This is a genomic window from Vibrio kagoshimensis (assembly GCF_050337535.1).
Taxonomy (GTDB): Bacteria; Pseudomonadota; Gammaproteobacteria; order Enterobacterales; family Vibrionaceae; genus Vibrio; species Vibrio gallaecicus.
In genome coordinates this window covers 1-57,671 of the sequence record NZ_JAKJSZ010000020.1, presented here as the reverse complement: position 1 = coordinate 57,671, position 57,671 = coordinate 1, and the positions used below count along the sequence as shown (strand labels likewise).

The 57,671-nt window shown below is 41.5% G+C and carries 50 protein-coding genes and 1 tRNA gene; 24 read left to right on the top strand and 27 right to left on the bottom strand.

The annotated features are described in order from the left end of the window. The first annotated feature begins 3 nt into the window (after nt 1–3). Nucleotides 4–94, top strand: a tRNA-Ser gene (locus L4C37_RS17845). 320 nt (nt 95–414) lie between these two features. Here L4C37_RS17845 and L4C37_RS17840 read toward each other — a convergent pair. The 6 genes from L4C37_RS17840 to L4C37_RS17815 all read right to left on the bottom strand — a co-directional run bounded on the left by L4C37_RS17840 (nt 415) and on the right by L4C37_RS17815 (nt 6,770). Next, on the bottom strand, nt 415–2,265 hold the full coding sequence (locus tag L4C37_RS17840) for an alpha-amylase family glycosyl hydrolase (RefSeq protein WP_429769349.1): 1,851 nt from the start codon (nt 2,263–2,265) through the stop codon (nt 415–417). A gap of 215 nt (nt 2,266–2,480) precedes the next feature. Beyond that, nucleotides 2,481–3,602, bottom strand: a complete 1,122-nt coding sequence (locus tag L4C37_RS17835; protein ID WP_429769348.1) for an ABC transporter ATP-binding protein — start codon at nt 3,600–3,602, stop codon at nt 2,481–2,483. Between the two features lie 207 nt (nt 3,603–3,809). Then, entirely contained in the window at nt 3,810–4,292 is a 483-nt protein-coding gene (locus tag L4C37_RS17830) for a glycosidase (RefSeq protein WP_137374664.1), read from the bottom strand. 25 nt (nt 4,293–4,317) lie between these two features. Then, nucleotides 4,318–4,719: a hypothetical protein gene (locus tag L4C37_RS17825; RefSeq protein WP_429769347.1), complete on the bottom strand. Its 402-nt coding sequence runs from the start codon at nt 4,717–4,719 to the stop codon at nt 4,318–4,320. A 21-nt stretch (nt 4,720–4,740) separates the two neighbouring features. Continuing rightward, nucleotides 4,741–5,745 (bottom strand): UDP-3-O-(3-hydroxymyristoyl)glucosamine N-acyltransferase, encoded by a 1,005-nt coding sequence (lpxD, locus tag L4C37_RS17820; RefSeq protein ID WP_429769346.1) that lies wholly within the window; start codon nt 5,743–5,745, stop codon nt 4,741–4,743. 20 nt (nt 5,746–5,765) lie between these two features. Next, nucleotides 5,766–6,770: a hypothetical protein gene (locus L4C37_RS17815; RefSeq protein WP_004734074.1), complete on the bottom strand. Its 1,005-nt coding sequence runs from the start codon at nt 6,768–6,770 to the stop codon at nt 5,766–5,768. Between the two features lie 409 nt (nt 6,771–7,179). Here L4C37_RS17815 and L4C37_RS17810 point away from each other — a divergent pair, with 409 nt between their 5' ends. Genes L4C37_RS17810 through L4C37_RS17785 form a run of 6 tightly spaced genes read left to right on the top strand, consistent with a single transcriptional unit; the run spans nt 7,180 to nt 14,115 of the window. Further along, entirely contained in the window at nt 7,180–8,406 is a 1,227-nt protein-coding gene (locus L4C37_RS17810; RefSeq protein ID WP_429769345.1) for a sugar ABC transporter substrate-binding protein, read from the top strand. A 9-nt stretch (nt 8,407–8,415) separates the two neighbouring features. Beyond that, entirely contained in the window at nt 8,416–9,699 is a 1,284-nt protein-coding gene (locus tag L4C37_RS17805; protein WP_004734076.1) for a carbohydrate ABC transporter permease, read from the top strand. Nucleotide 9,700: 1 nt separating this feature from the next. After that, on the top strand, nt 9,701–10,534 hold the full coding sequence (locus L4C37_RS17800; protein ID WP_017092506.1) for a sugar ABC transporter permease: 834 nt from the start codon (nt 9,701–9,703) through the stop codon (nt 10,532–10,534). A gap of 15 nt (nt 10,535–10,549) precedes the next feature. After that, nucleotides 10,550–12,328, top strand: coding sequence for a glycoside hydrolase family 13 protein (locus L4C37_RS17795; protein ID WP_429769344.1), 1,779 nt, complete (start codon nt 10,550–10,552; stop codon nt 12,326–12,328). 4 nt (nt 12,329–12,332) lie between these two features. Continuing rightward, nucleotides 12,333–13,262: an ROK family protein gene (locus L4C37_RS17790; RefSeq protein ID WP_429769343.1), complete on the top strand. Its 930-nt coding sequence runs from the start codon at nt 12,333–12,335 to the stop codon at nt 13,260–13,262. 58 nt (nt 13,263–13,320) lie between these two features. Then, nucleotides 13,321–14,115 carry a TrmB family transcriptional regulator gene (locus tag L4C37_RS17785; protein WP_137374671.1) on the top strand — a complete coding sequence of 265 codons (795 nt, stop codon included), beginning with the start codon at nt 13,321–13,323 and terminating at the stop codon, nt 14,113–14,115. A gap of 211 nt (nt 14,116–14,326) precedes the next feature. Here the strand turns inward: L4C37_RS17785 and L4C37_RS17780 are convergent, their stop codons facing one another. Continuing rightward, nucleotides 14,327–15,250: a histone deacetylase family protein gene (locus L4C37_RS17780; RefSeq protein ID WP_429769342.1), complete on the bottom strand. Its 924-nt coding sequence runs from the start codon at nt 15,248–15,250 to the stop codon at nt 14,327–14,329. Nucleotides 15,251–15,572: 322 nt separating this feature from the next. Here L4C37_RS17780 and L4C37_RS17775 point away from each other — a divergent pair, with 322 nt between their 5' ends. Beyond that, a complete protein-coding gene (locus tag L4C37_RS17775) occupies nt 15,573–16,574 on the top strand; it encodes a DUF3080 domain-containing protein (protein ID WP_429769341.1) in 1,002 nt (333 codons plus the stop codon). On the opposite strand, the gene L4C37_RS17770 is transcribed toward L4C37_RS17775, so the two are convergent. The 3 genes from L4C37_RS17770 to L4C37_RS17760 all read right to left on the bottom strand — a co-directional run bounded on the left by L4C37_RS17770 (nt 16,571) and on the right by L4C37_RS17760 (nt 21,426). Beyond that, nucleotides 16,571–18,544, bottom strand: coding sequence for a DNA topoisomerase III (locus L4C37_RS17770; protein ID WP_429769340.1), 1,974 nt, complete (start codon nt 18,542–18,544; stop codon nt 16,571–16,573). The genes L4C37_RS17775 and L4C37_RS17770 overlap by 4 nt on opposite strands. 103 nt (nt 18,545–18,647) lie before the next feature. Beyond that, entirely contained in the window at nt 18,648–19,196 is a 549-nt protein-coding gene (locus L4C37_RS17765) for an NAD(P)H nitroreductase (protein ID WP_137374675.1), read from the bottom strand. Between the two features lie 220 nt (nt 19,197–19,416). Continuing rightward, complete coding sequence (locus L4C37_RS17760) at nt 19,417–21,426, bottom strand: 2,4-dienoyl-CoA reductase FMN-binding domain-containing protein (RefSeq protein ID WP_429769365.1); 2,010 nt, start codon at nt 21,424–21,426, stop codon at nt 19,417–19,419. A gap of 342 nt (nt 21,427–21,768) precedes the next feature. On the opposite strand from L4C37_RS17760, the gene sppA reads away from it, so the two are divergent. Both sppA and ansA read left to right on the top strand, forming a co-directional pair. Further along, nucleotides 21,769–23,619, top strand: a complete 1,851-nt coding sequence (gene sppA, locus L4C37_RS17755; protein WP_429769339.1) for a signal peptide peptidase SppA — start codon at nt 21,769–21,771, stop codon at nt 23,617–23,619. Nucleotides 23,620–23,749: 130 nt separating this feature from the next. Further along, nucleotides 23,750–24,766 (top strand): asparaginase, encoded by a 1,017-nt coding sequence (ansA, locus tag L4C37_RS17750; protein WP_273297082.1) that lies wholly within the window; start codon nt 23,750–23,752, stop codon nt 24,764–24,766. Nucleotides 24,767–24,931: 165 nt separating this feature from the next. On the opposite strand, the gene L4C37_RS17745 is transcribed toward ansA, so the two are convergent. Then, nucleotides 24,932–25,213, bottom strand: a complete 282-nt coding sequence (locus L4C37_RS17745) for a YeaC family protein (protein ID WP_429769338.1) — start codon at nt 25,211–25,213, stop codon at nt 24,932–24,934. Between the two features lie 103 nt (nt 25,214–25,316). Here L4C37_RS17745 and L4C37_RS17740 point away from each other — a divergent pair, with 103 nt between their 5' ends. Beyond that, entirely contained in the window at nt 25,317–26,147 is an 831-nt protein-coding gene (locus tag L4C37_RS17740) for a DUF2989 domain-containing protein (RefSeq protein WP_137374679.1), read from the top strand. A 40-nt stretch (nt 26,148–26,187) separates the two neighbouring features. Here L4C37_RS17740 and msrB read toward each other — a convergent pair whose 3' ends face one another. Then, a complete protein-coding gene (msrB, locus tag L4C37_RS17735) occupies nt 26,188–26,583 on the bottom strand; it encodes a peptide-methionine (R)-S-oxide reductase MsrB (protein ID WP_429769337.1) in 396 nt (131 codons plus the stop codon). 361 nt (nt 26,584–26,944) lie between these two features. Between msrB and gap the strand changes: the two genes are divergently transcribed. The 7 genes from gap (at nt 26,945) to L4C37_RS17700 (ending at nt 36,138) form a co-directional block, all read left to right on the top strand. Further along, entirely contained in the window at nt 26,945–27,940 is a 996-nt protein-coding gene (gene gap, locus L4C37_RS17730) for a type I glyceraldehyde-3-phosphate dehydrogenase (protein ID WP_137374681.1), read from the top strand. A 230-nt stretch (nt 27,941–28,170) separates the two neighbouring features. Continuing rightward, nucleotides 28,171–29,058 carry a D-hexose-6-phosphate mutarotase gene (locus tag L4C37_RS17725; protein ID WP_429769336.1) on the top strand — a complete coding sequence of 296 codons (888 nt, stop codon included), beginning with the start codon at nt 28,171–28,173 and terminating at the stop codon, nt 29,056–29,058. 328 nt (nt 29,059–29,386) lie between these two features. Next, on the top strand, nt 29,387–31,423 hold the full coding sequence (locus L4C37_RS17720; protein ID WP_372266000.1) for a methyl-accepting chemotaxis protein: 2,037 nt from the start codon (nt 29,387–29,389) through the stop codon (nt 31,421–31,423). Between the two features lie 189 nt (nt 31,424–31,612). Beyond that, on the top strand, nt 31,613–32,455 hold the full coding sequence (gene rlmA / locus L4C37_RS17715) for a 23S rRNA (guanine(745)-N(1))-methyltransferase (protein ID WP_429769335.1): 843 nt from the start codon (nt 31,613–31,615) through the stop codon (nt 32,453–32,455). A 112-nt stretch (nt 32,456–32,567) separates the two neighbouring features. Beyond that, complete coding sequence (locus tag L4C37_RS17710; protein ID WP_429769334.1) at nt 32,568–33,503, top strand: ChaN family lipoprotein; 936 nt, start codon at nt 32,568–32,570, stop codon at nt 33,501–33,503. Between the two features lie 249 nt (nt 33,504–33,752). Beyond that, on the top strand, nt 33,753–34,106 hold the full coding sequence (locus L4C37_RS17705) for a hypothetical protein (RefSeq protein WP_137374686.1): 354 nt from the start codon (nt 33,753–33,755) through the stop codon (nt 34,104–34,106). A gap of 145 nt (nt 34,107–34,251) precedes the next feature. Beyond that, entirely contained in the window at nt 34,252–36,138 is a 1,887-nt protein-coding gene (locus L4C37_RS17700; protein ID WP_372266004.1) for a BCCT family transporter, read from the top strand. Between the two features lie 113 nt (nt 36,139–36,251). Here the strand turns inward: L4C37_RS17700 and L4C37_RS17695 are convergent, their stop codons facing one another. Then, complete coding sequence (locus tag L4C37_RS17695; RefSeq protein ID WP_137374688.1) at nt 36,252–36,692, bottom strand: YcgN family cysteine cluster protein; 441 nt, start codon at nt 36,690–36,692, stop codon at nt 36,252–36,254. Nucleotides 36,693–36,836: 144 nt separating this feature from the next. On the opposite strand from L4C37_RS17695, the gene L4C37_RS17690 reads away from it, so the two are divergent. The 5 genes from L4C37_RS17690 to L4C37_RS17670 all read left to right on the top strand — a co-directional run bounded on the left by L4C37_RS17690 (nt 36,837) and on the right by L4C37_RS17670 (nt 41,849). Continuing rightward, entirely contained in the window at nt 36,837–37,088 is a 252-nt protein-coding gene (locus L4C37_RS17690) for a YkgJ family cysteine cluster protein (protein WP_429769333.1), read from the top strand. A gap of 181 nt (nt 37,089–37,269) precedes the next feature. Beyond that, entirely contained in the window at nt 37,270–37,989 is a 720-nt protein-coding gene (locus L4C37_RS17685) for a winged helix-turn-helix domain-containing protein (protein WP_171736168.1), read from the top strand. Beyond that, nucleotides 37,986–39,584, top strand: coding sequence for an ATP-binding protein (locus L4C37_RS17680; protein WP_429769332.1), 1,599 nt, complete (start codon nt 37,986–37,988; stop codon nt 39,582–39,584). The genes L4C37_RS17685 and L4C37_RS17680 overlap by 4 nt, the downstream gene beginning before the upstream one ends. Nucleotides 39,585–39,701: 117 nt before the next feature. Beyond that, nucleotides 39,702–40,703: a DUF2860 family protein gene (locus L4C37_RS17675; RefSeq protein ID WP_429769331.1), complete on the top strand. Its 1,002-nt coding sequence runs from the start codon at nt 39,702–39,704 to the stop codon at nt 40,701–40,703. Nucleotides 40,704–40,718: 15 nt separating this feature from the next. After that, nucleotides 40,719–41,849: a PKD domain-containing protein gene (locus tag L4C37_RS17670; protein WP_429769330.1), complete on the top strand. Its 1,131-nt coding sequence runs from the start codon at nt 40,719–40,721 to the stop codon at nt 41,847–41,849. A 53-nt stretch (nt 41,850–41,902) separates the two neighbouring features. On the opposite strand, the gene recR is transcribed toward L4C37_RS17670, so the two are convergent. From recR to L4C37_RS17635, 7 genes are all read right to left on the bottom strand, one after another. Continuing rightward, nucleotides 41,903–42,502: a recombination mediator RecR gene (gene recR / locus L4C37_RS17665; protein WP_137374694.1), complete on the bottom strand. Its 600-nt coding sequence runs from the start codon at nt 42,500–42,502 to the stop codon at nt 41,903–41,905. A 33-nt stretch (nt 42,503–42,535) separates the two neighbouring features. Further along, nucleotides 42,536–42,865, bottom strand: coding sequence for a YbaB/EbfC family nucleoid-associated protein (locus L4C37_RS17660; RefSeq protein ID WP_137357674.1), 330 nt, complete (start codon nt 42,863–42,865; stop codon nt 42,536–42,538). Between the two features lie 143 nt (nt 42,866–43,008). Then, nucleotides 43,009–45,255, bottom strand: coding sequence for a DNA polymerase III subunit gamma/tau (gene dnaX / locus L4C37_RS17655; protein WP_429769329.1), 2,247 nt, complete (start codon nt 45,253–45,255; stop codon nt 43,009–43,011). A gap of 18 nt (nt 45,256–45,273) precedes the next feature. Beyond that, entirely contained in the window at nt 45,274–45,819 is a 546-nt protein-coding gene (gene apt, locus L4C37_RS17650) for an adenine phosphoribosyltransferase (protein WP_137374696.1), read from the bottom strand. 154 nt (nt 45,820–45,973) lie between these two features. Beyond that, nucleotides 45,974–46,339, bottom strand: a complete 366-nt coding sequence (locus L4C37_RS17645; protein ID WP_137374795.1) for a YbaN family protein — start codon at nt 46,337–46,339, stop codon at nt 45,974–45,976. Between the two features lie 46 nt (nt 46,340–46,385). Then, a complete protein-coding gene (locus L4C37_RS17640; protein WP_167494064.1) occupies nt 46,386–46,523 on the bottom strand; it encodes a hypothetical protein in 138 nt (45 codons plus the stop codon). 159 nt (nt 46,524–46,682) lie between these two features. After that, complete coding sequence (locus L4C37_RS17635) at nt 46,683–47,786, bottom strand: response regulator (RefSeq protein WP_137374697.1); 1,104 nt, start codon at nt 47,784–47,786, stop codon at nt 46,683–46,685. A 231-nt stretch (nt 47,787–48,017) separates the two neighbouring features. Between L4C37_RS17635 and L4C37_RS17630 the strand changes: the two genes are divergently transcribed. Further along, complete coding sequence (locus L4C37_RS17630) at nt 48,018–48,893, top strand: LysR family transcriptional regulator (RefSeq protein WP_429769328.1); 876 nt, start codon at nt 48,018–48,020, stop codon at nt 48,891–48,893. A 111-nt stretch (nt 48,894–49,004) separates the two neighbouring features. On the opposite strand, the gene purF is transcribed toward L4C37_RS17630, so the two are convergent. From purF to L4C37_RS17595, 7 genes are all read right to left on the bottom strand, one after another. Further along, entirely contained in the window at nt 49,005–50,519 is a 1,515-nt protein-coding gene (gene purF, locus L4C37_RS17625) for an amidophosphoribosyltransferase (protein ID WP_137374699.1), read from the bottom strand. A 33-nt stretch (nt 50,520–50,552) separates the two neighbouring features. Next, entirely contained in the window at nt 50,553–51,044 is a 492-nt protein-coding gene (locus tag L4C37_RS17620; RefSeq protein ID WP_137374700.1) for a CvpA family protein, read from the bottom strand. A gap of 61 nt (nt 51,045–51,105) precedes the next feature. Next, nucleotides 51,106–51,654, bottom strand: a complete 549-nt coding sequence (locus L4C37_RS17615) for an SPOR domain-containing protein (RefSeq protein WP_273294340.1) — start codon at nt 51,652–51,654, stop codon at nt 51,106–51,108. After that, nucleotides 51,655–52,917: a bifunctional tetrahydrofolate synthase/dihydrofolate synthase gene (gene folC, locus L4C37_RS17610; RefSeq protein WP_273294338.1), complete on the bottom strand. Its 1,263-nt coding sequence runs from the start codon at nt 52,915–52,917 to the stop codon at nt 51,655–51,657. A gap of 42 nt (nt 52,918–52,959) precedes the next feature. Further along, nucleotides 52,960–53,886 carry an acetyl-CoA carboxylase, carboxyltransferase subunit beta gene (gene accD, locus L4C37_RS17605; RefSeq protein ID WP_137374703.1) on the bottom strand — a complete coding sequence of 309 codons (927 nt, stop codon included), beginning with the start codon at nt 53,884–53,886 and terminating at the stop codon, nt 52,960–52,962. 175 nt (nt 53,887–54,061) lie between these two features. Then, nucleotides 54,062–54,856: a tRNA pseudouridine(38-40) synthase TruA gene (gene truA / locus L4C37_RS17600; RefSeq protein ID WP_273294335.1), complete on the bottom strand. Its 795-nt coding sequence runs from the start codon at nt 54,854–54,856 to the stop codon at nt 54,062–54,064. Nucleotides 54,857–54,966: 110 nt separating this feature from the next. After that, the coding region (locus L4C37_RS17595) for a FimV/HubP family polar landmark protein (RefSeq protein ID WP_429769327.1) at nt 54,967–57,671 on the bottom strand (2,705 nt) is incomplete at its 5' end.

Here is a 57,671-nt window from a genome sequence, read left to right as displayed (position 1 = left end):
AACGGAGGGATGGCTGAGTGGTCGAAAGCACCGGTCTTGAAAACCGGCAACCGTTAATAGCGGTTCTAGGGTTCAAATCCCTATCCCTCCACCACATTAAAGAAAGCCGCTGAGAAATCAGCGGCTTTTTTGCATTTGAAACATTTCTATTTGAGATTTGATTAAGTCTCATAGAAACAATCATATCTGCATCTACATCATCAAACATTACGTCATTCCAATATGCCGCCTCTAAGTAGCTATAGCCACTCAGTTATCACTATTACCTTCTAAGACCCAGCTAAATGATAAAACTCACTCTGAGCTGCTCAATACTCGATTTATGGTCTGTACATCAATCAAAAAATCACCCATAAAAAAACGCCAGCAACATTCATTGCTAGCGTTTAGTCTTAACCTACTATTAGTTTTCTACTATTGAAGTGTTCTCAACACCACCACTTCATTCTGCTCCAAGTTAAATGTGCCACTACCATCCGTCACAACAACTTGATCACCACCTAAAATATTATCGTAAGTTCCGTTCGCTAAGCCTAGGTTAATGGCATTCACAGAGGTGCTGTTACCTAAATTCATGGCAACGACAACAACATCATCCCCAGCATTGCGCTCGTAGACTAAAACATCATTACTTACCCAACGTTCAATGTAAGAGCCTTGCTGAATCGCATAACTTTCTTTACGCAATTTACTCAGTTTCTTAATCATTTGATAAGCCGGTGTATTGGTATCAAAACTTGGCATCATTTCACGGTTATATGGGTCATTACCCACCTGTCCAAACCCATTTGTCGTAAAGTTCGCTGCATAATGTTCTGTGCCATAGTAAATACAAGGAACACCACGAGAGGTCATAATAAGAGCTAAACCTAGCTCGACACGATCTTGAGCGAATGGAGCACTCTGGCGACCGCCCCATTTATCTTTACCGGGTCCAAAGTTGGTAGCGTCTGAACGAAGTACAGTAGATAAACGTGGAGCATCATGGTTATCTAAAAAGACAACCTGCCAATCACTCGATGTAAACTTAGTATCGCGAATTTTCATGTACTCATTAATCGCGTACATACCGGTACCATTGGCACGCAACAGCGCATCTTCTATCGTATTACGTAGACCAAAATCTAATAGTGCAGAGCCAGATGTGTTTGCAAAATCGATAGACTTCTCATTAATACCTGTAGCGGTGGCACCTGCATCCATCCATTCTCCGAAGAAATAGAACCCAGGCTTACCCTTCGCTTTTGCGTAATTGTTCAAATCGCCAGTCCAGCGTTGAATAAAAGATTTATCCATATGTTTAATCGCATCAATACGAATGCCATCTACACCGAGGTCAATCCAGAACTTTGCTCCTTCAACTAAGTATTGATAGGTTTTCTCATTACTTTGGTCAAAGTCAGATAAATTAAATAAATTATGGTTTCGAACTTGATAGTAATCATTCCAATCAGTCACTCCACCATTATGGTGATACCAGTTTTGAGTATCGCCATCGAAGTTAGTTTGATACACGCCATTTTTATATAACGCACCATATTCATTTTCATCATTGGGGTTAGAATGGTTTGGTGCATAGTCCAGCACCAACTTCATGTCATACTCATCCATTTTCTGGCTCAGAGCGCGAAAATCGTCAATTGTGCCTAAGTGCTCATCCACTTGGAAGAAATCACGTCCCCAGTAGCCATGATAACCAGCTGAACCATCTTTGTTTAATTGGTCGACATTATTCACAGGTGGGGTAATCCAAATAGAAGTGATTCCCATGTCTTTTAGGTAATCTAACTTACCTAATAACCCTTTGATGTCACCACCAAAATACTTCTTATAATCAGATCGGTCTGCAGAGTAAGTTTGAGCATTATTACCCGTATTATTTGCAGAATCGCCATCAGAAAAACGGTCTAAAAAGACGAAGTACATCGTTTCATCACGCATATCAAAAGCTAGTTTTTCATGGACCACAACACTATTGGTATCAGCGTAGAAGTTAATCTCATACGTTTTATTAGGATCAACAACAAAATTAGTTAGTGGGTAATTTTCTGACCAATCACCAAAACGGTCGATTTTGAAACTTGGAGGGTTACTGCCATCCCCTGTATTAAATTTTTTAACTATTTGCCAATGGTTAGGTTTCACTTTAACCATGCTTTCTGTTTGCCAATTATTTGCAGTTCCACGAAAATAAGCTTGATTCCAATCTGCGGCAGCAGGCAAGGAAGCAAGCAATACTGAAAAGAGTACTAACTTGTTCTTCATCATCTTGTCCTATTTTACGTTGATAAGTGGTTATTAGGGGTGCAGCAAACCCTCCAAATAAAGTATTGGATGGTTATATCGATATTAAATAGTCTTGATTTACTTTTTACTTTTTACTTTTTACTTTTTACTTTTTACTTTTTACTTTTTACTAAAAATAACCCCTATATATTTATTTAGGGGATATTTAAAAAGCGAGAGCTGTAGTTAGCAATTTACAAGGTTATATTTTGTTCTGTCTCCGCATCAAATATATGACAGAACCCTGAATCAAAATTAAACCTCACATTACTGCCAATATCCGAGGTGGTAATAGTTTGATTATTAACACGAGCAACAATTTCATTATTACCAATTTTAAAGTACAAATACTTTTCATTACCTAAGTTTTCGACGACGGTTAATTCACCAGGATGAACATTCACAGTTTCATCATCGGTAGCTAAGTCAATATGCTCAGGTCGAATGCCTAAACACACTGGCTTATCTATATAGTTAAGCAACTTCTCTTGCTTATCTTTAGGAATAATAATTTGCGCACCAGGCGCAAGTTCTACGTAAATATCGTCACCAAGTTTGCGTAAGGTTGTACTCACTAAATTCATCGCTGGTGAACCAATAAAGCCCGCTACAAATTTATTTTTTGGGTAATTATAAAGATTGGCAGGTGTATCTACTTGCATGATGTTGCCTTGGTTTAACACACAAATTCGATCCCCTAGCGTTAGCGCTTCCGTCTGATCATGTGTCACATAGATCATTGTTGCCGGGTTGCCCTCTTCTTTCAAAGACTGGTGCAGTTGAGCAATTTTAACTCGCATTGAAACACGCAATTTGGCGTCAAGGTTAGACAGCGGTTCATCAAATAAGAATACATCCGGTTTACGTACAATCGCTCGTCCCACGGCTACACGCTGGCGTTGTCCACCCGACATCTCTTTCGGTTTACGATAAAGCAAATCTGTAATTTCTAATTTTTCAGCCGCTTCTTCAACACGTTGTTTGATCTCTTCTTTCGGCTTTTTCTGCATCTTTAGACCAAAGGCCATGTTGTCAAAAACCGTTTTATGCGGGTAAAGCGCATAGTTTTGGAACACCATTGCAATGCCACGATCTTTAGGAGGTAAATCATTAACGACTTGATCACCAATACGAATATCACCACCTGAAATACTTTCAAGCCCTGCTATCATGCGCAGTGTGGTTGACTTAGCACAACCAGATGGACCCACGAATACCATGAACTCACCTTCATGAATATCTAAGTCAATTCCATGCACAGCTTTGAAGCCATTGTCATATTCTTTTTCTACTTTGCGTAGGCTAACTGTTGCCATTTGATACTCCGCATACGGTTTATATATTCAAGTGTAAAAATAAGGCTCACTTGGTATCACTTATTCAAAAATTAAACTGTCTATTTAGCGAGTGATTCTAAAGAGTAAAAACACTCGCTAAATAGGCAAAAGAAGAGAGTACTAAGGTCACTTATAGGTGACCCTAACGACTTTGAAGACCGATTAGTACTCTCAACGGAAATAATGCTATTTACACGCTTTTATAAGAGCTCGCACTGGTTTCTTATCCTTATTGATCTCAATACTCCATAAGTATTTTCCATCTTCAGGGATGTTTACTGTTGTATTTTTTGCAAAACCACCACGTTTCAGTTCTTTTTCATAGCCTACAACCATCTCTTTACCTGCAGCAGTAAATTGAGGATTCCAACTCATGGTTGCAAACTGTAAGCTTACATTTCCTGCTTTTTCTTCACTCACGACTTGATAGATGCCATTGCCTTTATGAGACATCTGGCGGTTATCCATGTGCATCCACTGGCCGTCAGGGAAAGTACCAATCACAAACAGTGAAGGGCGAATAGGACCACGGTCTTCAACACTTGCTAAATTACAGTCTGCAAAAGGACCAGTAGCAAGGTTTTGTGCAACTGCTGGAGCATCTGAAGTGCTTGCACACCCCATTAATGCAGAAGACAAAAGAGCAGTAAGCAGCAGAGTACGTTTCATTATAAATTCCTTATTATTCTAATCCTTAAATAGTCAGATTCATCTTCGTGTCATGGTCGAAAATATGACTAAAGTAAGTATCAAAGTTCACGTTAAAATATTTACCAATATCATTGGCATTCAAAACTTTATTTCTAACCTTTGAAACAAACAATTTATGTTCAATATTAAAAATAAGGTTATAGCCATTATCCTGTTTTTGTAACTCAGTAAACTGACCTTCTACGGTATTCAATTTATCGTTATCATCTGCTAAATAAATAAAATCAGGTCGGATACCAAACTTAACTTCTTCGTTAATATAGTTGGACAAGCATTCTTGGTGATGAGACGGAATATTTAAAGTAGAGTTATCTCCTAGCTCTAAATACACACCTTCAACACTATCTCTTATATAAGCATCAACAATATTAATTGATTCGTTCATAAAATTATCACTTAATAATATTCATAAATTAAAAACTCTCGCGATAAACCCCTTATTCTTAGGAGATTCATTACTATTCGATTTCTTGCTTTTATTTGTTAATTTATTAAGTGTGGCTAAATTTTTATAATACGAACGTGCGTCTTTTGCTGGATAGCCAAACAAATCACTATTTTCTGGGAAAGAGTGGCTCACACCTGATTTCGCTTTAACAACCGAGTTCTTGCCTATAGTGAGGTGCCCAGCAGTCCCTGCTTGACCATGTACAATCACGTTATCTTCAAGAATGGTGTGCCCTGCGAAACCCGTTTGAGAAACTAATAAACAATGCTGCCCAATCTTACAGTCATGACCTATTTGCACTAGGTTATCAATTTTGGTGCCTCGTCCAATCACGGTGTTGCCTAAGGTGCCACGGTCAATAGTGTTGTTACATCCAATTTCAACATCGTCTTGAATAATCACTCGACCAACGCTTTCTACGCGCTCATAGCGTGTTAACTTGCCAGTCATATATTCAAAGCTGTAATTTCCTATCGAGTTATTGGAATCGATAGTCACGTTATTACCGATCACGGTCCCTTCTTTGATAACCGTATTGGCATGAATGGCGACATTATTACCTATTGTCACGCCGTTCATGATTTTCACACCGGGCATAAAGTGGCAGTTTTCACCTATTTGACAATGCTTCCCAATATAGACATCTGGAGTATCAGAGGTATTGCCTTGATCAAATAATTGATACTTATGTACTTTATAAAAACGCATTAGTTGATTGAGCTTATCGGCATCAAGCTCATCAATGATAATTTTCGTTTTGGCTTGAGTTTCAAGCACAACTTTTGGTCCAACAATGACATCCGCTAAAGTTTCAGAAAGCCCTTTAAGATCTGACTTAGCGAATACTATCGCTAACCCTCCTTTTTCATCGCTTGATACTGGGCGAATCGTTGATATCTCTATTGATTCATCACCAACTACTTTGCCACCAAGGATTTGAGCAATTTCTGAAACTTTTATCATGATGTTCGACCTACTATTTATTAAAAGCGGTATAAAGCTTGTAAGAAGAGGGTGTTTTGTTCAACCACTTTTTCATCACCTGCATATTGAGCAGCATTCGATGTTTCAGTATCTTTCGCCCATTCATACTCAGCTTTCATTAACCAATCGTCACCTACAGCTTGCTCATAGCCAACTGTCGCTTTACGAATATCTTTGAAGTAATCGTCGTTACTGCCAATTCCATTCGTTTCGTTTTCACCGATACGCGCTCGCACATACATTGTGCCTGCATCATCAAAGCTGTATTGAACAATTGGTTCAGCGTATTTTTCAGTAAAGTCACTGACTTTATTGCCGTTTGCGTCGTTTTCTTTAATTTGGTAGAAAAACTCAACACCCATTTCCCAGTTACCAAAACGCTTATATGGCTTGAAGAGTAAGCTATAACCTTCTTCTTTTATCGTGCCCCACGCACTCTTATCTTCATCATTCAATAAATATTCAAGGTTTGAATAGAAACCAGCACCATATTCATTGTTCCAGTAGGTTAGGTATGGTCTAAAACTGTGTTCTGTTGTGGTATGGCGTAATCCATTAACACCTGCAGTGCTATATATCTGGCTTCTTGTATATTCGATGTCATAGACCGCACCAGTTGCCCAGCCACTGCCTATGTTAAAACCTTTGTTCAGTGACAAAAGATGTTTGTAACCATCTTCTGTTTCACTGTATCCCGTTTGTTCTTTCTTACGGTCTTCCAATTTAAACGCATACAGAGCCGACATGTTCCACTTAGCATTTTTGTAGAACAAACTTACTACTTCGTGAGTCCTGGTTTTCTCAGTAGATTCAGTCCCCCCCCACTTAGCCCAGTCGGTAGTCGTTTTGTATTCATACTCAACTGATGATCCAACGTGCCCGCCAAACTGCATAGCTTCATCAAAAAAAGTATCTTCAGGTGCAAAGCCTCGGTCGCTTGCTAGTGCAGTGGTGCTAATGAGTAGGGTGTTAGCTATCACTACAGACAATATTGTTCGTTTCACAGTATTTCCTTATTAATCCGGCAATGGAGTTATTTTTTAATAATTCTGGCCACGAATTTTAGTAGTTCACGTTGAACGCCTAATTATTGTTCTGCATTTATTTTTATTTTTCTTCCTATAGAAATGATATATGAGACATTGGTCACCTTTAGCTATGGAAATAATTGACCACCATCACGAATAGTAGGGTTTTCATCAATCTAAGTGTCAAATTGAGCCTAGTTCTTGCTGTCATTCCTTAGCTAACCTGGTTTCATACATAACAAGCCACAATACTATTAAACCTGTAAATATAGTGATTAACATCACAAACACGCTTCTATTCCACTCAATTCGTATTGACATATTTTGGTCGAGACATAACCTAGTAGTATCTTATGAACTACTACTTTGATTGTGCGGTGTGGATATGAAAAAAAATCTATTTACGACAACGTTAATGGCTGCAGCTTTAGTATCAGGATTCGCTTGTGCTGAAGAAATTGTGCCAGAAAGCGGTGCAGAGCTATTAATCTGGACAGATAAATCAACTGTCGATTACATGGAATATGCAGCTGAATCTTTCAACAAAGATTTCGCCCAAGATATTAAGTTCTCATTCAGAGGGCTTGCACCCATCGATTCGGCATCTCGACTTATTCAAGATGGTGGCTCAGCGCGTGTTGCTGACGTTGCCGAGATTGAACATGACCTACTGGGGCGTTTAGTTGTTGCCGGTGGCGCAATGGAAAATCTAGTCTCTGCAGACCGAATCAATAGTACATTCATGCAAAATGCTATCAGTGCGTCACAAGCAGAAGGCGGCAGTTATGGCTTCCCTGTCAGCTTCGCAACAACGGCTCTTTTCTATAACAAAGACCTACTGCCTGAAGCGCCTGAAAACTTTGAGGAACTCATTGAGTTTTCAAAATCCTTCAATAGTAAAAAAGAGCATAAGTACGCCTTACTTTGGGATATCCAAAATTACTACGAGTCACGTATGTTCGTCACACTCTATGGCGCTTATGAATTTGGTAAAAACGGGACGGATGCAAAAGATATCGGCATTGACTCTGAAAAGGCTCAACAAGGTTTAGAGGCAATGAAGAAACTGCGTGTTGCTAATGACTCTAACCCTATTGATATGCGTAACCCGCAAGTTCGCCGTGGTTTATTTAGCGAAGGTAAAGTTGCCGCGATTATCGATGGTCCGTGGGCGATTCAAGGTTATAAAAACTCCGGTATCAACTTTGGAGTTGTGCCTATGCCTAAATTAGAAGGTCAGCAGCCGCGTACTTTCTCAACAGTTAGGCTTGCAGTTGTCTCTTCCTATACTGAATACCCAAGAGCAGCTCAATTATTTGCCGACTATCTCACGACCGACAAAATGCTCAAGAAACGTTACGAAATGGCTCAAGCTATCCCGCCAGTTCAAACCGTTATGGAAGAGATTATCGTCGATGCTGACGAAGCAACTTACGCCATTATCACTCAAGGTTTCTATTCAGACGCTATGCCTTCAGTACCTGAGATGGGGTTCATTTGGTCGCCAATGGCAAGTGCAATTACGGCATTTTGGGTAAATGATAAGTCACCAAAAGACGTATTAGACCGAGCTCGCTCAATTATCGAAGAACAGATCGAACTCCAAGAGTAAAGAGGATCTATGTTGTTATCAGAGACTAAGCCGGCACCACGAGTGCCTGCTGCTCTCCTCATAATGGGGAGCACACAACTCTTAAAAGGTCACTGGGTAAAAGGTGGCGTATTCTTAGCAATGCAGCTAATTACGTTATTGGTTTTCCCTGAGCTACTCTCTTCGCTGAAAGGGTTAGTAACTTTAGGCGACGTAGCTCAAGTGCGTAAAGGCTTTACGATCACCCAAGGCGACAACTCAGTATTTATGCTGGTAGAAGGTGTGATCGCCTTACTCTATAGCTTCTTATTCATTTGCTTATATTTAGCCAACGTTAAAGATGCAAAAGAAACCCAAAGAACCAACCTGACTTTACGTGAACAGATCAAAGATATTTACGACCAAAAATTCGCATTTATCATGCTGTCCCCTGCTTTTGTAGCCAGTATTGCTTTCATCATAATGCCGATCATCATTACTGTGATGGTGTCATTTACTAACTATTCTGCGCCTCATCATATTCCACCAAGGAATTTGGTTGATTGGGTTGGTTTTAAGAATTTCTTTGCCTTATTTGAGCTTAAAATTTGGTCAAGCACCTTCTTTGGCGTGGCATCTTGGACAGTAATGTGGGCATTTTTTGCCACTATCTGTACTTGCGGTTTTGGATTTTTGCTGGCGCTTGCATTGCAAAACAAAAACATCAAAGCAAAGAAAGCGTGGCGTTTTGTTTTCATTCTTCCTTATGCCATTCCAGCCTTTGTGACCTTGTTGATGTTCCGCCTACTTTTGAATGGTATAGGTCCAGTTAACGCGGTATTGAATTCTTGGGGACTAGATTCTGTTGCTTTCTTATCTGACCCATTTACCGCAAAAATCACGGTTATTGCAGTCAGTGTTTGGGTCGGCGCACCTTACTTCATGCTACTTATCGCGGGTGCATTAACGAATATTCCCGAGGATCTTTACGAAGCCAGTGAAGTGGATGGAGCCAATAAACTCCAGCAGTTCTGGGAAATAACTTTGCCTATGGTATTACACCAAGTTGCGCCATCTCTAGTGATGACCTTTGCCCATAACTTCAATAATTTCGGTGCAATTTTCCTATTAACCGAAGGTGGTCCAATAAACCCTGAATATCGATTTGCTGGTCACACTGACATCTTGATCACTTGGATCTACAAACTGACATTAGATTTCCAGCAGTACCAAATTGCTTCTGTTATCTCAATTGTCATCTTCTTATTCTTGTCTGGTATTGCTATTTGGCAGTTCCGCCGCATGAATTCCTTTAAAGACGATGTAGGTATGTAACATGGATAAGTTTATTGGAAAAATCGGTACAGCCATTGTTTACCTCTTCCTAATAACCAATGCGTTGTTAGTACTTGGACCGGTAATTTGGACCGTTATGGCGTCATTTAAAGCGGGTAATAACTTATTTAGCTCATCGTTTACAGGGATGGAGTTTACTCTTGACCACTACCGAGCACTTTTTACCGACACGCCATATTTTGAGTGGTACAAAAATACGTTCTTCCTAGCAACCGCCAATATGATCATTTCACTGATCGTGGTAACCATTTCGGCGTTTGTATTCTCACGTTACCGCTTCAAGGGTAAACGGAACGTAATGATGAGTATTTTAGTGTTGCAGATGTTCCCTGCGTTTCTATCAATGACCGCTATTTACATTTTATTGTCCAAAATGGGCTTAATTGATACTTACGCTGGCTTACTGTTTGTTTACGTCACTGGCTCCCTTCCCTTCATGATTTGGCTTGTGAAAGGTTACTTCGACGCTATCCCAACATCATTAGATGAAGCGGCCAAAATTGATGGCGCTGGTCATATGACGATTTTCTTAGAAATCATTTTACCACTAGCCAAACCTATCCTTGTCTTTGTCGGCTTAGTTTCATTTACAGGACCATGGATGGATTTCATTTTGCCAACGCTAATCTTGCGTAGTGAAGAAAAAATGACTCTCGCAATTGGTATCTTCAGTTGGATTTCATCGAACTCCGCTGAGAATTTCACCTTATTTGCCGCAGGTTCTTTGTTGGTAGCCGTCCCAATCACGTTGCTATTCGTTGCAACACAAAAACACATCACCACTGGTCTCGTCAGCGGTGCAGTAAAAGAATAACGCTAGGAATACAGCATGATTACAAGAAGTTCACTTACACACTCGGCAAAGAGTGCGGACAGTTACGCCTATGATAATGAAACACTGCACCTGCGATTACGTAGTGCAAAAGGTGAAATTGAACGTGTATCCCTGTGGATAGGCGACCCTTACCATTGGGCTGAAGGCGGTCTTGATGGTGGTAATTTAGGAGGAAGCGATGCCCACGGTTGGGTAGGTGGTAACGAAGTAGCAATGATTCACGAAGGTGAAACCGAGCACCACGACCATTGGTTTGCAGAGTTTAAGCCGCCAAAACGCCGTAGCCGTTACGGGTTTATTTTATACGGTAAAGATGGAGAAAAGATTCTCTTCGGTGAAAAGCGATGCGCTGATTTATCTGAACCTAAAAAAGCAGAAACAGAACTCAGTAATTTGAGTAACTTTTATTGTTTCCCATACATCAACCCACGCGATGTATTGAAAACACCTAACTGGGTGAAAGATACCATTTGGTACCAGATTTTCCCTGAACGATTTGCAAATGGTCGACCTGACATATCACCTATCAATGTCCAACCTTGGGGAACAGAGCCTAAATCGGATAACTTTATGGGTGGTGACTTGTGGGGCGTAATTGAAAAACTCGATTACTTACAAGATCTGGGCGTTAATGGCTTATATCTGTGCCCTATCTTTACTGCCAATGCCAACCACAAATATGACACGGTTGATTACTATAATGTCGACCCACATTTTGGCGGTAATGAAGCGTTCAGAGCACTGGTAGCAGAAGCCCACCAGCGCGGCATGAAAGTCATGTTAGATGCTGTATTTAACCATATTGGCACTCAATCTCCTTTATGGCTGGACGTTGTTGAAAAAGGAGCGGAATCTCAATACGCCGATTGGTTCTGGATTAATAAATTCCCAGTTTATCCTGATACGCCTAAAGAGGAATGGGACTTCTGGAACCTCAACTACGAAACCTTCGGCAACGTCGTTGAAATGCCAAAGTTAAATACTGAAAACGAAGAGTGCCGATCGTACCTTTTAGATGTAGCCCGTCACTGGGTAGAAGAATTCAATATCGATGGCTGGCGTTTAGACGTCGCCAATGAAGTTGACCACGCCTTCTGGCGAGACTTCCGAAAAGTCGTCAAAGGAGTCAACCCAGATTGCTACATTCTTGGTGAGATTTGGCATGAAGGCATGCCTTGGCTGCGCGGTGATCAATACGATTCATTGATGAACTACCCATTAACCCAAGCCATTACCGACTACTTTGCGCTCTCTGCGTTTGATAAGCATAGCTTTATTAATGCTGTAAATACCTCGTACATGGCATACCCAAGAAACGTTAATGAAGCGATGTTTAACTTGCTTGATAGCCATGACACTACGCGCATCCTTTCTCTATGCCAAGGCGATACACGTAAAGCAAAACTCGCGTATTTATTCATGTTCACTCAAGTAGGTGCACCTTGTATTTATTACGGTGGCGAAATTGGTATGGATGGTGGCCGTAGTATGGGCAGTGAGAATAATCGTAAATGTATGGAGTGGAATGTGGAGAATCACGACTTAGACTTTAAGGCTTTCATCAAAGAAATGATCGCTTTACGTAAGGCTAATCCCGATTTAAACCAACCAAACCTAGACTGGGTATCTGTAAACGATGCTGACTGTATTGCTTATCGCCGAGCTGAGCACTTATTTGTTCTCAATAATAGCGAACACGACAAGCAAATTGAGCTAGAAGGACGTTCAATCTCAATCAAAGCATTTGGCTACCTTATCGAGAAAGTTCAATAACTTGATGAACACTGCGATTGTTATGGGAATCTCTATTGATTCCCTACTTACTCACTCAATAATAAGCACTTCTTTTGGTAAAGAGGTGTATCGAACAGTGCAGAAAACGCCAGAAGATAAACAAAACCTATTTAAATATCTCGCTGAACTGATCACTCAAGTTAGCTGGCGATATGGGCAAGTCGCCGCAATAGGTATCAGTGCTTCTGAATATTACTCTTCAGAGTATCTACCCGCAGAGCGTGACGGCTCTCAAGACGACCATTTACCCCTAGCACAATTGGCTATTGATTTAACAAACCGTTTTAACTGTGATTGCATACTCGTCAACCACTCGCAAAGTGCCATCATGACGGAGTTCCAACGCTCAAAAAACCTTACCAATGAGACGGTATTAAGTGCCACCATTGGTGATAGCTGCGGGATCAGTTTCTACAATAAAATGAAGAATGTTCATCACTCACTATGTGCTAATTGGGCTCATTCAACATTGCCCAACTTTCAGTGGCTCGTTGATGGCTTAACACCAATCTGTCGCTGCGGAAATGAAACATGCATAGAACAGTTTGTCTCCGAGCAAGGCATTGAACGTCAGTACCACCAAGTCGTATTGCGTGACCGAACTCTTTCACAAATCTTTGATGGTGTTGATGAAATAGACACACATTCAACCCGAATCTATCGAACTTTTGTTGACCAACTGGCTCGTAGTTTAATTAAGCCCATCCAGTCTTTAAGCCCTAGTCAGTTAATTTTATCTGGATCCGCAAGCGCCTATCCTTCTTTACGTAACGATTTGAAAGTCGCGCTCTATCGCAACAACGCCGCGAGTGACTTACCCGTAATCACTCAGCTACCGCAAGATGAATTCCTTTTTGCATACGGCGCTTCTCTCATCGCAATAAAAAATAACAACAATCATTTACGCTCATAGTTGCAGGAATGGTAACCTTAGCAGGAAGAAAACATTGAACAGTTTCAGAGGACAACCCGTGTCAGAGCTAGTGACCAAATTGATGGATTTTGGATTTACCAAAACCGATGCACTTGTTTACATTAATTTGCTGAAAAATGGCCGCTCCAGCGGATATAAAATAGCGAAAGAGATCTCTATTTCGCGATCTTCTGTCTACTCATCGATAGATAACCTCTACACCAATGGCTATATCTTTCTGTCCGATGGGGACACAAAAGAGTATGAAGCCAAATCACCCGATTTAATTTTTAGCCAAATTGAGAAGAAGACTGTAGAGAACATTAATATCCTCAAAACAGAACTTTCAAAGATGATGCTGCAAGAGGAAAAAGAATTCGTCTATAACCTCACGGGCTCTGAGAATTTACTGCAAAAAGCCAAAGAAATTATTAATCAGGCTAACCTTGAGGTTTACCTCAACACTGATTTTAATTTAGAGCTTTTTTCAAAAGAATTATGCGATGCAGTAGAGCGTGGCGTCAGAGTTATCGGTTTCTCATTCAATAAAATGGCGAAACCACATGAAAAGATAGAATTATACTCACGCTCTGAAACGGAAGAGACAGAATACCCTTCTCATCGCTTTATGTGTGTGGCAGATATGAAGCTAGCCTTGATGTTTTCTCATCGTGAAGAAACTGTGGGTTTGTATGCGAATAACCGGCTGATCGTGAAGATGATTGCAGAGCATATTCATAGTGATATCTACCTAACTGAATATGAACGTTTAGAACCTGAAAAACGCGTGCGTGTGAACACCATTCATGAACAGCACAATTCCATGGTGCTAGATGAGCTTAAGAAACATTAATGGTCACATTTTAACAATCCGCTGAAAAATCAGCGGATTTTCTTTTTCTTCCATCTATGGTTTTACTAACAATTTATTCTTTGCTGGAAAAATCATTGATGAACACTGATCTCTGGTGTTTTGATAATTAACCAGATGAGAAAGGGTGACTGCGAAGTGAAGACTGGCTGAACAACGAACTTATAAAATATCGAAAACAACCCCCAGAAGATTAAGATACATTTAGGCTCACTGCCGCCTCTAACAGCTGTAAATGAATAGGTACTAAGTCTTCATGTTGCGTTCGGTACCCTCCACCAACTACGCATCCAATCGGAATCCCTTTCTCTTTTGCTAATGCCAACATGAATAAATCACGCTTATAAATACCTTCAGTCGTAATATTTAAGTAGCCAAGTTCATCTTCAATATGAATATCGACCCCCGCATCATAAATAATCAGATCAGGTTGATGGTGTGCAATCGCCATTTTTGTCACTTGTTCAAAGCAGTTTAGGAACTCTTCGTCACCCGTATCTCTGGCTAAAGGAACGTCAAAATCAGAACTTGGCTTTCTGGCAGGAAAATTCTTATCACAATGAAATGACACTGAAATCACGTTAGAATCATTAGCACATAATGTAGCGGTGCCATCACCATGATGAACATCACTATCAATAATCAGCACTTTATCTATACCATCAAATTCTAGAGCGTGTTTCGCAGCAAGAACCAAATCGTTAACTAAACAGAAACCACTACCAAAATCATAATGTGCGTGGTGATACCCTCCGCTCAAGTGGATAGCCAGTCCATGTTCAATCGCCAGTTCCGCCGTTAAACACGTTCCCCCTCCTGACAGTAATGTCCGCTCAATTAACTGCTCACTCCAAGGGAAACCAATCCGCCTCATTTTAGCTGCTGGCATAGATCCTTGAACTAATAGGTCAATGTAATCAGGGCAATGAACTTGTTTAACCTGTTTAACATTAAGCTTCTCTGGTACCACAAAATTGAATACACCCGACCACGAAGGCAGTGCCTCGATTTGCTGTATTGCAGCTTCATAGAGCAACCTGTACTTATCTATTGGATATCTGTGCCCGTCAGGCAATGGAAGTTGAGAGTAGAACGGATGATAAATAAGAGGGATCATACAAGGTACCAAATCTGAGATACTAAAATGGTATCAGGATAAAGCTTGGATTCAACCCAATTAAATGATAATAATTATCAATCAATATAATTATTTGGATTTTTATGAATCTTAACTACTCATTCTTCTTAGGTGTATTTGCAGGTACCTTCGCGGCACTCGGTGCTTTTATAAGCTTTATGATGTTAAGTTGGTGGGCTGTCGATTTTCTGATATCGGTGAACAATGTAGCTTAAATGTTGGGTATGAGAATTCAGTGTATAAAATTAAGTGTATTAGCCTGATCTTGAATCGACTTGATAAACTTCGCTACACTTAAGATATGCCGACTACTCGCAAGCCACTATCTTCGTTATTTATCTCCCTGATCCTCGTCTTGATATCAGGGTGCAAAGAAACATCTCCTGGCGATGTTTTTAACGACTACCACGAACGTATCGCTCGTGTTCAAGATGTAAGTCAGCTAACTCGTGAATTCGAAGCTTCACCCTTGCCACGTAAACGTGAACTCTTCATTAGCCCTCCTGAAATATCGATAAGCCTGTTAGACAGTTACCAACTGCGCCAGTGTGGTCTATTTAATCTCATAGCAGAAAGAAATTCGGTACTTGGAAAAGTCGCCGATGAGTTTCGTAATTTTGACTACCAAGTCGCTTTAATTGAGGGTTTAGAGTCGTGCTTAGCAACCAACAACGTCACCAAGTTAGATGATAGCGTCGTTCAGCAGCTCGTTGAAATTAAGAAAAAGAAAGATGCTCAGCTTAAAATACACAAATGGAACCTGCTGTATACAAGCCAAGCAATGCAAAGTCAGCTTAGATTTAAAGGTTGGATAAATGAAGATGTTGATGTTCGGGTAGGACAAATCAGCGATGCGCTTACTTTTCTCAATAGCGCTATACTCACACCATCAACCCAAACCAAAACTGTAGACGTACAAGAGGTTTTGGAAAGAAACCCTATTATAGGGGATTTGAATTACTCTTTAGCCAATGCCACATTTCAGCTGGCTTTAATCACGACCCAACTAGAACAAAATGACCATAAGATCACTTGTGGAAAACAGCGTGACCAAACCCAATTTCGATATCTAAATAACGTATTTGAACAGCAATACATAGAAAAAGTGCAACCCTATATGGCTCACCTTGATAGCTATTACCAAACACTTTCTCCAAGCCTAACCCTTTTCTCTCAGACGCTTTCAATCCATCAATATCATTTCCCGATTAGAGATAACCACCAGAGGTTTAGGCTCGCCATATTAGATCACGTAAAATATTGGCAGCAGCTTTTCCAACGTTGCGGTAGAAAGCTAGGCTAGCCTTTGGTCGATTTTCTTGCAGTTGTTTTTTTACGTGTTCCACCTTTTCTACGCTTGAAGGCGGGTCTTTCCACTTTAGGTAAATGACGCAATGATTCCGGCACTTCGCCCGTTTTGACTAGCGCCATCAAACCATCGACCTTTCCTTCAAGCGCCTGCATAAATGGCTGGTAGGCTTGATTTCGTTCAGCCATGCCTTGCAGTTGATGCTCCCAGTGAGCGGTCATATCTGGGTATGTTGAATCAGTCGGCAATGCATTAATTAGCCCTCGACCTGCAGGGCTACTATGGATACTTTTTCCTTGACGAGTTAGGAGTTGCCTCTTAAATAAAGTATCCAAAATCCCTGCTCGTGTTGCTTCCGTGCCTAAGCCATCGGTCTCTTTTAGTATTGCTTTAAGATCTTTATCTGCAACAAATCTAGCAATACCAGTCATTGCTTGTAATAAAGTCGCTTCAGTAAAATGCTTCGGTGGTTCTGTTTTTTTATCGCTGATTAACCCTTCACGGCAAGTTAGCACTGTCCCTTTCGCTAGAGGTGGAACCGTATCAACTCCTTCTTCTTTCTCCGCTGTATCACTTTTACCCATAAGCACTTTCCAGCCAGGGCTTACAAGCTGGCGTCCTTTTGCAGTAAAAACACCACCAGCAATATCAAAGACTAACTTCGCATCAGCAAAAACCGCATGTGGGTAGAATTGCATTAAATACTGCCTAGCAATTTGTTGGTAAATTTTCATTTCATTCGCTGACAAGCCATTAACCGATGATTTTTTAGGCGTAGGGATAATCGCATGGTGCGCATCGACTTTACTGTCATTCCAAGCTTTCGATTTAAGAGATAAGTCAGCCCCTTGAGCACCACTGGACAGCTCTTTAGCGTTATTCGCAATAGCGTCAACAACAGATTCTCTTTGAGAGTAATGATCTTTAGGGAGATAGCGACTGTCTGAACGCGGATAAGTAATGAGTTTGTGTTTCTCATATAAAGACTGACAGGTATCTAAGACTTGCTGCGCACTCATACCAAAACGCTTGGCAGCATCAATTTGTAAAGCAGATAAAGAATAAGGTAAAGGAGCAGATTGTTTGGTTTGTTTTTGCTCAGACTCAATAACGGTCGCAGGTTGATTCGCAATGCGATTAGCCACATTTTCAACCAATTTACGATTAAGCACGCGCCCTTCTTCATCTTGCCAAGGTTTGCATGCCTCGCTTGGTTTCCAGCGAGCTCGAATATCAAATGACTGACCACTTTGGCCACCATCCGGTGGTTGGTATGGAATTAGTGCATGCAAAGTGAAGTAGTCTTTCGAAACAAAGTTTTCTATTTCTTCATCTCTGCGAACCACCAAACCTAACACTGGCGTTTGCACTCGACCTACCGACAACACACCTTGGTAACCCGCTTTTTGACCTAATAAGGTATAGGCGCGCGTCATATTCATTCCGTATAACCAATCCGCACGAGAGCGTGCAAGAGCGGAGATAGAAAGTGGGATAAATTCTCGGTTACTGCGCATTTGATTTAATGCTCGTTTAACCGCGGGTAAGTTTAAGTCGCTGACAAGCAAACGCTGCATCGCTTCTTTTTTGGTTTTAGAAACCTTGCAGTAATCAATGACTTCATCTACAAGCAATTGCCCTTCTCTATCAGGATCGCCAGCATGAACAATTTGAGTGGCTTCTTTGAGTAGCTTTCTGATTACTGTGAGCTGTTTACTGGATGTTTTTCTTGGACGAAGCTGCCATTGCTCCGGAACAATCGGTAAATCGGCTAAGTTCCACTTTTTATAGCGTTCATCATAACTATCGGGTTCAACTTGCTCTAATAAGTGACCAATACACCACGTAACGATATCGCCATTACCACAACGAATAAAACCTTGGTCTTTCTTTTGTGGGTTAGGTAATGCTGCCGCAATTGCACGCCCTAAGCTTGGTTTTTCGGCGATGATAAGACGAGACATAGTTTTCCAATAGCTATAAATAATTAGAGCCACATTATCTAATGTGGCTCTAATAAATCAAGGAAAACTGTTTATTTGTACAGCTATAAAAGCCCGTATCGGATTATAGGAACTCAACAAATTTAGAAAATTCTCTTTCCGGGACTTTCATAGGTGTACAACCCGGTGTACCTAGATATAAGAAACCAACGATTTCATCGTCACCTTCTAGACCAAATGCTTGATGAACCTCTGGGTGGAACATCCACTTGCCTGAACGCCAAAAACCTTGGAAACCTTGCGCGACTGCGGCCATTTGCATTGCTTGCGCAGCGCAACCCGCAGACAAATGTTGCTCGAATGCAGGCACTTTGTCGTGTTCAGTCACTTTTGCGATGACAGTGATAACCATAGGTGCTCGAAACGGCGCTTTCTTTACTTTGTCAATGACCGCTTCTTCACTTTCGTCCGCTTCTGCTGCTCGAACTAAAATATCGGAAAGCTTTTGTAAGCCTGTACCTTGTGCAATCACAAAGCGCCATGGCGTTAGCGCACCATGGTCAGGAGCTCGTAAACCGGCTTTGATAATATTTTCTAATGCAACACCTTCAGGTGCCGGATCAGAGAGTTTTGCGATTGAGCGTCTGTTGAGCAATAGATCCAAAGCATCCATTTGAAGTCCTTACTAATTTTTATTGTTTGTATAGTTGAACTGTAGCACAGATTACAAACGATAATAAATCTCAACAGCTGTCCATTTGAGGCATTATTTTAAACGGTACTGGAAACAACAAAGGCTCCTAAACCTATGACTTAGGAGCCTTATTTACTTTTCCACTTCAAGCTCGTTTAGCAAGAACATTTAACGAAATCCTAAAGCTTGATAACCCGCTCTACAGCTTGATTGCTAGCTCAACACCTTGGCGAATCGCACGCACAGCATCCAATTCACCCGCATAATCAGCACCGCCTATCACGTGCAGTTTGCCACCAAACTCTTGCCACATATCTTCAAATGGACGAACAGACACTTGCCCTGCACAAACAACCACCGAATCAGCGTCTAGCACTTGCTGTTTCTTATTGATTTCAATATGCAGCCCTTGATCATCAATTTTTTGGTAACTCACACCGCCTAATAGATTCACACCGCGTTTTTCAAGCGTACGTTTATGAATCCACCCCGTTGTTTTACCAGGACCTTTACCTACGCGACCAGCCTTACGCTGCATCACCCAAACGGTTTTCTCACTGAGAGAGTCTGGGTAAGGATACAGCCCCCCTGGGTGTTCCATATTTTTATCAATGCCCCACTCGTGTAACCAGTCATCAAGGCTATGAGAAGCTGGTTCCGTTAGCATTGTCGCGACATCCACACCAATACCACCCGCTCCAACTATTGCCACTTTATCGCCTAAAGTTGTTTTTTCACGAATGAGCGTTTGGTAATCAACAACATTACTTTGTTCAATACCTTCAATATCTAGCTTTCTTGGCTCAACCCCTGCAGCCATCACGACTTCGTCGTATTTAAGCAGCATTTCGAATGTGGCTTCCGTGTCTAATTTAAGGTTGACCCCTGATGCGTCAATTTGATTAGCAAAATAACGAATCGTTTCTCTAAACTCTTCTTTCCCGGGGATTTGCATAGCTAATCTGAATTGACCGCCGATACGATCATTTTTCTCTAGTAGGTCAACGTCGTGTCCACGTTGAGCCAAGGTCGTCGCACAAGCAAGCCCTGCTGGACCCGCACCCACAACCGCTACTTTTTTCTTCGTCACTGCAGGTTGAACCACAATTTCTGTTTCATAACATGCTCTAGGGTTCACAAGGCAACTGGCTCTTTTCCCCTTGAACACATTATCAAGACAAGCTTGGTTACAACCAATACAGGTGTTGATGAATTTAGCTTGATCTTGGGCTGCTTTGTTAACGAAATCTGGATCGGCTAGGAATGGTCGCGCCATTGACACCATATCCGCTTGCCCAGAGCTCAAAATTCTTTCTGCATCTTCTGGTGTATTAATTCGGTTACAAGTCACCACCGGAATCGAGACATGCGGTTTCACTTTCTCCGTTACCCAAGAGAAAGCGCTTCTAGGAACTTGAGTGGCAATTGTAGGCACGCGTGCTTCATGCCAGCCAATACCGGTATTGATGATCGTAACGCCCGCTTCTTCTAATTTTTTAGCCAGCAATACAACATCATCAAAAGTGCTGCCTTGTTCAACCAAATCAAGCATCGATAATCGGAAGATGATGATGAAATCTTGCCCTACGGCCTCACGGATTGTTTTTACGATTTCAAGAGGGAAACGCATGCGCTTTTCATAAGAGCCCCCCCATTCGTCGTAACGCATATTGGTTCGCTTACAGATGAATTGGTTAATCAAGTAACCCTCTGAACCCATGATTTCCACGCCGTCATAGCCCGCAAGTTGTGCCAGTTCAGCACTGTTTGCAAAAGCATCAATCGTTTTTCTAATTTGACGAGGGCTCATTTCACTAGGAGCAAACTTGGCTATCGGCGCTTTAATACCAGAAGCACTTTGAGCAAAGGGATGCATCGCATAACGACCAGCGTGTAAGATCTGTAGTGCGATTTTCCCATCATGCTTATGTACAGCATCAGTCACAACTTTATGAGCTTTGGCGTGCTTAGGTTTACTAAACTCCGCACTGAATGGGTGAAGCCTGCCTCGTAAGTTCGGGGAGAAGCCTCCCGTAACGATAAGCCCTACACCACCTCTTGCTCTTTCTTCATAAAAAGCGGCGAGTTTATGCAAACCTTCTTTATTTTCTTCTAATCCGGTATGCATTGATCCCATCAATACGCGATTACGTAATTGAGTGAATCCGAGATCTAATGGTTCGAGCAAATGTGGGTACATGGCAGACATCACTTATTTTATTATCTTTGTGGTCAGACCAGAATATTACCCAAAAACCAAAATATCAAACACCTGTTTACAATTATGTAACACCGATCATAATGCGCAGCTAAATGAACGCCGATAAGAACACTAAAAATCACCACGTTACGTTAAGCGACCTACACTTAATGAGTTGTTAAATTGTGTTACTTAACTGAGAATTCATATCAATTACCTGTATTGACCAGCGAATACTCGATGAAAGATAGTTTGGTTGATAGAATTAACGTAGGATATTAAGCAGTTAATATTATTAAGATTACCTGTATAGCCGAATCAATAAAGCCGTAATCTTGCTGTGGAGACAGAATGAAAAAAATATTCAAATTTATTAGCATGATCTTCAAAGGAATATGGAAGCTCATCACTTTTATTCGTTTAGCGTTAGCTAACATTTTCTTTTTACTGAGTATTGCACTGATTTATTTTGTGTATTTTTACTCAACCCCGACGCAGCCAACGGTTCAGCAACAATCTGCTCTAGTACTTAACCTTTCAGGTCCCATTGTAGAGCAAAGTCGCTACATGAACCCTGTCGACTCTTTTACTGGCTCTATCTTTGGTCAAGACTTACCTAAAGAGAATGTGCTTTTTGATATCGTTGAAACCATTCGTTATGCAAAAGACGACGATAACATCACTGGTATTGTGCTTGCCTTGCGTGAATTACCGGAGACAAACCTGACAAAGCTGCGCTATATAGCGAAGGCATTAAATGAGTTTAAAGCCTCTGGTAAGCCTATCTATGCGGTTGGCGATTTCTATAATCAAAGCCAATATTATTTAGCCAGTTATGCGACAAAAATCTTCATGTCACCTGATGGGGGGGTGATGCTAAAAGGCTACAGTGCTTACTCCCTTTTCTATAAAACGTTCTTAGAAAAACTGGACGTGAACACACACGTATTCCGAGTTGGTACTTATAAATCAGCCATCGAACCTTTCATCCGTGACGATATGTCAGATGAAGCGAAGCAATCAGCTTCTCGTTGGTTAGGTCAATTATGGGGAGCATATGTCGATGATGTTGCCAATAACCGCCAAATATCCGCGGACACTCTCAACCCAAGTATGGATTCCTTCCTCGAAGATCTAAAATCAGTAGATGGCAATATTGCTGATCTTGCAAAAAAACTAGGGCTTGTCGATCAACTATCAACTCGTCAACAAGTTAGACTTGAACTAGCAGACGTATTCGGCAGTGACGGTGAAGATAGCTATAACGCACTTGGTTACTATGAATATCAAACGACTATGCTGCCTAAAATGGACACAGCAGAAAGTGATGTTGCAGTTGTAGTGGCGAGTGGCGCGATTATGGATGGCCGCCAACCACGTGGCACAGTTGGTGGTGACACTACCGCTTCTTTGCTTCGCCAAGCTCGTAACGACGACAAAGTAAAAGCGGTGGTATTGCGTGTAGACAGCCCTGGTGGAAGTGCTTTTGCATCTGAAGTAATTCGCAATGAAATTGATGCGATTCGCGCTACCGGTAAACCCGTTGTGGTTTCTATGTCGAGCCTAGCCGCTTCTGGTGGTTACTGGATCTCTATGGGTGCGGATCAAATCGTCGCTCAACCGACTACCTTGACTGGCTCTATTGGTATCTTTAGCGTTATTACTACATTTGAGAAAGGCTTAAATAACTTAGGCGTGTACACCGATGGTGTTGGCACATCTCCTTTCTCAGGTCTAGGAGTGACAACGGGGCTTTCAGATGGTGCTAAAGATGCTTTCCAAATGGGCATTGAAAATGGCTACCACCGCTTTATTAGCCTAGTCAGTGACAACCGTGGGATTGAACTGGCGGAAGTTGATAAGGTTGCCCAAGGCCGAGTTTGGACTGGTCAAGACGCACTTCAATTCGGACTCGTAGATAAAATGGGCGATTTTGATGATGCGATTAGTATCGCAGCTGAACTTGCAGAACTAGAAAACTACAATATCTACTGGGCAGAAGAGCCGTTATCTCCAACCCAGCAATTCATCCAAGAGTTCATGAACCAAGTTAAAGTCTCTATTGGCCTTGATATACAATCTCTGGTTCCTAGCAGTTTACAGCCAGTTACCCAACAATTAGTGCAAGATAGTCAACTATTAGACAGCTTTAACGATCCTCAAGGACGTTATGCTTTCTGCTTAAACTGCCAAGTTCAATAAGCGCGACTCTTCTTTCATTCAATATAAGTTATGACGAGAGGTACCTCTGTGTGAGGTACCTCTTTTTATTACATCATAATTCGCTATAATCGCCGCCCTGTTCCCCATATAACACTAAGTAATTATCACTATGCCAAGAAAACATATCTACATCGCCTATACTGGCGGCACTATCGGTATGCAAAAATCTGACGACCATGGCTATGTACCTGTCGCTGGCTTTATGGATAAACAACTGGCAAGCATGCCTGAATTTCATCGTTCTGAAATGCCTGAGTACACCATTCATGAATACTCACCATTGATGGACTCTTCAGATATGACGCCGTTAGACTGGCAAACTATTGCTGATGATATTCGTAAAAACTACGATAATTACGACGGCTTCGTTATCTTGCATGGCACAGACACCATGGCATATACCGCTTCTGCGCTTTCTTTCATGCTAGAAAACCTCGGTAAGCCAGTTATCGTCACGGGCTCTCAAATTCCACTTGCTGAATTACGTTCAGATGGACAAGCGAATCTGCTTAATGCTTTGCACCTTGCCGCGAATTACCCAATCAATGAAGTGACATTATTCTTCAATAATAAATTGATGCGAGGAAACCGCAGTACTAAATCTCATGCCGATGGGTTTAACGCTTTTACGTCACCAAACCTTTCACCATTACTTGAAGCGGGTATTAATATCCAACTAGGTAATAATGTGGTGGTGGATCAAAAGCCTGAAGGAGAATTCCGAGTACATAACATCACACCACAGCCAATTGGTGTAATAACCATGTATCCAGGTATCTCACATGAAGTGATTCGCAACACCTTACTTCAACCAGTAAACGCAATGATCTTGCTTACTTTTGGTGTGGGTAATGCCCCACAAAATCAAGAACTACTTCAGCACTTAAAAGATGCTTCAGAGCGAGGTGTTATTGTGGTGAACCTAACTCAGTGTTTAGCGGGTAAAGTCAATATGGGTGGCTACGCGACGGGTTGTGCACTAGCGGAATCAGGTGTTGTCAGTGGCTACGATATGACACCAGAAGCGGCACTGGCTAAGTTACATTACCTGTTGAGCCAAAACTTAAGCTACGAAGAAGTGAAAGCTCAAATGCAAAAAGTATTACGTGGCGAAATGAGCTTATAAAGAGCTTACAAAGTGAATGACATAAAACTCTAAGTCATTTTCTTGCTCAATATAAAAGGCCGGCTATCATGAATAACCGGCCTTTTTACATAAAAGACTACTGTCTTTCCTCTAAATTATATAGATAGCAATGTGCATATATAAAATAGACCGAAGAAACAGATATTAATCGTTTGGATTCACTCTAACGATATCTTGCTGCTCAGCATGAAATTGCTTTTTTAGTTCAGACTTTGACTTAAAGCTAATATCACCACCTGCTGCCACTGTCATATGCTGAGCATCTACATTATGCTTAGACTGGTAAAGCATGACAGCTTGCATACATGAATCACGCTGTTCTTTTGAAAGCACAGTGCCTTCAGGCCACTTCCCGGTTTCAACGGCATAAGTTAAACGTTCGTATACATCTGGCGTCATCGCGCTCAGGAGTTGTTCTGAATTCATGGAATGCCTTTTTCGTTACATTATTCACCAGAAAGTAACCTCTGGGTAATTTGAGTCAAGAAGAAGCTAATAAATAAGTGTATTTGATCACAAGTGAAGGATTATGAGAATTTTAAAATGGCTAAGCTTAGCCGTAGCGCCTGTGATTTTATCTGGGTGTCTAGAAGGTAATAAAAATACCGATCAACTTTGTGAAAGCCATGAAGGTTTACAATGTTCAGAGCTCAACATGAACGATGGGCAATGCCGCATTCCTCGAACCGATTTAATATGGCACCGATTTGAAGTTTTAAAGCAGCCAACAGATGCTCACAAAGTAAAAGAATACACATTAGTTGCCGCCTATAGGAAGTGTCTCGAGCTTGCTTCTCAGCTTGAACCTATCGATCAATCCGCTTTAAAACAGCGCCGATTCTCTGCTTTGATGCACAGTATTGGTGAGCTTGACCGTATTGTCGATGAGTTATCAGATTCGAAAGAGCCTGAAACCTTGTATTTCCTTTGGTCTCAAACAGGTAATACTGATGCAAGACGTAGCTTTCTTCAGCTTGAAGGCACTAAAGCATTAAACACAGCAGAAATGCAGTATGCTCTGGCAACCTTTTATACTACGCGGGATTACCCAAAAACCATTGCACTATTAAAGAATGCATTGGTTCTCTCTAATGGGAAAAAGGTCAATACTGAAATATTCAAATCTCTCGCCAGCGTTAACCACCGTCTTGGTAATTTAGAAAAGGCGTATATGTGGGCAATGGTGGCGAAACGGTTTGAAGTACCCATTGCATCACAGGCAGAACTTTCAGTGATGTATCGCTTTAATGCTGAGAAGTACCAAGAATTGAACGATATCGCGGACATAATAGAAGACGCGATTCAAGAAGGGATGTTTAAAGCTTCACTTGTTCCAACTAAATGGGATAAGCAAAGCTAATATTTATACATTTTTGAAAAAATCAAACAAGAGCGGTGACTTATTCACCGCTTTTTTCATTTTTGTTGAAAATTAACGACACTGAGTTTACACAAAACCTTTCACCTGTTGTTTGTGGTCCATCAGGAAAAACGTGACCTAGATGGCTATCGCATGCTGCACATCTAATCTCAATACGCTTCATACCGTGACTTAGATCTTCAATATAACGTACTGATGTATCATTAATAGGAGCGTCGAAGCTTGGCCAGCCGCACCCCGAATCATATTTATTGTCAGACAAAAAGAGCGAAGCACTACAACACGTGCAACTATAAATGCCAGTTTCATGATTATGCAGTAACTTTCCTGTGTACGGAGCCTCAGTACCGCGCAATCTGCACACTTCAAACTCTCTATCAGTAAGGCGTTCACGCCAGTATTCATCAGGCTTCATCGTATTTCCTCTCACGTTTTTCACGTTAATATCTCTCTACATTAACTCTTATTATATTTACTTTTTTCTATAAAAACTTGCATCTATCTCGTTTTGTAGCACATACTTCCTTCCCGAGATACATTGTACATATACACTCATAAGTGAATCGTCATTTAGAGGTATTTTACCCAACTGGAAGCACACAGAACCACCTACATCGGTCAAATTTCAATCGTTTACATGTAATTGTTAAGAAAAGCGTCGCTTTTTTTTGACTTTAAACAAGTTAAGACGGATTATCTATTGCAGATGTATACTGGATTCTGTAATTTTACTACCAGTTATCTTTAATCAGAAATTAAGTTGTGGAGCAACTACAATGACTATCAAAGTAGGTATTAATGGTTTTGGCCGTATCGGTCGTTTCGTATTCCGTGCAGCGCAAGAGCGCAATGACATCGAAGTTGTTGGTATCAACGACCTTATCGATGTTGAATACATGGCTTACATGCTTAAGTACGACTCAACTCACGGCCGTTTCAACGGTACTGTTGAAGTTGAAGGCGGTAACCTAATCGTTAACGGTAAAACTGTACGTGTTACAGCTGAGCGTAACCCAGAAGATCTTAAGTGGGATGCTATCGAAGTAGACGTAGTTGCTGAAGCAACTGGTCTTTTCCTAACTGACGAGACTGCACGTAAGCACATCACTGCTGGTGCTAAGAAAGTTGTTCTTACTGGTCCTTCTAAAGACGCAACTCCAATGTTCGTTATGGGCGTAAACGATTCAACTTACGCTGGTCAAGACATCGTTTCTAACGCTTCTTGTACTACTAACTGTCTAGCGCCTGTAGCTAAAGTTCTTAACGACAAGTTCGGTATCGAATCTGGTCTTATGACTACAGTTCACGCTACTACAGCAACTCAAAAAACTGTAGATGGTCCTTCTGCTAAAGACTGGCGCGGTGGCCGTGGTGCTTCTCAAAACATCATCCCATCTTCTACTGGTGCTGCTAAAGCTGTAGGCGTAGTTCTTCCAGAACTAAACGGCCTTCTAACTGGTATGGCTTTCCGTGTACCAACTGCTAACGTTTCTGTAGTTGACCTAACAGTTAACCTAAAAACTGCTGCATCTTACGAAGCAATCTGTGCTGCTATGAAAGAAGCATCTGAAGGCGAGCTTAAAGGTGTTCTAGGTTACACTGAAGACCAAGTTGTATCACAAGATTTCATCGGTGAAGTTCAAACTTCAGTATTCGATGCTAAAGCTGGTGTTGCACTAACTGACAAATTCGTTAAAGTTGTATCTTGGTACGACAACGAAATCGGTTACTCAAACAAAGTTCTTGACCTAGTTGCTCACATCTCTAAGTAATTATTACTTAGTGAACTAACTTCGGTTAGTCGCAATTAGCAGTACTTGTCTTGAGACAATAGATATTAAAAGGCGACTCTTGAGTCGCCTTTTTTGTATCCAAAATTTGAGTTTAACGTCTAAAACTCTAAATAAGATTCAAATATTGTCACGATAGATAGGAAGAAACCTCCCTAGACAGCTTAACGTAAGCCAATATCTGAATCTTATTTTTCCATGAGGGTATCGTAATGAATTTATCAAACTTACCGGCTTTAAGTGTTCTTTCTGACAACATTACTATTGTTGAAAAAGATGGCGTAAAACTTGTCAGAGTTATTCATGACAAAGCAACGGCTGCTATCTCATTACATGGTGGTCACGTTGTATCTTTTAAGCCTACTGATCAAGAAGACCTAATTTGGATGAGCCAACAAGCTAACTTTGATGGTAAAGCAGCTTTACGTGGTGGCGTACCAGTTTGTTGGCCTTGGTTTGGTCGAGTAGCCGCACCTGCACACGGTTTTGCACGATCTAGCCAATGGCGAATTGTTGAACATCGTGAAAGTGAAAATGGTGTCATTGTGAGCCTTGGACTTGAACCTAATGAAGAAACATTAGCTATTTGGCCACATCAATTTGAAGCTCGTTTGAACGTCGAAATATCAGAAGAGTTAGTGATCACTCTTGATGTTAAAAACACAGATAATAAGGCATGGCTATTCTCTGGAGCTCTACACACTTATCTAAACGTTGGTGATATTCACAAAACAGTGACAACAGGTATGGGGGCGGAATACATTGATGGATTGCAAGACGCTAAAGTTTGCCAAGGTGAACCAAGCTTAGTCTTAACTGATTCGATTGATCGTGTTTACACTCAACCTGAAGAGAACATTTTAGTTAAAGATGAAGTGCTAAACCGCACTATCACCATTCACAACAAAGGACATAATTCCGCTGTACTTTGGAACCCATGGGTAGAAGGTGCTGCAAGTATGGGTGATATGCAAGACGACGGTTACCTCACCATGCTTTGTGTTGAATCCACTTTGCACGCTCCAAGCATTGAGACCGGCAAAGAACTGTCACCAGGAGAAAGCCACCAGCTAGTTACAAGGATCTCTGCTCAAGCATAAAGCTTGCACTATTTATAGATAACTCCTTGCTTAATCAATAACCTCGATAACGATTTAAGCGTCGGAATATAATGCAGCTTTAGGGCTGCATTTACTTTCTTATTCGAAAATACCCGCCTAGACTCATATCTATTGAACAAATCTCGTTCATTGGGAAATTTTCTTCCTAGTTTCTCTTTCTTATATTGTTAGTGTTTTCTAATTAATGACTAAATCATTAATTATTATCAATCAATGCTGTTTTATAAGTTTGTATTATAAAAAATATGATAGAGAATGATCTATAAACCAACCCGCTACACCTCTATGAATACAGGATAGTTAGTTCATGTTCAAAAAATACAAAAATCAAAGCGTTGGCTTCCAACTCAAATTGGTTATTTTGCTTTGTTTGCTTGTCGCATTTGGTTCCATAGCCACACTCGTATATCGAAACGCATCCCAAGTATTACTGGATAACACGCTTAGAGAGCACCAATCCAAAGTAGAAGCAATGGCGAAGACCATATCAGGTCAGTTTGATGCCTATTTACATACTTCAAAGGTTTTAGAATCGACATTCCGAAATGGATACTTAGCTGGTATTTATGTTGAAGACTACGAAGTTGAATTTAATGGTCACAACATTCTAAATATGACTCAGTATGGGGAAAGCTTAATTAATGATACGAAGCTTGTAGACAGCTTTACTCGTGATACAGGTGCTGTAGCCACTTTATTTGCCCCTTTTGGTGACGACTTTATTCGAGTATCTACATCCCTAAAAGATCCATCTGGCAATCGAGTTGTTGGCGCTTCATTAGGTAAAAATCACCCTGGCTATAACAAAATCAAGAACGGGCAGCCTTATTACGCCCAGGTGACTTTATTTGGTCAACGATACATTACTTATTACTCTCCTTTGGTCAGCGCGAACGGTAAGGTTAATGGCATTTCTTTCATTGGTTTGCCTGTAGAAGATGCAACACAGAGTCTATTTGATTCTTTGCGATCTGTTTCTTGGGGTGAAACTGGCTACACAATTATTGTCGATAATGATAAAGACAACCAAGGTAAATATCTTCTACACCCAACTAACGCTGATGGTAAAAAGTCCATCATTGATGTTGCAGATTACGAAGGAAATAAGCCTTTCTATCAACTATTTGAACAGGCTTCAGGATTAATCCGATACCCATTTGCCTATCAAAACACTGTTGGTGAGAAATACCTCGTGTATACAGAGGTACCGGGCTGGAATTGGAAGTTGCTTGGCGGAACCTTCATTAAAGAGGTGACCAAAGGCAGCGACGAATTACTAAAACTCATCGCATTTATCGCAACCTTAATTGCAATTTCAACGATTGTTGTCCTAACGGTATTCTTAAACAGAACTCTAACGCCATTGACCACCCTTAATGGTTATATGATGCGTTTAGGAAAAGGAGAAGTCAGCCTTAAAATTCCTCATTCAGGTCAGCAGACCAAAAATGAAATCAGCAATTTAAACAATGGCGTAGCGGCAATGGCTACTCAGCTCAATACGCTGGTTGGGGAAATACGAGACACCAGTGATCAAGTCCAGGTAGGTTCTAGCAGTGTCTCTCAAGATGCAAGTCATAACTTAACTCAATCAGATCGCCAACAAGAACAGGTTGAACAAGTTGTAACTGCAATCGAAGAGATGGCAACGTCTGCAGAATCTGTCGCACAGCAAGTCGGTACGATTGCAGACAATGTGCGCTTAGCTAACGACGATAGCCAACAAGGCTTAGAGGTTGTCGAAGGTGTTTGTATTGATGTTGCACAACTCAATGACCAACTAGACAAGTCTGCTTCTGCAATTGAACAAGTGAGTTCAGACAGTGAAAGCATACAAACCGTTACCAAGATGATTGATGACATTGCTGAACAAACTAACTTACTTGCACTCAATGCCGCAATTGAAGCAGCCCGAGCTGGCGAACAAGGTCGTGGTTTTGCCGTGGTTGCTGATGAAGTAAGGACACTCGCTCACCGAACTCAAACATCGGTTAAAGACGTAGTAAGTATCATCGAAAAACTCAAAGCATCAACAAGTAATGCCGTAAGTTTGATGACACAAAGCCAAGAGAACGCCAATCAAGTGCTCGATAAAGCACAAGGTGCTGGATCCGCTCTTGAATCCATTGCCTCTCAAGTTCAATCGATTGCAGCACAAGCCGAAACGATTGCAGCAACATCTGAAGAGCAAGCACAAGTGTCCCAAGAGATTGCATCTAACGCGCACTCTATCAGTGATTTGAATCAGCAAAGTCGTGCCACAAGTGCTAAAACTTCACAAAGTGCCGATGAACTGAAAAAACAAGCAGAGTCACTTAAACATCAAGTAGATTTCTTTAACTAGACATTCATTGCCTTAGGCAAAGATAGCTGTAGATAAAGGTGGCTTTAGGGAAACCTAAAGTCTATAAATGAATCCATAGAGTCAGCGATCCGTTGGCTCTATATTCATCCTCCACTCATTTGTTACGCTAGCGAACCGATCAGCTTCCTGTTAAAATTTTCGACTTAAAATTTCTAGTTCGAGTTCGTAATGACTTATCAATGCCCTTTATGCCACCAGCCTCTTTCTCAAAAAGAGCGTACTTTTTCATGTGATAAGAATCACCAGTTTGATTTGGCTAAAGAAGGCTACGTAAATTTAATGCCAGCTCACCATAAACGTTCAAAAGATCCAGGTGATAACAAAGAGATGATGCAAGCTCGCCGTCGCTTTCTTGAAGGCGGACATTACGATCCTATGCGTCAAGCTGTGGCGAAACTGTGTACCCAACACTTATCTCAATCGACACCTACGTTACTCGATATAGGCTGTGGCGAAGGCTATTACACAAACGAAGTTGCCTTACAGTTAATCAATAAATCTCAAGAAGCATCAGAAAGCCAACAGGAAATCGCTCAAACTTACGGCTTGGACATTTCAAAGGTGGCCATTAAATATGCGGCAAAACGCTATGATTCATGCTCATTTTCTGTAGCTTCAAGTCACCGCCTTCCTTTTGCAGATAAAAGCTTAGGTGCAGTACTTCGCATTTATGCACCGTGTAAAGCTGAAGAGCTACATCGAACCATTGTAGATGATGGCGTTGTCATCACCGTCACACCTGCTGGTCGACATTTATATCAGCTACGAGATGAAATCTATGATGGTGTAAGAATGCATGATGAAACTGCAGAAGATATTGCTGGTTTTGAGCTTTCCCACCAAGAACAACTAAACTATATGATGGATCTAACCGGTTCAGAGGCATTTGATTTATTACAGATGACACCATTTGCGTGGAAAGCAACAGAGCAGTTCAAACAACAGCTGATGGCTTCTAAGCAATTCAAATGTGAAGCCGATTTCATGCTAAGGGTGTATCGCAAAGTCTAACTTGCTGCCGATATCAAAAGTATCACCTAACCCTTGGTGATATTAGTTATCATTTGCATTGAATAAAAATCTTGCCTCCTTTAGTATGCTCGTTCATCAAGGAGGCATTTTTATGCAACGTATTATTCTTCTCATCACAACTGTTTTACTTACTGCTTGTGCAAGCCAACCCTCGGATAGAGGTTCTCAAGCTGTTTTAACCTATTATGATTACCAACTCGTAAGCCCATCAGGTCAGGCTATTTCACTCAACCAACTTCCTGACGAGCTAAGTCAAGCAGATGTAATCCTTATCGGCGAATGGCACACTCATTCAGGTGTACATCGCTTCCAAACTGATTTACTAAAATCTCTTTCAAACAACAATCCGAATATTGCAGTCTCTATGGAGCAATTCACTCGGAACCACCAAGGGGTTTTGAATGCCTATCTAGCAGGAGAGATTGGCGAACAAACATTAATGTCCAAAGCTGCAGCCTGGCCAAATTACGAAAGTGATTACCGCCCACTGGTTGAACTAGCAAAAGCAAACCGTCTAGACATTATCGCCTCTAACGCCCCTAAACCAGTGGTTCAATGTATAGGGCGCCAAGGTCTTGGATACTTAGATTCATTAGATGACCAAGAGCGAGCTTTCTTAGCAAAAGACATTGATACCTCAGGTAGCCCATATAAAGATAAATTTATGGCATCGCTGCATCATGGTTCTCCAGAGCAAACAGAGAAACAATACGCTGCGCAGATAGCATGGGATGAAACTATGGCTGAATCAATTGTCAACTACCTAGCCAGTAACCCAGATAAGTCTGTTGTTCATATAGCAGGTAAGTTTCATACTGAAGGTGGGCTTGGTACTGCTGCATCGATCTTGAAGAGGTCTCCAGACTTAAAGGTGGTCGTCATTACACCTGTGTCTGAACTAACAATGGACTCTGTAGACTATCAATTACAGGTTCTTGATCCACCAACTCGCTTTGTTAAGCCAGAAAATCGGATGCTGGCATATAAAAAGCTGGCTGGGCGCAGTAAAGGTCTGTCATGTAATTGATTCTAAGCTGGGTTTTGTTTCTTAACTTTGGGCTAGCTCCTTTAGCTCTGGCCTAATTCCTTTAACTTGAACTAGTTCCTTTAACTCGGGCCAGTTACTTTAACTTGAATTACTCCTATAACCCGAATAGCTATAGATGTATCGGCACGAGAATTGCTTGAGTAAAAAACAATCACAAAGCTGAAAATTTACACAAGTTTTTCACTCGCTAGCCGATACACTTTGTAGGGCATGTAAAGGGAGAGCCACATGACACCTGTAGGATCGAGTACGACTCAAGTATATTCGCCACAACAATTGAAAGCGCAAAGCACAACCAATGCAGCTTCTGAAGCGTCTCCAATAAAGGTTGAACAGAATAAAGTTACCCTTTCTGAAGAAGGGAAGGCACTTCTTGCTGCACTACAAGAAATAGATAAGGAAGCCAAAGTAGATAAAGCGGCTAACGAGTCTGTTGGGGACAAAGTTGAATCTTTTGCTCATGGAGCTCTGGGGATGGATCACCCGGATAAAATTGAAGAAGAAGATGATGGCTCTTATTCAGCAGGGCAATACCTGTCCGCTGCGGCAACAGTTGGCGGGATATTACTCGCGATACTGTAGTATTTGTGCATCACCATACACATATACCCATCACATCAAACATCACCTCCTGATGAAATTTTTATCGTCTTGATAAAATAGTCGATTTGTTCCCTACAATACGTTCACGAGATACTTCTAGGATCGTACTTATGGAATAAAACTCGTGAAAAACTCATTCTCGCTTATTGATAAGCCAACATTTTTTGGTGCTATTGCACTCCTGCTCACGATCGTCTTTCCACTAATTATGTTCCCAACTCAGGGCGCAGAATGGATTGCCGTCGCTAAAATTTTTATGACTGACAAACTCGGTTTTCTTTACCTAGCATTAGGCTTAGCCGCTTGTGCTTTTATGGTTTACGTTGTTTTCAGTGATATGGGACAAATCAAACTGGGTGAACCAGATGAACAACCAGAATTTGCCACAGCTTCATGGGCTGCAATGCTATTTTGTGGGGGTATTGGAGCCAGTATTCTTTACTGGGGCTGCATTGAGTGGGCCTACTATTACCAATCACCACCATTTCAATTAGAACCAGGAAGTGAAGAAGCCGTTCGTTGGGCCGCGACTTATGGTCTGTTCCACTGGGGTCCAATTGCTTGGTCTATCTACCTAATCCCTGCAATACCTATCGCATACTTCTTTTATGTTCGTAAGCAGCCAGTATTGAAAGTTTCAAGTGCGCTAATGCCAGTTCTCGGTGAAAAACGCAGTAAAGGCGGCATTGGTAAACTGGTCGATGTTTTCTTCATATTTGGATTACTAGGCGGAGCCGCGACAACTTTAGGCCTTGCAGCTCCACTGATCAGCGAAGGTTTGAATGCCCTCTTTGGTATGCCACAAAATACCTTAACTCAAGCATTAGTTTTGCTGGTTTGTACTGGTATTTTTGCTTATTCCTCTTACGCGGGTTTAGAGAAAGGCATAAAAATCCTCAGCAATATTAATTTCTGGGGTGCCATGGGATTACTGACGTTTGTTCTGGTTGCCGGACCTACAATTTTCATGCTCGAAACCGGGTTAGATTCTATCGGGCGATTACTCTCTAACTTCTTCGTCATGGCAACATGGGCAGAACCATTTGGTGGCTATGGCACCTTTGAAAACACTCACTTTCCACAAGATTGGACTATTTTCTATTGGGCATGGTGGCTAGTATTTGCACCTAGTATGGGCTTATTTGTAGCACGCATATCTCGCGGAAGAACCATTAAGCAAATGGTCTCGGGTTCGATTTTCTTTGGTTCTCTAGGTTGTTTTCTATTCTTTATGATTTTGGGTAACTACGGTCTTTCATTACAACTTTCAGGTCAGTTAGATGTAGTCAGTATTTTAAATAATGAAGGGGCAACTAAGGCAATTTTCTCTATGTTGGGAGAATTACCGATGAGCACTTTAGTCATTGCTGTATTTACCGTACTTTGCATTATTTTTACCGCGACAACTTTTGACTCTATCTCTTACATTTTGGCTTCTGTTGTACAGAATAACGTTACCGAAGAGCCTATGCGTTGGAACCGTATGTTCTGGGCATTCACACTTTCATTCTTACCAACAGTGTTGATGTTCTTAGGTGGATTAAGCACATTGCAAACTGCCGCCATTGTTGGTGGGTTACCGCTGCTTGTTATCTCGGTAATGCTGATGATCTCAGCCGTACGTGCAACCAGTTTAGATTTGCGCCATCAAGAAGATTACATTGAACCGACGATCAATATTGAAGAACTGCCAGATATGGATCCTTGGTCTTCAGAAGGGATGGCTCTCGCTAAATTCGAGAAGGTTAGAGATTTGGCGCAAGAAGCCGCAGAAAATGAGCGTGAAGCGTACCAACAACTAACAGCTATCAAGAAAAAAATCCGCTCTTATGTTTTGGAACAGAGTGAAGACGTTCAAGATCACGAACTTCCTTTAGAACTGCAACAAGAATTAGAACTTGCAGAAAGCAATTTGACAGCTGCGCAAGAAAATAAAATTGAGTTATCTGATCAAGCTCAGAACGCTCGAATCGAGTTTAACCAGGTGGTAGCAGCTCTGTCTCCGGTTTAACCTTAGCCATAACAGTCCAAGTCAATTGGATACACTCTTAAATAACAAAGGCTCACATCTGTGAGCCTTTTTTTGTTTCTTTGTCTTTATACATTCTAATATCGAATGTGAAATTAAGCGCGATTTGGATGATTAAGAATGTGGTCTTCCCAATCTACAACATCAATTTCATACACCACTTTATTACGCACACTTTCACCAGCAGCATGCATGGCTGATTTAGAGCCAGTGATCAACGGATGCCATTCAGGAATTGGGTTGTTTTCTGATAATAAACGGTAAGCACAAGTGTCAGGTAGCCAATGAAATTCATCAATTTTATCGCGTGTTAATTTCAAACACTCTTCACCTGAAGTAAATCGATTCGGGTAGTCTTTGCAAGAGCAAGTTTTGTCATTCAACCAACTACAAGCAACATTGGTGTAATAAACGTCATCGCTATCTTCATCCATAAGTTTATGCAGACAACACTTACCGCATCCGTCACACAGTGATTCCCACTCTTGTTCCGTCATTTTATCTAGTGTTTTTTCTTGCCAAAATGGATTACTCATTGGATTACTTCTTACTCTTTTACTGGGATGCGTGTTATACCGCTAGCCCATACAAAGTTCAAGGATAAAAATCACTCATCATTACTGATTGCTTGAGTATTTTTTGCTACTATCGCGCACCTTTATTAATAAATGAGTCAAGTGATGGATTGTCGTCTAGGTTGTGGCGCTTGCTGTATCGCCCCAAGTATCAGTAGTAGCTTCCCTTTGCACCCTAATGGAAAACAAGCCGGAGAACGCTGCAAACAACTTAATACCGATAATCTTTGCAAATTATTTGGCAAACCCGATCGCCCTCCTGTGTGCCATGACTTTAAAGCAGCTGAATGGGTATGCGGTACTAGCTCACTCGAAGCTATCACTATCATCACTGACTTAGAAACCTGCACTCAGTAGTCATGAAACATAACCAAACTTTAATAACAGAGTCGTATTCCACTCTACGGCTCTAGTTTTATCTAAAACATAATGATTTTATAAATCTCGTCACATCTTCGCCTTCACGTCACAAATGGTCACACTGCACATCATTTGATTAAGTTATAGTTTATGTACTATTCATTAGATCCTCTAACACATGAACTCATCAAATCCATTCAATATCATTCTTGTAGAAGATGACTTAGAACTCGCAGAGTTAATTCAAGATTTTCTACAAAACTATGAATTTACCATCGAGATTGTCAGTGATGGCATTACCGCTGTGAACGAGATTCTGTCAAAACAACCGGACTTAGTCATTCTCGACATCATGCTACCAGGGCAAAGTGGGATGGATGTGTGTCGCTCTATTCGTTCGAATTATCACGGTATGATCTTAATGCAAACAGCACTCGATGATGACATAGACCAAGTCATGGGGCTGGAACTTGGTGCCGATGACTATATTGTGAAAAAGATAAAACCTCGTCTTTTGCTATCAAGAATTAGAGCCCTGCTTCGTCGCCATGATAGGAACACACTCGATAACGACAAAGACCAATTACAGTTTGGACCTCTTGCTATCAACTTACAACACCGTGCTGTCACTCTAAACCAGCAACCTGTAAAACTCACCACATCAGAGTTTGAACTTCTTTACTTACTGGCTCAGAACGTAGGGCAAGTTGTCTCTCGTGATGATATTGCTCAGCATATTCGAGGGTTTGAATACGACGGGCTCGATCGTTCTATCGACAGGCGAATTTCACGTTTACGCCGCACGCTCAATGATGACCCGAACGAACCAGACCTTATTAAAACCATTCGAGGAGTTGGATACCAGTTATGTGCCACCACATTTGAGGCATCGGTATGATTAGAGCATTTTCTATTCTTTGGCTTGCCGTCTTTACCCCTATAGCATTACTACTATTTCCTACGGCAATTAATCCAGTACAGCACGTAACTGAATATTTCTCTGAAGGTTTTTACAAGAAAGTCTACACCGTTAACTTCGAGATGCTCACAGAAAAGCTCTCGAACCATCCACAGGAAAAATGGCAACCTGTGATAAAAAAATATGAGACTCATTTTGGCTACCCTTTAAAACTGCAACCCATGAGTACATACCAATCGAATAGACAATCTTACGATGCTATTCAAGGTGGGGAAATTACCTTCTTATTCGGCGACCCAATGGCATTGGTCCAAAGAGTAGGCAAAAGTGATCAAGTCATTTATTTCGCCCTCAACGAATCAACTGAGCTAGCAGTGCTAAACCAAGCTAAAGGAACGCTATTTCTAGCAGCTGAAGATTTACGCAACCACCCACAAAGCCAATGGGTGCAGATTATTGAAAACACGAACACTCAGATTCCATTCCGGATCAGCTTAAAAAAAGACGATAAACTCCCACCAGAAGCGAAAGAAGCTCTCACGAATAAACCTAGGAAAATCATCAGCTATACCAGTACTAATGGCCAGATTGAATTGCTTGCCCCTGTTATAGACAATGTTTGGCTTCATATAGAAGATGATCTCTCTCACCTTACGCAGATAAAACTTATTGCAACGGTCTGTGCCTTCTTTGTGTTCTTCATTTCAATTGCGATGGTGATGTGGGTATACCCATTATGGCGTGATTTAAAACGGCTAGTGAAGACAGCAAACGACTTCGGTCAAGGTTTACTGTCTAAACGAGCAAGCACCACCAAAATGTCTGTGATATCTCAACTCAGCGATTCATTTAATAAGATGGCTGACAACATTGAAAGGCTGATAGCTAGCCAACGTGAACTCACAAATGCGGTTGCACATGACTTAAGAACACCACTTTATCGGCTTCGATTTGCGTTAGAAATGATAGAAGACGACCAAATAGCAGAGGAGCAAAAAGAAAAATATCGAAAAACCGTTCATTCGAGCATTGAAGATCTAGATCATCTCATTAATCAAAACCTTCTCCTCTCTCGTTATACCCGAGTAGCCGATATTAGCCATTTTTCTGAATGTTGTTTTGCCGAGCAATTACTTGATGAGATCGAGCAATTTAAGCTGGAACACCCTGAACTAGAAACACGTTTTTATTGCTCTCATGACCTTAAAGAACGATCTCTATTCATTGATAATAAAGGGCTAATGAGAGCCATTAAAAACCTGCTCACGAACGCGAGTCGTTTTGCTCAATCAGAGATAAACGTTTCTTTTAAGATCGAAGATCAACAATATAAAATTATTATCGAAGACGATGGTTGTGGTGTGCCCGTCGAACAATCAAAGTACATATTCGAACCTTTTTCTCAGCTTGATAACCAAGAACGAGGGAGTGATAAAGGGCATGGATTGGGGTTAGCTATCGTTAAACAAATCATGAATTGGCATAATGGGTCTGCAACAGTAGATACATCGGCTTCTCAAGGCGCGCGCTTTGTACTATCTTGGCCGACGAGTTTAAATAGGCAACCCAAATGATCGTTCGAGTAATGTGACCAACTTGGACACAAACCGTCTATAAAACACCAACGACTTATAGCTGGTGTGAATGTTAATTTTACGTGGCTTTAGATTAGTCACTGATAGGGAATTAACATGAAAATCTTCACTCACCTCAACACTCTTTTACTCAGTTCAATGTGTACTTTCGTTACCCATAACTGTTTTGCTCAACCTGATAATTTCACTCCGGGCTTAAGTGGAAGCATTAGCCTGAATGTTGGCGTGAGCCAAAGCCAATCACAAAGTAGCACGCATGACGACAACGCGATTACGCCTAATCTAACCAACAATGGTAAACAAACAGAGCAAGTATTGCCCTTCATTTTAGGGCGATTACAATACAGCTTTGGGGATACTTTACTCTTTCTAGGGAACAGTGAAGACCAAATTGCAGAAGCCCAATTCCAAGCCGAATTAGGGCTTTCTCAAAAACTAAGCAAAAATACGATTCTCACAGCCGCACTATTTGGAAACGCACCCAGCATGGACGAGGTATGGCAAGATCCTTACCTTACTGGCCAAAAGCGAGTTTCAACAGAGCAAACCGTTAGAGGTACACGTGTAGCCTTTGATTTAAATGTTCTGATACCTATTAAAATAAAATATGCTTTTGCACAAAGTAAAGTTGACCACGATAACATCGGAGTTTCTCAGGGGCTTTCGATTGCAGAAGCTAATTTATTAGGCAGAAAGAGTGATTACCACCGATTTGGAACAGAAGTAACCTTACCACTAGCTCGAAGTTTCGTCCTTTCCCCTGCTTTCTATTACACAATGAGAAACGCTCAAGGCGAGGCAAAAAGTTTTGATGAATTAAGCGCTCAACTTTCCATCTTATTTTCTAAATCAAGGCACAACCTCATTACCACAGTTAGAACCAGCCAAGCTGAGTTCGACTCTCAGAACCCCGTATTCGATCTCAAACAAGATTACGAATCATTGGGTATCTTTTCTGTGTATAGCTACCACAGTCCTTTTAATTGGAAAAATACCCAGATACACGTCATGGCGGGCTACCAACAACGTGATTCCGACATCGAATTCTATGATACCGACTCCACCTTTCTCTCCTCCGGTATGAGCTACAACTTCTAATTTCAAGGATCAAAAATGTCTAACTTATTTAAAGTGATGTTTCTATCTTCAGCGTTATTTCTATCAGCCTGCAGTGTGGATGATGTTACTGACGCTGATAAATACACAAAACCCACAGTGAATGCAGGTGCTGACCAACTTCATACACTTCCCGTACACACAATTACTTTGAGTGGCTCAGCAAAAACCTACCCAAAACATGTTTACGAGATTAAAACCATTAGATGGACTCAACTTTCAGGTCCCCAACAATTAACTGTACTCAATTCCGATTCATTAAACGCAACTCTCATTAATCCAACAGTTGCCGGTACCTATACTTTCGAGCTCTATGTTAAAGACAGTGCCCGAAGAACAAACACTGACCGAGTTACAGTAATCCTACACGAACAAGCTCAGATGACTTCAGCTAGAATGAGTGCAGGGTTCCATGACGACTATGATGAGATTTGGCATTCAGTTGCTGAAAACTATACGGCATTCGACCAAATAGAAGATAAATGGCATGAAATATACCAGCCATATAAAATCAAAGCCGATAATATCGATACCAAAAAAGAGTGGCAGAAGTTAGTACAAGAGATGCTTCTTGAAGTAAAGGATGCTCGATTAGTCATCAACCCATTCGTTCACTCTCAATCATTAGCCAGCTCCCAAGCATTACCCCTCGATCAACCATTAGCCCACCCTAAACAAGTGAAGCAAACTCCCAAAGGTTTTGAAACATCGTATTTACGCTGGGAAACGAATAACAATATTGGACTAATAACGTTTAACGATTTAAGTTCAGTGAATCTAAAGCAGCTAAACAAAGAAATTAATCAAGCGCTGATAGGGCTAAAAGATACCCATGAACTTTGGTTGGATTTTCCTGAAAAGGTACAAATTAATGAGCAAGTTGCCCTACAGCTAATGATGCTATTCACTCACAAAGCTACGCACTTATATTTAGATGCACAAGCTGATGATAAAAGTGAGTTGCTCATCAGCAGTAACCCGCTCCTTCCGCAATCGATAGTACGAATGAAAAAGGCGCACAGCCATCAGGCTGTAGAAGTGATCGAGCAATATTTGTTAACCCAAGAACTTGGGGTAACGGAGTTTATCTTTAAACAAAAGTATGTCGTTACAGCTATTTATTTATAACTAGAAACACAGTTCAAAAACAAAAAAAGCCGCTAACTCATTAGCGGCTTTTTTTATATTTTGTGACGACCTAATAACGAGTGTGAAAGCGTAGTGCCATCTACAAGTTCTAGCTCACCGCCCACAGGAACCCCATGAGCAATTCGGCTAGCATTAACCTCGTGAGCATTACACAGCTCAGCGATATAATGCGCTGTGGCTTCACCTTCAACCGTTGGGTTGGTCGCCAAAATGACTTCCGTGATATCACCACGGCGCAGTCGGTAATCCAGCGTATCTAACCCTATGTCACTTGGTCCAATTCCATCTAATGGAGATAAATGCCCCATTAAAACAAAGTAGCGACCTGAATATTGACCTGTTGCTTCAATAGCAGCGATGTCTGCAGGGCTTTCTACCACACAGATTTGACCGTTATCTTGCCTTTTCGGGTTAGTACAAATATGACAGATTTCTTCTTCAGTAAAAGTTCGGCATTCACTACAGTGGCCGATCTCTGTCATCGCTTGGCTTAGTGCATCCGCAAGTTGCAGACCACCTTTTCTATCGCGCTGTAACAAATGAAAGGCCATACGCTGTGCCGACTTGGGACCAACCCCAGGTAGACAACGTAAGGCCTCCATCAAATGCTCCAGCATATGACTGGTACGCATTAATAAATCGCTCTAAATTAAATCACTTGCGATTTAGAATGGCATTTTCATACCTGGTGGTAATTGCATACCGCCAGTTACGCCAGCCATTTTTTCTTTTTGAGTTTCTTCAACACGTCGAGCTGCATCGTTGAAAGCCGCTGCGATAAGATCTTCAAGCATCTCTTTATCGTCTTCCATTAGGCTTTCATCAATTTCAACACGGCGAACACTGTGACTACCAGTGATCGTAACTTTTACAAGGCCAGCACCAGACTCACCTGTAATTTCCATATTTGCGATTTCTTCTTGAAGCTTTTGCATGCGATCTTGCATTTGCTGGGCTTGCTTCATCAAGTTGCCCATACCACCTTTACCAAACATGATAATCTCTCTGGTTAATTGGTTATAAATATAAATAAGCTATGAGGCTTAAATGGGGGATGAATACAGACTATTCAACCCCAGTAAGTGACTTAAAACAGCGAATATATGTGTTGTCTTAATAACGAGTGAGTTACATCACGCTAAATCGGTCGAACACTGTCGCGATCAAGCTCTGCTGCAAAACGTTTCTCAATAAATTGAACATTTGCATCATTCTCTAAACTTGAGAATGCGTGTTGTAGCTTCCCTTGATACAAGCGCTCTCGTAATTCTAGTGGGGTTTCCCCCTTCTCTCCAATTTCTACACTCAAATGGCACTCTTCGCCAAGGGCTGTGTTAAGAGCTTGAAGCAACTCGCTCTGAGCTCTATCGGTATTCAAGTGCGCTTGATTCGCTCGAAGAGTTAACGTAACAGACGTACCGTTTTGCTCATACACAGAGTTTAACGCGAGCTGCTCTACAAGCTTTGCGGTATCTAGCTTCTTAATCGTCGCTGACCATTCATCTTGCTCTACAGACTCATTAAACAATTTCTCGACCATTTCTGGTGTTTTGATGTGTTCTAACGCTCGCTTTATCTGAGTAGGTGTTAACTCTTTAGAAACTTCTTTCACTACAGGCTTAGAAGGCTTCCAACGATAAGGCTCATTCGCATCGTCTTTTCCTGGAACTGTAGATTGAGATATTGGCGACACCCGATCAGAGCTACCATGTTGCTGAGCAACACGATCTAATACTGAAGATTTAACTGGTGCCGCTTTAGCCTTTTTTGGCGCTGCGCCTTTGCTTTCCGTTGTTGCATTGCCTCTGCGTTGAGAACGCAGTTGGTGGCGTAAACCACTCACTGGCGATGAAGAGCGCGCTGGTTGTTCTTGTTGCGTCGGTTCAGTGCTTGCCTGTTGGGGCTGGCTCTGATTCGTCGCTTGATTCTGCTGTGGTGGCATTTGCTGAGCCGTTGGACTCATATGTTGCTCCGCACCGTAGCTAGAACGTTCGTTATAAGCAGGTGGCGCATCATACTGGCTGTGCGGGTAATCCTGTTCTGAATAACCATGGTTGCCTGAATGATCAGCGTAACCTTGTGAATCTGTATATTGCGCTGGATTCTGCTGTTGCATAGGTTGCTGCTGAACAGAAGCTTGTTGCTGCACTTGAGGCTGTGAAACCGTAGGAGCCTGAGTAGGCAGTCTCGGATCGACCATTGACGCAGGTTGACTCACAGGCTGAGCAACGCTTTGAGCTGGAGCCAGTCCTTGAACTGCTGTCGCTGGGCTAGTCGAGATAACCGTCGCACTAACTTGCTCTGCAGGTCTGAATGCCATCATACGAAGAACAATCATCTCAATACCAACACGAGCAGTCGGTGACAAAGGCAAATCTTCACGCCCTTTCAAGACAATTTGATAATACAGCTGAATATCTTGAGGGCTCAGAGCTCGGCTCAGCAACTCTAGTTTTTCAGCATCAGGCTGCGCTTTATCTAAGGTCGAAGGCAGCGCTTGGTACATGGCGATTCTATGTAACTGAGTAGACAGTTGATTGAGTAACCCATCCCACTCAATGCCATTTTCAGCCAAATTTTGAATACTATCCATAGCCAACTGCGGCTGCTTGCTGCTGATCGCTTCCAATAAATGAATAGCTTGGTCAGTATCTAGAGTTCCCAACATATGAGAAACCCTATCCGCCGTTACGCTACCATTACCCAAAGCAATCGCTTGGTCAGTCAGGCTTAAAGCATCACGCATACTACCATCGGCTGCATGCGCAATCATACCAAGTGCACGAGCGTCAGAATCAACACTTTCTTCGGCAAGGATATGATCTAACTGCTCGTGGATATTATCAACGCTAATTGGCTTCAGGTGGAATTGAAGGCAGCGTGACAAAATAGTCACAGGCAATTTTTGTGGATCAGTGGTCGCCAGAAGAAACTTCACATACTCCGGTGGCTCTTCCAATGTTTTTAATAATGCATTGAAACTATGCCTTGAGAGCATGTGAACTTCATCAATCAGGTAAACCTTAAAGCGACCACGTGCAGGTTTATATTGAACGTTGTCTAGCAGTTCACGGGTATCTTCAACCTTGGTACGTGACGCAGCATCAATCTCGAGCAAATCGACAAACCGTCCTTCGTCGATTTCTTTACAGGTAGAACACTCCCCACAAGGTGTTGATGTGATCCCTGTTTCGCAATTTAGCCCTTTGGCAAACAAACGCCCTATGGTTGTTTTACCGACACCACGAGTCCCACTAAATAAGTAAGCGTGATGTAATCGGTTTTGGCTAAGTGCATTCTCTAATGCAGTTAAAACATGGGCTTGACCAACTACTTCTTTAAATTTAGTTGGTCGCCATTTTCGCGCTAAGGCAAGATAACTCATGAATAATTCCGAAAAGGATTAATGACCGTCGAATTCGCAGATGCTAAACACTTCAAGGCCTAAACCTTCTAAACGTTTATCACCACCGATCTCTGGTAAATTGATAACGAATGCCGCGTGATCAACAGAACCGCCTAGCTGACGAATTAACTTAGTGGTCGCTTCAATTGTGCCACCCGTTGCTAGTAAGTCATCAACCATCAACACTTTATCGCCTTCAACAATAGCATCAGTGTGAATTTCTAAAGTATCCGTACCGTACTCAAGCTCATAGGTTTGAGCGATAGTTTTACGCGGTAATTTGCCAGGCTTACGTACAGGAACAAAGCCCACACCAAGTTCTAATGCAAGAGGAGCACCAAATAGGAAGCCACGCGCTTCAGTACCAACAATTTTAGTGAAACCCATGTCTTTATAGGTTTCAGTTAGCAGTTCAATTGTTGCTTTGTAAGCTGCTGGATCTTCCATAAGGCTGGTTACATCACGAAATAAGATCCCCTCTTTTGGGTAATCTTGAATGCTTTTGATGCTTGCTTTGATCAGCTCGATTTTATTTGTTGTCATAATATTGATGCACTTAAATTGGCGGCTTCTCTAACGAATAGACTTGGTTTCTGTTAAGAAAAGATGCAGTTAATTCACATTATCAGCGACATTTACCATTATCGTTGATGAAATAATAATCGCCCGCTACATAAGCAGGCATACTGCGTTAATGTTAGTGATTTTCTTCGCTATCAGCAACCAACTCGTGCGTTGGAAGACGAAGAAACCATGATAAGAGGATTATAAGAACGACGACAAGGAAGCCTTTTACCCAAAGGATCGGGGAGAAATATATGGATAGAAAGAAGCTAAACAGTATAAAAATCACACCACGTGTTTTTACTTGTTTTGTGACTGCACCATATTCATACCAATTCTTAAGAAGTGGGCCCAAGGTCTTATGCTCATGCATCCAGCGATGTACTTTAGGGTTACTGCGCATGAAACAAGCGCTTGCCAGAAGCAAGAATGGTGTAGTGGGAAGAACAGGGAGAAGGATGCCAAGAAAGGCGAGAATAATACAAAGGCCACCAGCAATATTCAGGCTAAGATGTCGAATGCTGATAGTGACCTCCGAGAATCAACTAAAAAGTAGCATAGCCATTAAAGACACGGAACAACGTCAGTGTTGCGGGTAGTAATGGAATTAATAAAAATGCGGCTAAAAATCCTAAAAAGTAGAATACATTAAACGGGTCTTGAAAGTCTTTGTTATCTGCCATGATTGCTTCTTGTTTTTGTTAGTAAATAAGTCTCATGCAACCATGTACCCTTTGCTCACATATTCCGACAAAATACGCATTTAACAAAAAAGGCATAGCCACACCAATTGCGCAACTATACCTTAATCATTTATTCACAAAAACCGAGTAACTATAGGGTTAATTTGTCGATCCTTGATGAATATTTAAACTGAAGCTTGATGCCCCCAAACAACTCATCGATAGCTGACACCCAGACCGAATAGGTAGCTCTTGTGTAATAAAGTTTTTCTTACAATTACTGCCAAGTTGATTACCTGCAGCAATATGCTGATTTACATAACCATTAGACCACTGTGCATCTAACCCTGCAGGTAAAATAGACACTGTCGCTTCAGACAAATCTGCAATACCGAACAAGGCATTCACGGGTGTCGCACACTCAGAACACTGAATGCCTTTTTCTAAAATATCCGCCATATCTTTTAAGTCAGGATTAAAACTTTTTAAATTTCTCAAGTAATCATGGAACAACGCTCGAACTAGCAAGGTGGTTGCTGCACCGCCTTGATCTGCGGATGACGAATCCACCAGATAAAAAGCGAATTGACCATTCATCATCCATGCGTAATCAAAAACTAAAGGCATTACATCTGCAGACTGCAATAAACGATAACTGCATTTCCAAATGCCTTGATGCGTATCTTTATCGGGCAGTAAGGCGTGTAGTAAATCTTTTGCTGCACTTGGGTTATCTTGAAGGTAGTCGAGATGCCAGTGCAGTTCCTGATCTTCAGGTATCTCACCGCCATCATCCACACAGAACCATTGACTAGAAAAATCTCTTTGGTCTGATAAATGGTCAAAAGAATCTTTTAATGTGTTTTCTATGGCACTGGCTAGGTGTTGATGGTTTTCAATTGGTTTCGGTAGGAAATCCTTAATGCCAAAACGAAGAGCTTTCGCCACATCAGACATTTCGTCAGTAGCAGAGACCACAATCATGGGGAGTGATGGATACTCTAGGCTTACCTCCTCTACCAACTCGATACCATCAAGTACAGGCATAGATAAGTCACACACAACGAGATCAGTATCTGCATTGCGTAATTTTTGTAATGCGTCTAGCCCATTTTCAGCTTCTATCACCTCATACCCTTGCGCGTTTAAAAAAGCGCTGGTTATACGGCGAAAAATTGGGTCATCATCAACCAACATAATGCACTTCTGGTTAATCACTTCTTGTGCCGAGGTCATTACAGGCTGACTGTGAGTCTTGTACATAATCTTTAACCTCACAAAACAATTATTCGAATTATTATTGTTATCTGTTTATCGATATTCATATAAAACTTAGTAATAAAATACTATTTACACAAATTTCGTCACTACAACTGGTAATTATTTATAGGCATTGGAATACTATAAATAGCGCTACAAGTTGACGTGACGCAAACTTTGATTACTGTGTTACGTATAAATTAAGTCAATTCGTAAATAAATGTGTCTGGACGTATGAAATTAGATGATTTAAACCTATTTCGATTAGTCGTTGAAAATGGGAGCTATACCGCAACATCACGCAAGACGATGATCCCAGTTGCGACAATTACTCGACGCATTCAAGCTTTAGAAGATTCACTAAATCTAAGGCTACTCAATCGCCATGCCCGTAAACTTTCTTTGACAGAGGCGGGCGAACGTTTTTTTAACGAATGCTCCCCTTTACTGCAAAGATTGGCTTCAACGGCTGAAGAACTGACCGATGAATGCAGAGGTGCATCTGGAAAAATTAAAATATCAGCGCCATCGAATTTGACAAAGCGTATGATGATGCCAATGTTCAGCGACTTCATGACAAAGTATCCAGATATCAATTTGGAACTGATGATGAACAACCAAGCTGATCAATTAGATCCAACAGAGTGGGATGTTATTTTCCGCGTGGGTCCGCAGCGAGACTCAAGCCTTATCGCAAGAAAGATAAGTGAAGTGAAGGACATTCTAGTCGCAAGCCCTATTTATTTATCGAAAAACTCAGCACCTTGTCATGCTGAAGAACTTGCAAACCACTCCCTGCTTAAAGGTTACCCTTTAATAAAGTGGCAACTGAATAACTCGAATGATGAAACCGTTGTTAATAGCGAAAAAGGGCGCTTCAATGCCAATGCTTTAAATGTAGTAAGACAAGCATGCTCTGAAGGATTAGGTATCACCCTTATGCCTGATGTCATGATCCGTGAATACATTGAAGATGGAAGTCTAGTCCAGGTTTTAGAAGATTGGAGTGCAAACCCTAGAGACATCTACATGCTCTATAATCACAAAGACCACTTACCTGAAAAAGTACGTTTGTTCATTGATTTTGTGATCGCTTACCACATTCACTAATCACTGAACTGAACTGAACTGACTAGAATAATTTAGCTTTCAGTCCGATTAAAAACAAAAAACCAGAGCTAGGCTCTGGTTTTTTTGTTTGAACTGAGTTGCTACAAAGTGCTACGCACCTTCATTATGCAATTCTAGGTTCGCTAAGTCTTGAGCGATTTCACGCTCTGTCTTCGAATCATCATTACGTAATGAATCTAAGAAATCCAAATACTTCTGGTCAATATCACCGGTAACATATTCGCCGTTAAATACCGAGGTATCAAAACGAGCGATGTCTTGATTGCCCATACCAACTGCAGAGATTAAATCTTCAAGTGTTTGGAAGATTAGTGCATCAGCACCAATCTGCTTACAGATCGTTGCATTATCACGACCATGAGCAATCAGCTCTGTTGCGCTTGGCATATCAATACCATACACATTTGGGAAACGAACTTCAGGTGCCGCTGACACCATAAAGACTTTATTCGCACCAGAGTCACGAGCCATCTCAATAATCTGTTCAGAAGTCGTACCGCGAACAATTGAATCATCAACCAGCAGCACATTCTTACCTTTAAACTCAGAACGAATAGCATTAAGTTTACGACGTACTGATTTCTTACGTTGCTGTTGACCCGGCATAATAAACGTACGGCCTACATAGCGGTTTTTAACAAACCCTTGTCGGTATGGCTTATCGATAGCTTGAGCAATGCGCAATGCGATATCGTTAGAAGTCTCTGGAATAGGGATAACCACATCGATATCAAGATCAGAGTATTCTTCTTTAATGCGTTTACCTAACATTTCGCCCATTTCAACACGAGCACTGTATACCGACACTTTATCGATGAAAGAATCAGGACGTGCGAAATAAACAAATTCAAAAATACATGGGTTCAACTGTGGGTTATCAGCACATTGCTTAGTGAATAGCTCACCTTCGAATGTCGCATAAACCGCCTCACCCGGAGCTACATCACGCATAAAATCAAAACCAACGGCATCTAAAGCGACTGATTCTGAAGCGACCATGTACTCTGTTTGACCATTAATTTCACGCTTACCAAGGCATAAAGGACGAATACCATGTGGGTCACGAAACGCAACCATACCGTGACCAATAATCATCGCAGTAACCGCATAAGCACCACGAATTGTACGGTGAACATTCGTTACAGCTCGAAATACATCATCTGATGTTACGTTGCCTTTAACCGTGTCAATTTCATGAGCAAGAACGTTAAGCAGCACTTCTGAATCAGAAGTGGTGTTTACATGACGGCGATCTTTTTCAAATAGTTTTTCACGAACTTGTGTCGCATTCGTTAAGTTACCATTGTGAGCAAGAGTGATACCAAAAGGAGAGTTTACATAAAAAGGCTGAGCTTCTGAGGCACTTGAACTACCTGCAGTTGGGTAACGAACATGTCCAATGCCTACTGAGCCTTGTAGACGTTGCATGTGTTTTGCTTCAAAAACATCTTTTACTAAACCGTTAGCTTTACGCAGACGGAAACGATTGCTTTCAATGGTACAAATACCAGCGGCATCTTGGCCACGATGCTGTAATACCGTTAACGCGTCATAAATTGACTGGTTTACAGGCGTTGAACCTACGATTCCAACAATACCACACATGTTCTAATCCTCGATTTGCGACAGTAACTGGCGCTAAAATGCGCCAGATAAGAAACTAGATGTTGCTTGTAAATGTTCAAAGAATGGAGCAATAATTCGACTAAACTCAGGTACTAACTGCGAGCTGGTCCACCATTCTGAACTTGGGAATGCGGTAAACGCATCCATAAAAAACAGTACTGCAGATACAATTAAAACACCTCGTAAAGCACCAAATACCACTCCGAGGATTCTATCTGTACCAGATAGCCCTGTTTTCTGTACCAGTTGACCGATGACATAGTTAACCAATGCACCAACCACTAGTGTTGCAACAAATAACGCTGCAATTGCCGTTCCGTTACGAAACATCTCATCTTCGATATTGGTGAAGTACACCGCTAATTTTGCGTAGTACTGGCTAGCAATAAAAAATGCTCCAAACCAAATAACAAGTGATAATGCTTCTTTAGCGAAACCACGGACTAAACTGATCACGGCAGAGAAGCCGATCACGCCTAAAATGACAAAATCTAACCAATTCATGAATTCTTCATCTTAAGTTGGCGCGCATTTTAACAGAAAAAATGCTGACGCAAACGTTTTCTTATGGATTTAACGGTTTAAATTTAAGCAATTGACCTTTTGAACCGGTAATTTTTTCTAATTCCTTAACTTGTCGCTCAAGTTTCGATTTAGAGACATCAGGTCCAACAATTACTCTCGTAAATGATTTTTCTTGCTTGGTGTGGGCTTGATAGCCACGCTTTTGCAAATCCTTAACCACATTTTTCGCATTATCTGCATTCTTCAAAGCCATCAGCTGAATAATCCAAGCACTCTCTTGATATTCATTCCTCTCAGGAATAACTTTCTCGACTACAGCAACTTCATCAACAGAAGCTTGCTTGGAGCTCTCAACTGAGCTTTCTACGGTTTGTTCAACTGGTGAGTCTGGAAGTGCAATATCATCTTCTATTGGTTCTATAACCTCAAAGATTTCAACATTACTTTCGAGCTCTGGCTTGATTGGAATACTCGCAAATTCTTCTTTGTAGTGTGCCTTTTTACCATCAAGTACATCAGGTAAAACAATCACACCGATAGCGACCAAAACAATAGTGCCAACCAGTCTGCTTTGAAACTTACTTGCCATCTAATTTCCTTTTTTCTGCCAATGCTCCAATACCTCACCCACGGTATGGAACGAACCTACGACAAGAATGACATCCTCTGGCTCTGCAGCAACTAAAGCGGCATTAAACGCATCTACAGGGCTAGAAAACTCACTAACACTTGCAGGTAAACTCAGGCAAAGCTCATTAGCTGTTGCAGCCCTAGGACCTTGTAATGATGCAGGGTACCAATGATGAGCAATTGGAGAGAGAACCTCTAAAGTCGCGGGGATATCTTTATCATGCAGCATTGCCACAACCATATGCAGTGTTTTTCCAGCATAAAGCTGCTTTACTTGCGTCGCAAAATACTCAGCTGAATGAGGGTTATGCGCTACATCTAAAACAATTATAGGTTCATGGCTAATTTGCTGCATTCTTCCTGGCAGCTTAGCACTTTTCAGACCATTAACGACATTGACATCGCTGATGCTTAGCTCTGATGTTCCTAAAGCCATTAAAGCCGTTGCCGCATTCGGTAGTGGTAAACTTGGTACAGGAAGGTTTTCAAGTTGGAATGCACCGCTGCTCCAGTGCCATACATCACCATCTACTTGATAAGTATATTGGATACCAACTTGGTAAAATTCAGCGCTAATGTCATCAGCATGAGCAGCAACCGTTGCAGGTGGCTTAGGTTGACCGCAAATAGCAGGCTTTCCGCTGCGGTAGATACCCGCTTTTTCAAAACCAATTACATTAATATCATCGCCAAGCCAATCAACATGGTCGACAGCTAAGCTCGTAATCACAGAAACATCATGGTCAACGATGTTAGTCGCGTCTAATCTTCCACCAAGCCCTACTTCGAGTAAAACCACATCAACTTGCTCTACTTGAAATGCTCGCAAAGCTGCTAATGTGCCATATTCAAAAAAGCTCAGACTAATTTCACCGCGTTCATGCTCAATAAAATCGAATGAAGATACTAATTTTTCGTTCGGAAGATCTTGTCCATTAATACGAACTCGTTCGTTATAACGAATCAAGTGAGGAGAACTATAGACGCCAACTGAGTATCCGGCATCAAGTAAAATAGCTTCCATTAAGGCGCATGTTGAACCTTTACCGTTAGTTCCGGCAACAGTGATGATATGCTTAGCTGGTTTTGTGAGGTTTGCTTTTGAAGCGACAGCTTTAACTCGGTCTAGACCTAAGTCAATAGCGCTAGTGTGGATGTTTGATAAATAATCAAGCCACATCTCTAATGAGGATGTGGCTTGAGGGATAGGTTGTTGACTCATCTAACTAATAACCATAATTATGTTGGCTTGTTAGAGAGTACTTTACCCTTTTTCTGACGCTTCTGGTACTTCATAAGCAGCTTCATTCGGTGAATCGTTCACAGAAACTACTAATGGAGAAGAATGATTGGTCATTTTCGCAACTAGGCTAGCAACACGTTGACGCATTTCACGTCGATCAACGATCATATCGATTGCACCATGATCCAATAGAAACTCACTGCGCTGGAAACCTTCAGGAAGGTCTTCACGAACCGTTTGTTCAATCACTCGTCGACCAGCAAAGCCAATCAGAGCTTTGGGCTCACCAATATTGACATCACCTAGCATAGCTAAACTCGCCGAAACACCACCCATTGTTGGATCAGTCATAACTGAAATAAATGGAAGACCTTTAGCAGATAAACGTTCTAGTGCTGCACTGGTTTTCGCCATTTGCATTAGAGACATTAGAGCCTCTTGCATACGTGCGCCGCCACTAGCAGAAAAACAAACTAAACCACAGTTGTTCTCAATAGCCGCATCGACTGCTTTAACGAAACGAGCGCCAACAACAGAACCCATTGAACCGCCCATGAAAGAAAATTCAAAAGCACACGCTACGATTGGCATGCCAAGAAGTTCACCTTTCATTGCAATCAATGCATCCGTTTCACCACTGTTCTTTTGAGCAGTAGAGATACGTTCTTTATAACGTTTTGAGTCTTTAAATTTAAGCTTATCACGCGGCTCTAGTTCAGAACCTAGTTCAACGCGTTCACCTTTATCAAGAAAGGTGTCAAGACGACGACGCGCCTTCATACGCATGTGATGGTCACATTTCGGACATACTTCTAGGTTACGCTCTAACTCAGCATGGTAAAGCACTTGCTCGCAAGAAGTACATTTAGTCCAAACCCCTTCAGGGATAGACGCTTTACGAGATGAAACGATGTTGCTCTTTTCTAAAATCTTTTCAAGCCAACTCATGGAAGACCTTTTATTTCGATTCCTCCGCCTAATTGCGAAAGAAATAAATTTGGGAATTATGCGAGGAGATTAAACCACATAAAACAGCGAGTGTAGATAAAAAACTGGTTGTACCTATTTTTTCACTCTATATTACTCACCATCTGATAATATTTTTTGAACCTAAGTCTCACATTTAATTCAAATTATCAGGAAGGAATAACGGGCCTATTGGTTCGCGTGGTAACTCAAAATGTTCAGGGTAATCGACATCAACTAAGTATAAACCTTCCGCTTTTGCCGTTGCCCCCGCTAACCTTCTCTCTTTAGCCTCAAGCAACCATTGAATCCATTCTGGAGATTGGTCGCCCTTACCGACAGCAATTAGACTTCCTGTGATATTTCGAACCATATGATGGACGAAAGCATTCGCCTTAATATCAATGACAATATAGTGACCATGACGAGTGACATTTAAGTGCATGATGTTGCGCCAAGGGCTACGAGACTGACAATGCATGGCTCTAAATGATGTGAAGTCGTTTTCACCAAGTAAATACTGACCCGCTTCATGCATTTTCTTCTCATCAAGCTCACCATGATAATGGCTCACCCCTGAGTTCAAAATTCCAGGTCTAAGAGCGTGATTAAAAATCACATAGCGATAACGCCTTGCCGTTGCAGTAAAGCGAGCATGAAACTCTTCAGGAACTTCTTTAGCCCAGCGGACGGCGATATCTTTAGGCATATTTGCATTTGCCCCCATCGTCCAAGCCACCATTTTTCGGTCAACATTGGTCTCAAAGTGAACCACTTGCCCTGTACCATGAACCCCGGCGTCTGTTCGACCTGCACATTGCACTTCTATAGGATGATTTGCGACAACAGAAAGAGCCTTTTCCAATTCTTCTTGGACACTTTTTACGTCACGTTGGCGCTGCCAACCAAAATAGTGGGTACCGTTATACTCAATACCTAAAGCAATTTTCATGTTTTCGTTCTCTTTGAAAAAGGGGCTGGAAGTATATACTTAAAAAGGCTTATGGAGCCAGTGAGCAAGAAAAATAAAGGGTAGCTTCTGCTACCCTTTTATGATGTTTATTATCTGCCATTTAAGACATCGATAAGATTTTTTGCCTCACGGCGAATATCGTCACTACCATCAACTATGGCTTCCTCAAGTAACTTTATTGCACCTTGTGGATCGCTCATCTCAATGTATATCTTAGCTAAATCAAGCTTACCAGCTGCCTCAGCGTTACTGTCGACATCAATATCTCCTATGTCACCAATAACATCTGGAAATTCATTCAACCCAACATCAAGTTTAAGCTCTTCTTCATCAGGATTAAGAGCTTCGCCCTCACCTTCAACTTGAGCCATCAACTCATCAATAGTCATATAAGAATTTGAGCTAGACTCTTGCTCTGTAAGGTTCTCTTGCTGCCCCCAATTTTCTTCTTGAATTTTAGGCTCAGACTGCTGTTTTAATGATTCCCACACTTCTTGTTGATCGGCAGGTACATCATTAGGCAGTTCAGACTTTTGGTCTGGCGATAAACTAAAACCATTCCAATCTTCACCACCCACCTCCAACATAGCTTCAAGATCTAAACCAGCGCTGTCGATCGAGGTAGAATCCATAGGTTGAGAGAACATGTTGTCTACCGAATCCTGAACATCTTCAGACAGTAGTTCAGCCAAGGCTGTCTCATCGAAATTATCGAAGCCATCTAAAAGCTCATCATCAAAACCAAGATTCTCAGTATTCGGTTTGTCAGAGTTGTATTCCCCCAACTCTGACTGCTCAGGGTCTAATGAATCTGGAGTGTCTAACGTGCTTGGGTTAGAAAACAGATCATGTAATGCATCTTGATCATTTCCTTCTACATCTAAAAAGCTCTCAGTTGGCTTCTCTTGAGGAACCTCTTCTGTAAGTTGACTCTCGCTTGAATCAACTTCTATCTCATTAGAATAAGCTTCAATAGGCGCACTTTCTGAGAAAGCATCAGAGATAGCATCGTCTTCACCATACTCAGGTAGTTCAAGTTCATCGATTTCTAAGCCAAACTCTTCAGATACAGGCAGTGACTCATCTAAATCGCCAGGTTCTACCGCAGAGTCAGCTTTAGCGCTTTCTTCGTCATATTCAGGTAGATCTTTATCATCAAACTCAAAAGTTTCTAAATCACGAGTTAAGTCTTGTTCTAAAAGTTCTTCATCTCCAGAGCTAATAGCTTCAGCTAGTGCATCAGCCTCGTCAAACTCCGGTAGCTCTAAATCATCAAAAGTGAAATCTTCATCTGCTTCACTTTCTATTGGACTAATGTCGTCAGGTAACTCTTCTTGAGTGGAACCTTCTTCAGGAGCGTGACTATCTTCACTTGAAGGTAAAACTTCTTCCTCCGGCTCAGCTAGTGACTCAATCTCTTGACCTAATTCTTCAAACTTATTCTCACCTTGAGCAACATCCAGTAAGGAGGCATCCACTTCTGGTTCAGCATCAAGAATATTTTCCGAATCAGTTAGCGCTTCTTCTTCACCAAACTCGGGAAGTTCTAAATCATCAAGAGAGAAATCATCCGGTTCTTCACCTTCGAGGCTTTCAGGTGCTGGCTGTTCAACGGCTGAAGTTGCTGTCTCTTGTTGTTCACTATCAAGGCCACTTTCAAAATCCGCTAGCGCTTCTTCTTCGCCAAACTCGGGAAGCTCTAAGTCATCAATTGAGAAATCATCCAGCTCTTCATCTTCGAGGCTTTCTGAAGCTAGCTGTTCAACGGCTGAAGGTGCAGCTTCTTGCTGTTCACTATCAAGAACACTTTCAAAATCAGCTAGTGCTTCTTCTTCGCCAAACTCGGGAAGTTCTAAGTCATCAATTGAGAAATCATCCAGTTCTTCATCTTCGAGGCTTTCTGAATCTGGTAGTTCAACAGATGAAGGTACGGCTTCTTGTTGTTCACTATTAAGACCACTTTCAAAATCAGCTAGTGCTTCTTCTTCGCCAAACTCGGGAAGCTCTAAGTCATCAATTGAGAAATCATCCAGCTCTTCATCTTCGAGGCTTTCTGAAGCTGGCAGTTCAACAGATGAAGGTACAGCTTCTTGTTGTCCACTCTCAAGGTCACTTTCAAAATCAGCTAGCGCTTCTTCTTCAGCAAATTCTGGAAGTTCTAAGTCATCAAACGAGATGTCATCAGAGCTCTCAATTTGGGTATCTTCAACAGATGAATTTTGTTCCAACGAAAAATCTTCTTCCACACTAGATTCTTCTGCTGTAGTAGGCTCTTCTAACGCAATAGCTTCTTCTTGTGTAATCGGCTCTTCTTGTTCAGCAACTTCATCGGCTGATGAAACTTCTTCTACTAGAGGAGCTTCTGTTGCAATAGCTTCATCGCTAGTCGATTCTTCTACTGTTGGTGAGCTTTCTGTAAACACACCTTCATCCGAACTAAGTGCATCATCACCTTCTACTGACGCAGTCACTTGCTGCTCTGCGACTTCAGAGTCAGAGAAGTCAGTTTCAGCCACACCTTGAAGCTCAGGAAGATCTAGATCTGCTTGTTGCGCTTCTTGTTGAGGAACAGACTCTGTTTCAGGAGCGATATCCTGAACACTCTCTTGCTCTACCGTTGATGATTCCTCTTCAAACAACCAATCATCATCTTGAGGCACGCCGAATTCATTTGGAATTGACTCCGGCATAACTTCTGACTTAGCTGGCTCTGGCTCTGGCTCTGGCTCTGGCTCTGGCTCTGGCTCTGGCTCTGGCTCTGGCTCTGGCTCTGGCTCTGGCTCTGGCTCTGGCT

Coding starts and splice junctions, on each gene's coding strand:
- L4C37_RS17840 (WP_429769349.1), bottom strand. CDS start 2,265: ATGAAGAACAAGTTAGTACTCTTTTCAGTATTGCTTGCTTCCTTGCCT.
- L4C37_RS17835 (WP_429769348.1), bottom strand. CDS start 3,602: ATGGCAACAGTTAGCCTACGCAAAGTAGAAAAAGAATATGACAATGGC.
- L4C37_RS17830 (WP_137374664.1), bottom strand. CDS start 4,292: ATGAAACGTACTCTGCTGCTTACTGCTCTTTTGTCTTCTGCATTAATG.
- L4C37_RS17825 (WP_429769347.1), bottom strand. CDS start 4,719: ATGAACGAATCAATTAATATTGTTGATGCTTATATAAGAGATAGTGTT.
- lpxD (WP_429769346.1), bottom strand. CDS start 5,745: ATGATAAAAGTTTCAGAAATTGCTCAAATCCTTGGTGGCAAAGTAGTT.
- L4C37_RS17810 (WP_429769345.1), top strand. CDS start 7,180: ATGAAAAAAAATCTATTTACGACAACGTTAATGGCTGCAGCTTTAGTA.
- L4C37_RS17805 (WP_004734076.1), top strand. CDS start 8,416: ATGTTGTTATCAGAGACTAAGCCGGCACCACGAGTGCCTGCTGCTCTC.
- L4C37_RS17800 (WP_017092506.1), top strand. CDS start 9,701: ATGGATAAGTTTATTGGAAAAATCGGTACAGCCATTGTTTACCTCTTC.
- L4C37_RS17795 (WP_429769344.1), top strand. CDS start 10,550: ATGATTACAAGAAGTTCACTTACACACTCGGCAAAGAGTGCGGACAGT.
- L4C37_RS17790 (WP_429769343.1), top strand. CDS start 12,333: ATGAACACTGCGATTGTTATGGGAATCTCTATTGATTCCCTACTTACT.
- L4C37_RS17780 (WP_429769342.1), bottom strand. CDS start 15,250: ATGATCCCTCTTATTTATCATCCGTTCTACTCTCAACTTCCATTGCCT.
- L4C37_RS17775 (WP_429769341.1), top strand. CDS start 15,573: ATGCCGACTACTCGCAAGCCACTATCTTCGTTATTTATCTCCCTGATC.
- L4C37_RS17770 (WP_429769340.1), bottom strand. CDS start 18,544: ATGTCTCGTCTTATCATCGCCGAAAAACCAAGCTTAGGGCGTGCAATT.
- L4C37_RS17765 (WP_137374675.1), bottom strand. CDS start 19,196: ATGGATGCTTTGGATCTATTGCTCAACAGACGCTCAATCGCAAAACTC.
- L4C37_RS17760 (WP_429769365.1), bottom strand. CDS start 21,426: ATGTCTGCCATGTACCCACATTTGCTCGAACCATTAGATCTCGGATTC.
- sppA (WP_429769339.1), top strand. CDS start 21,769: ATGAAAAAAATATTCAAATTTATTAGCATGATCTTCAAAGGAATATGG.
- ansA (WP_273297082.1), top strand. CDS start 23,750: ATGCCAAGAAAACATATCTACATCGCCTATACTGGCGGCACTATCGGT.
- L4C37_RS17745 (WP_429769338.1), bottom strand. CDS start 25,213: ATGAATTCAGAACAACTCCTGAGCGCGATGACGCCAGATGTATACGAA.
- L4C37_RS17740 (WP_137374679.1), top strand. CDS start 25,317: ATGAGAATTTTAAAATGGCTAAGCTTAGCCGTAGCGCCTGTGATTTTA.
- msrB (WP_429769337.1), bottom strand. CDS start 26,583: ATGAAGCCTGATGAATACTGGCGTGAACGCCTTACTGATAGAGAGTTT.
- gap (WP_137374681.1), top strand. CDS start 26,945: ATGACTATCAAAGTAGGTATTAATGGTTTTGGCCGTATCGGTCGTTTC.
- L4C37_RS17725 (WP_429769336.1), top strand. CDS start 28,171: ATGAATTTATCAAACTTACCGGCTTTAAGTGTTCTTTCTGACAACATT.
- L4C37_RS17720 (WP_372266000.1), top strand. CDS start 29,387: ATGTTCAAAAAATACAAAAATCAAAGCGTTGGCTTCCAACTCAAATTG.
- rlmA (WP_429769335.1), top strand. CDS start 31,613: ATGACTTATCAATGCCCTTTATGCCACCAGCCTCTTTCTCAAAAAGAG.
- L4C37_RS17710 (WP_429769334.1), top strand. CDS start 32,568: ATGCAACGTATTATTCTTCTCATCACAACTGTTTTACTTACTGCTTGT.
- L4C37_RS17705 (WP_137374686.1), top strand. CDS start 33,753: ATGACACCTGTAGGATCGAGTACGACTCAAGTATATTCGCCACAACAA.
- L4C37_RS17695 (WP_137374688.1), bottom strand. CDS start 36,692: ATGAGTAATCCATTTTGGCAAGAAAAAACACTAGATAAAATGACGGAA.
- L4C37_RS17690 (WP_429769333.1), top strand. CDS start 36,837: ATGGATTGTCGTCTAGGTTGTGGCGCTTGCTGTATCGCCCCAAGTATC.
- L4C37_RS17685 (WP_171736168.1), top strand. CDS start 37,270: ATGAACTCATCAAATCCATTCAATATCATTCTTGTAGAAGATGACTTA.
- L4C37_RS17680 (WP_429769332.1), top strand. CDS start 37,986: ATGATTAGAGCATTTTCTATTCTTTGGCTTGCCGTCTTTACCCCTATA.
- L4C37_RS17675 (WP_429769331.1), top strand. CDS start 39,702: ATGAAAATCTTCACTCACCTCAACACTCTTTTACTCAGTTCAATGTGT.
- L4C37_RS17670 (WP_429769330.1), top strand. CDS start 40,719: ATGTCTAACTTATTTAAAGTGATGTTTCTATCTTCAGCGTTATTTCTA.
- recR (WP_137374694.1), bottom strand. CDS start 42,502: ATGCGTACCAGTCATATGCTGGAGCATTTGATGGAGGCCTTACGTTGT.
- L4C37_RS17660 (WP_137357674.1), bottom strand. CDS start 42,865: ATGTTTGGTAAAGGTGGTATGGGCAACTTGATGAAGCAAGCCCAGCAA.
- dnaX (WP_429769329.1), bottom strand. CDS start 45,255: ATGAGTTATCTTGCCTTAGCGCGAAAATGGCGACCAACTAAATTTAAA.
- apt (WP_137374696.1), bottom strand. CDS start 45,819: ATGACAACAAATAAAATCGAGCTGATCAAAGCAAGCATCAAAAGCATT.
- L4C37_RS17640 (WP_167494064.1), bottom strand. CDS start 46,523: ATGGCAGATAACAAAGACTTTCAAGACCCGTTTAATGTATTCTACTTT.
- L4C37_RS17635 (WP_137374697.1), bottom strand. CDS start 47,786: ATGTACAAGACTCACAGTCAGCCTGTAATGACCTCGGCACAAGAAGTG.
- L4C37_RS17630 (WP_429769328.1), top strand. CDS start 48,018: ATGAAATTAGATGATTTAAACCTATTTCGATTAGTCGTTGAAAATGGG.
- purF (WP_137374699.1), bottom strand. CDS start 50,519: ATGTGTGGTATTGTTGGAATCGTAGGTTCAACGCCTGTAAACCAGTCA.
- L4C37_RS17620 (WP_137374700.1), bottom strand. CDS start 51,044: ATGAATTGGTTAGATTTTGTCATTTTAGGCGTGATCGGCTTCTCTGCC.
- L4C37_RS17615 (WP_273294340.1), bottom strand. CDS start 51,654: ATGGCAAGTAAGTTTCAAAGCAGACTGGTTGGCACTATTGTTTTGGTC.
- folC (WP_273294338.1), bottom strand. CDS start 52,917: ATGAGTCAACAACCTATCCCTCAAGCCACATCCTCATTAGAGATGTGG.
- accD (WP_137374703.1), bottom strand. CDS start 53,886: ATGAGTTGGCTTGAAAAGATTTTAGAAAAGAGCAACATCGTTTCATCT.
- truA (WP_273294335.1), bottom strand. CDS start 54,856: ATGAAAATTGCTTTAGGTATTGAGTATAACGGTACCCACTATTTTGGT.